The organism is Plantibacter sp. CFBP 8798 (assembly GCF_014841195.1).
Taxonomy (GTDB): Bacteria; Actinomycetota; Actinomycetes; order Actinomycetales; family Microbacteriaceae; genus Plantibacter; species Plantibacter auratus.
Window position 1 is genome coordinate 112,959 of sequence record NZ_JACYTS010000004.1, and the last position, 57,506, is coordinate 170,464.

General features: G+C 70.0%; 52 protein-coding genes (2 of these 52 cut by a window edge). 12 read left to right on the plus strand and 40 right to left on the minus strand.

Annotated features, from left to right (window positions below; genetic code table 11):
- A protein-coding gene (locus tag IFU30_RS18195; RefSeq protein WP_192006602.1) for a S9 family peptidase crosses the window boundary here: on the plus strand, positions 1-529 show its final stretch. 1,574 nt of this gene lie to the left of the window's left edge; 529 of the gene's 2,103 nt are visible here — the last part of the coding sequence; its start codon lies off the left edge, out of view; the stop codon is at positions 527-529.
- A gap of 60 nt (positions 530-589) precedes the next feature.
- Here the strand turns inward: IFU30_RS18195 and IFU30_RS18200 are convergent, their stop codons facing one another.
- Complete coding sequence (locus IFU30_RS18200; protein WP_064294489.1) at positions 590-1,618, minus strand: 6-phosphofructokinase; 1,029 nt, start codon at positions 1,616-1,618, stop codon at positions 590-592.
- A 146-nt stretch (positions 1,619-1,764) separates the two neighbouring features.
- Here IFU30_RS18200 and IFU30_RS18205 point away from each other — a divergent pair, with 146 nt between their 5' ends.
- On the plus strand, positions 1,765-2,031 hold the full coding sequence (locus IFU30_RS18205) for a mycoredoxin (RefSeq protein WP_064294490.1): 267 nt from the start codon (positions 1,765-1,767) through the stop codon (positions 2,029-2,031).
- Between the two features lie 57 nt (positions 2,032-2,088).
- Here IFU30_RS18205 and IFU30_RS18210 read toward each other — a convergent pair whose 3' ends face one another.
- Entirely contained in the window at positions 2,089-4,272 is a 2,184-nt protein-coding gene (locus tag IFU30_RS18210; protein ID WP_086473909.1) for a DEAD/DEAH box helicase, read from the minus strand.
- A 750-nt stretch (positions 4,273-5,022) separates the two neighbouring features.
- Between IFU30_RS18210 and IFU30_RS18215 the strand changes: the two genes are divergently transcribed.
- Positions 5,023-6,168 carry a toll/interleukin-1 receptor domain-containing protein gene (locus tag IFU30_RS18215; RefSeq protein WP_192006604.1) on the plus strand — a complete coding sequence of 382 codons (1,146 nt, stop codon included), beginning with the start codon at positions 5,023-5,025 and terminating at the stop codon, positions 6,166-6,168.
- A 53-nt stretch (positions 6,169-6,221) separates the two neighbouring features.
- Here IFU30_RS18215 and IFU30_RS18220 read toward each other — a convergent pair whose 3' ends face one another.
- The 18 genes from IFU30_RS18220 to IFU30_RS18305 form a co-directional block, all read right to left on the minus strand.
- On the minus strand, positions 6,222-6,599 hold the full coding sequence (locus IFU30_RS18220) for a DUF779 domain-containing protein (protein WP_192006606.1): 378 nt from the start codon (positions 6,597-6,599) through the stop codon (positions 6,222-6,224).
- A gap of 121 nt (positions 6,600-6,720) precedes the next feature.
- Complete coding sequence (gene exaC, locus IFU30_RS18225) at positions 6,721-8,244, minus strand: acetaldehyde dehydrogenase ExaC (RefSeq protein WP_192006608.1); 1,524 nt, start codon at positions 8,242-8,244, stop codon at positions 6,721-6,723.
- Between the two features lie 124 nt (positions 8,245-8,368).
- The gene (locus IFU30_RS18230; protein ID WP_192006609.1) at positions 8,369-9,649 is read right to left on the minus strand and encodes a GAF domain-containing protein; all 1,281 of its coding nucleotides are present in this window, start codon (positions 9,647-9,649) and stop codon (positions 8,369-8,371) included.
- A 75-nt stretch (positions 9,650-9,724) separates the two neighbouring features.
- Positions 9,725-12,019, minus strand: coding sequence for a heavy metal translocating P-type ATPase (locus IFU30_RS18235; RefSeq protein WP_192006611.1), 2,295 nt, complete (start codon positions 12,017-12,019; stop codon positions 9,725-9,727).
- On the minus strand, positions 12,019-12,243 hold the full coding sequence (locus IFU30_RS18240) for a heavy-metal-associated domain-containing protein (RefSeq protein ID WP_192006613.1): 225 nt from the start codon (positions 12,241-12,243) through the stop codon (positions 12,019-12,021). The genes IFU30_RS18235 and IFU30_RS18240 overlap by 1 nt, the downstream gene beginning before the upstream one ends.
- An 82-nt stretch (positions 12,244-12,325) precedes the next feature.
- Positions 12,326-13,324, minus strand: coding sequence for a malate dehydrogenase (locus IFU30_RS18245; RefSeq protein ID WP_192006615.1), 999 nt, complete (start codon positions 13,322-13,324; stop codon positions 12,326-12,328).
- A 9-nt stretch (positions 13,325-13,333) separates the two neighbouring features.
- Positions 13,334-14,932 (minus strand): SDR family oxidoreductase, encoded by a 1,599-nt coding sequence (locus tag IFU30_RS18250; RefSeq protein WP_192006617.1) that lies wholly within the window; start codon positions 14,930-14,932, stop codon positions 13,334-13,336.
- 90 nt (positions 14,933-15,022) lie between these two features.
- On the minus strand, positions 15,023-15,883 hold the full coding sequence (locus IFU30_RS18255) for an aldehyde dehydrogenase family protein (RefSeq protein ID WP_192006619.1): 861 nt from the start codon (positions 15,881-15,883) through the stop codon (positions 15,023-15,025).
- A complete protein-coding gene (locus IFU30_RS18260; protein ID WP_124769557.1) occupies positions 15,880-17,376 on the minus strand; it encodes an aldehyde dehydrogenase family protein in 1,497 nt (498 codons plus the stop codon). The genes IFU30_RS18255 and IFU30_RS18260 overlap by 4 nt, the downstream gene beginning before the upstream one ends.
- Positions 17,377-17,382: 6 nt before the next feature.
- Positions 17,383-18,405, minus strand: coding sequence for a deoxyribose-phosphate aldolase (deoC, locus tag IFU30_RS18265; RefSeq protein WP_071262338.1), 1,023 nt, complete (start codon positions 18,403-18,405; stop codon positions 17,383-17,385).
- Positions 18,402-19,403: a sugar-binding transcriptional regulator gene (locus IFU30_RS18270; RefSeq protein WP_124769558.1), complete on the minus strand. Its 1,002-nt coding sequence runs from the start codon at positions 19,401-19,403 to the stop codon at positions 18,402-18,404. Before IFU30_RS18270 ends, deoC begins: the two co-directional genes overlap by 4 nt.
- Before the next feature lie 145 nt (positions 19,404-19,548).
- Positions 19,549-20,784, minus strand: a complete 1,236-nt coding sequence (locus IFU30_RS18275) for an MFS transporter (protein ID WP_192006621.1) — start codon at positions 20,782-20,784, stop codon at positions 19,549-19,551.
- Entirely contained in the window at positions 20,781-21,488 is a 708-nt protein-coding gene (locus IFU30_RS18280; RefSeq protein ID WP_192006623.1) for a hypothetical protein, read from the minus strand. The genes IFU30_RS18275 and IFU30_RS18280 overlap by 4 nt, the downstream gene beginning before the upstream one ends.
- Positions 21,489-21,589: 101 nt before the next feature.
- Entirely contained in the window at positions 21,590-22,522 is a 933-nt protein-coding gene (locus tag IFU30_RS18285) for a bifunctional riboflavin kinase/FAD synthetase (protein WP_192006625.1), read from the minus strand.
- Positions 22,519-22,938: a hypothetical protein gene (locus tag IFU30_RS18290; protein ID WP_064294503.1), complete on the minus strand. Its 420-nt coding sequence runs from the start codon at positions 22,936-22,938 to the stop codon at positions 22,519-22,521. Before IFU30_RS18290 ends, IFU30_RS18285 begins: the two co-directional genes overlap by 4 nt.
- Positions 22,939-23,040: 102 nt before the next feature.
- Positions 23,041-23,409, minus strand: coding sequence for a hypothetical protein (locus tag IFU30_RS18295; RefSeq protein WP_064294504.1), 369 nt, complete (start codon positions 23,407-23,409; stop codon positions 23,041-23,043).
- Complete coding sequence (gene truB / locus IFU30_RS18300) at positions 23,406-24,341, minus strand: tRNA pseudouridine(55) synthase TruB (RefSeq protein WP_192006627.1); 936 nt, start codon at positions 24,339-24,341, stop codon at positions 23,406-23,408. The genes IFU30_RS18295 and truB overlap by 4 nt, the downstream gene beginning before the upstream one ends.
- 64 nt (positions 24,342-24,405) lie before the next feature.
- Positions 24,406-25,080: a uridine kinase gene (locus IFU30_RS18305; RefSeq protein ID WP_071262341.1), complete on the minus strand. Its 675-nt coding sequence runs from the start codon at positions 25,078-25,080 to the stop codon at positions 24,406-24,408.
- A 38-nt stretch (positions 25,081-25,118) separates the two neighbouring features.
- Between IFU30_RS18305 and IFU30_RS18310 the strand changes: the two genes are divergently transcribed.
- On the plus strand, positions 25,119-26,003 hold the full coding sequence (locus IFU30_RS18310; RefSeq protein ID WP_342450895.1) for an A/G-specific adenine glycosylase: 885 nt from the start codon (positions 25,119-25,121) through the stop codon (positions 26,001-26,003).
- A gap of 135 nt (positions 26,004-26,138) precedes the next feature.
- Here the strand turns inward: IFU30_RS18310 and rbfA are convergent, their stop codons facing one another.
- The 4 genes from rbfA to nusA all read right to left on the minus strand — a co-directional run bounded on the left by rbfA (position 26,139) and on the right by nusA (position 31,027).
- Positions 26,139-26,576: a 30S ribosome-binding factor RbfA gene (gene rbfA / locus IFU30_RS18315; RefSeq protein WP_079707157.1), complete on the minus strand. Its 438-nt coding sequence runs from the start codon at positions 26,574-26,576 to the stop codon at positions 26,139-26,141.
- Positions 26,577-26,694: 118 nt separating this feature from the next.
- Complete coding sequence (gene infB / locus IFU30_RS18320; RefSeq protein ID WP_138944642.1) at positions 26,695-29,463, minus strand: translation initiation factor IF-2; 2,769 nt, start codon at positions 29,461-29,463, stop codon at positions 26,695-26,697.
- Positions 29,464-29,750: 287 nt separating this feature from the next.
- A complete protein-coding gene (locus IFU30_RS18325; protein ID WP_124769566.1) occupies positions 29,751-30,020 on the minus strand; it encodes a YlxR family protein in 270 nt (89 codons plus the stop codon).
- A 5-nt stretch (positions 30,021-30,025) separates the two neighbouring features.
- Positions 30,026-31,027 carry a transcription termination factor NusA gene (gene nusA / locus IFU30_RS18330; RefSeq protein WP_192006629.1) on the minus strand — a complete coding sequence of 334 codons (1,002 nt, stop codon included), beginning with the start codon at positions 31,025-31,027 and terminating at the stop codon, positions 30,026-30,028.
- Between the two features lie 207 nt (positions 31,028-31,234).
- Between nusA and IFU30_RS18335 the strand changes: the two genes are divergently transcribed.
- Both IFU30_RS18335 and IFU30_RS18340 read left to right on the plus strand, forming a co-directional pair.
- The gene (locus IFU30_RS18335; protein WP_192006631.1) at positions 31,235-32,944 is read left to right on the plus strand and encodes a sensor histidine kinase; all 1,710 of its coding nucleotides are present in this window, start codon (positions 31,235-31,237) and stop codon (positions 32,942-32,944) included.
- Positions 32,941-33,621, plus strand: a complete 681-nt coding sequence (locus IFU30_RS18340; protein ID WP_064295346.1) for a response regulator transcription factor — start codon at positions 32,941-32,943, stop codon at positions 33,619-33,621. Before IFU30_RS18335 ends, IFU30_RS18340 begins: the two co-directional genes overlap by 4 nt.
- Positions 33,622-33,669: 48 nt before the next feature.
- Here the strand turns inward: IFU30_RS18340 and IFU30_RS18345 are convergent, their stop codons facing one another.
- From IFU30_RS18345 to IFU30_RS18375, 7 genes are read right to left on the minus strand one after another with little or no spacing between them, the layout of a single operon-like run.
- Positions 33,670-35,427: a proline--tRNA ligase gene (locus tag IFU30_RS18345; RefSeq protein WP_079707162.1), complete on the minus strand. Its 1,758-nt coding sequence runs from the start codon at positions 35,425-35,427 to the stop codon at positions 33,670-33,672.
- A gap of 41 nt (positions 35,428-35,468) precedes the next feature.
- Entirely contained in the window at positions 35,469-36,572 is a 1,104-nt protein-coding gene (locus IFU30_RS18350; RefSeq protein WP_192006633.1) for a hypothetical protein, read from the minus strand.
- A complete protein-coding gene (locus IFU30_RS18355) occupies positions 36,569-37,609 on the minus strand; it encodes a VWA domain-containing protein (protein ID WP_159879161.1) in 1,041 nt (346 codons plus the stop codon). The genes IFU30_RS18350 and IFU30_RS18355 overlap by 4 nt, the downstream gene beginning before the upstream one ends.
- Positions 37,606-38,604, minus strand: a complete 999-nt coding sequence (locus tag IFU30_RS18360; protein ID WP_137243278.1) for a vWA domain-containing protein — start codon at positions 38,602-38,604, stop codon at positions 37,606-37,608. The genes IFU30_RS18355 and IFU30_RS18360 overlap by 4 nt, the downstream gene beginning before the upstream one ends.
- The gene (locus tag IFU30_RS18365) at positions 38,595-39,062 is read right to left on the minus strand and encodes a hypothetical protein (protein ID WP_079002737.1); all 468 of its coding nucleotides are present in this window, start codon (positions 39,060-39,062) and stop codon (positions 38,595-38,597) included. Before IFU30_RS18365 ends, IFU30_RS18360 begins: the two co-directional genes overlap by 10 nt.
- On the minus strand, positions 39,049-39,939 hold the full coding sequence (locus IFU30_RS18370) for a DUF58 domain-containing protein (protein WP_236555491.1): 891 nt from the start codon (positions 39,937-39,939) through the stop codon (positions 39,049-39,051). Before IFU30_RS18370 ends, IFU30_RS18365 begins: the two co-directional genes overlap by 14 nt.
- Before the next feature lie 4 nt (positions 39,940-39,943).
- Positions 39,944-40,945 (minus strand): AAA family ATPase, encoded by a 1,002-nt coding sequence (locus tag IFU30_RS18375; RefSeq protein WP_064295340.1) that lies wholly within the window; start codon positions 40,943-40,945, stop codon positions 39,944-39,946.
- A gap of 198 nt (positions 40,946-41,143) precedes the next feature.
- Here IFU30_RS18375 and IFU30_RS18380 point away from each other — a divergent pair, with 198 nt between their 5' ends.
- The 3 genes from IFU30_RS18380 to IFU30_RS18390 are packed head-to-tail and all read left to right on the plus strand — an operon-like array spanning position 41,144 to position 44,677.
- Complete coding sequence (locus IFU30_RS18380; protein WP_137243279.1) at positions 41,144-42,412, plus strand: acylneuraminate cytidylyltransferase; 1,269 nt, start codon at positions 41,144-41,146, stop codon at positions 42,410-42,412.
- Positions 42,409-43,338: an N-acetylneuraminate synthase family protein gene (locus IFU30_RS18385; RefSeq protein WP_124769572.1), complete on the plus strand. Its 930-nt coding sequence runs from the start codon at positions 42,409-42,411 to the stop codon at positions 43,336-43,338. Before IFU30_RS18380 ends, IFU30_RS18385 begins: the two co-directional genes overlap by 4 nt.
- Positions 43,339-43,366: 28 nt before the next feature.
- Positions 43,367-44,677: a DUF6716 putative glycosyltransferase gene (locus IFU30_RS18390; protein ID WP_192006635.1), complete on the plus strand. Its 1,311-nt coding sequence runs from the start codon at positions 43,367-43,369 to the stop codon at positions 44,675-44,677.
- 45 nt (positions 44,678-44,722) lie between these two features.
- On the opposite strand, the gene ispG is transcribed toward IFU30_RS18390, so the two are convergent.
- From ispG to IFU30_RS20985, 7 genes are all read right to left on the minus strand, one after another.
- Positions 44,723-45,883 (minus strand): flavodoxin-dependent (E)-4-hydroxy-3-methylbut-2-enyl-diphosphate synthase, encoded by a 1,161-nt coding sequence (ispG, locus tag IFU30_RS18395; RefSeq protein ID WP_064295337.1) that lies wholly within the window; start codon positions 45,881-45,883, stop codon positions 44,723-44,725.
- A gap of 76 nt (positions 45,884-45,959) precedes the next feature.
- Positions 45,960-46,298, minus strand: a complete 339-nt coding sequence (locus IFU30_RS18400; RefSeq protein WP_138944658.1) for an SHOCT domain-containing protein — start codon at positions 46,296-46,298, stop codon at positions 45,960-45,962.
- A 134-nt stretch (positions 46,299-46,432) separates the two neighbouring features.
- Complete coding sequence (locus IFU30_RS18405; RefSeq protein ID WP_192006637.1) at positions 46,433-47,092, minus strand: response regulator transcription factor; 660 nt, start codon at positions 47,090-47,092, stop codon at positions 46,433-46,435.
- Positions 47,089-48,297: a sensor histidine kinase gene (locus tag IFU30_RS18410; protein ID WP_192006639.1), complete on the minus strand. Its 1,209-nt coding sequence runs from the start codon at positions 48,295-48,297 to the stop codon at positions 47,089-47,091. The genes IFU30_RS18405 and IFU30_RS18410 overlap by 4 nt, the downstream gene beginning before the upstream one ends.
- A 120-nt stretch (positions 48,298-48,417) precedes the next feature.
- A complete protein-coding gene (locus IFU30_RS18415) occupies positions 48,418-49,752 on the minus strand; it encodes a M50 family metallopeptidase (RefSeq protein ID WP_079707172.1) in 1,335 nt (444 codons plus the stop codon).
- 85 nt (positions 49,753-49,837) lie between these two features.
- Complete coding sequence (locus tag IFU30_RS18420; protein ID WP_192006641.1) at positions 49,838-50,917, minus strand: 1-deoxy-D-xylulose-5-phosphate reductoisomerase; 1,080 nt, start codon at positions 50,915-50,917, stop codon at positions 49,838-49,840.
- A gap of 35 nt (positions 50,918-50,952) precedes the next feature.
- Positions 50,953-51,951 carry an FKBP-type peptidyl-prolyl cis-trans isomerase gene (locus IFU30_RS20985; RefSeq protein WP_192006643.1) on the minus strand — a complete coding sequence of 333 codons (999 nt, stop codon included), beginning with the start codon at positions 51,949-51,951 and terminating at the stop codon, positions 50,953-50,955.
- A gap of 200 nt (positions 51,952-52,151) precedes the next feature.
- Here IFU30_RS20985 and IFU30_RS18430 point away from each other — a divergent pair, with 200 nt between their 5' ends.
- Positions 52,152-52,910 (plus strand): lysophospholipid acyltransferase family protein, encoded by a 759-nt coding sequence (locus IFU30_RS18430; RefSeq protein WP_192006863.1) that lies wholly within the window; start codon positions 52,152-52,154, stop codon positions 52,908-52,910.
- 21 nt (positions 52,911-52,931) lie between these two features.
- On the opposite strand, the gene IFU30_RS18435 is transcribed toward IFU30_RS18430, so the two are convergent.
- A complete protein-coding gene (locus tag IFU30_RS18435) occupies positions 52,932-53,414 on the minus strand; it encodes an OsmC family protein (protein WP_192006645.1) in 483 nt (160 codons plus the stop codon).
- Positions 53,415-53,496: 82 nt separating this feature from the next.
- Here IFU30_RS18435 and gabT point away from each other — a divergent pair, with 82 nt between their 5' ends.
- Both gabT and IFU30_RS18445 read left to right on the plus strand, forming a co-directional pair.
- The gene (gene gabT / locus IFU30_RS18440) at positions 53,497-54,870 is read left to right on the plus strand and encodes a 4-aminobutyrate--2-oxoglutarate transaminase (RefSeq protein WP_121291798.1); all 1,374 of its coding nucleotides are present in this window, start codon (positions 53,497-53,499) and stop codon (positions 54,868-54,870) included.
- The gene (locus tag IFU30_RS18445) at positions 54,867-55,871 is read left to right on the plus strand and encodes an asparaginase (RefSeq protein ID WP_192006646.1); all 1,005 of its coding nucleotides are present in this window, start codon (positions 54,867-54,869) and stop codon (positions 55,869-55,871) included. Before gabT ends, IFU30_RS18445 begins: the two co-directional genes overlap by 4 nt.
- Before the next feature lie 31 nt (positions 55,872-55,902).
- On the opposite strand, the gene IFU30_RS18450 is transcribed toward IFU30_RS18445, so the two are convergent.
- On the minus strand, positions 55,903-57,506 hold the 3' portion of the coding sequence (locus IFU30_RS18450) for an FtsK/SpoIIIE domain-containing protein (protein ID WP_192006647.1). Its footprint extends 1,447 nt past the window's final position; the window shows 1,604 of its 3,051 coding nt (coding positions 1,448-3,051); the start codon falls outside the window, past its right edge; the stop codon is at positions 55,903-55,905.

Here is a 57,506-nt window from a genome sequence, read left to right on the forward strand (position 1 = left end):
CGTCGACGTGGCCGACCACCTCATCCGCGAGGGCTGGACGACGCCTGCCCGGCTCGTCGCCGAGGGCGGCAGCGCCGGTGGCCTCCTCATGGGCGCCGTGGCGAACCGTGCTCCCGACCGCTTCGCCGGCATCCTCGCCGGCGTCCCGTTCGTCGACGCACTGACGAGCATCCTCGACCCGTCGCTCCCCCTGACGGTCATCGAATGGGACGAGTGGGGCGATCCGCTCCACGACCCCGAGGTCTACGCGTACATGAAGGCGTACAGCCCCTACGAGAACGTCGACCCGGCGAAGCGCTACCCGCGCATCCTCGCGACGACGAGCCTCAACGACACCCGCGTCCTGTACGTGGAACCCGCGAAGTGGGTGGCCCGCCTGCGGGACGCCGGTGCACCGGCGCTGATGAAGATCGAGATGAGCGCCGGGCACGGCGGGGTGAGCGGCCGCTACAACGCGTGGCGTGAGCGCGCCGAGGAACTCGCCTGGCTGCTCGATGTGCTCGAACTCACGGACACCGATCCGGCCTGATCCGAAGCGACGACGCCCCTGCTCCGTCCGGAGCAGGGGCGTCGTCGGTGCGGCGGGTGTCTAGCCGAAGAGGATCGCCGCTTCGTCGTAGCGCTCCTGCGGCACGGTCTTCAGCTTGCCGAGCGCCTCTTCGAAGCGGCAGTTGACGAGTTCGGTGCCGCGGAGTGCGATCATCGTGCCCCAGTCGCCGGCCATGACGGAGTCGATGGCGGCCATACCGAGGCGGGTGGCGAGCACGCGGTCGTAGGCGCTCGGGACGCCACCGCGCTGCAGGTGGCCGAGCACGGTCGCGCGGGACTCGATGCCCGTGCGGCGCTCGATCTCGGGTGCGAGCACGTCGGCGATGCCGCCGAGACGGGGACGGTTGAACGCGTCGAGTCCCTTCTCGGAGTGCGCGGTCTCCATGGTGTCGAGCGTGAAGCCCTCGGACACGACGATGATCGGGGCGCGACCGCGCTGGTAGACGCTGTCCGCCCACTCGCAGATCTGCTCGATCGACTGCGGCTGTTCCGGGATGAGGATGGCGTGGGCACCCGCCGCCATACCGGCGTGCAGGGCGATCCAGCCGACGTGCCGGCCCATGACCTCGATGACCATGCACCGCTTGTGGGACTCGCCCGTCGTCCGGAGACGGTCGATGGCCTCGGTCGCGATCTCGACGGCGGTGTCGAAGCCGAAGGAGTAGTCGGTGGCGTCGAGATCGTTGTCGATCGTCTTCGGGACGCCGACGATCTTGAGGCCGGCGTCGGTCAGCCGCTTCGCCGCGGCGAGCGTGCCCTCTCCGCCGATGGCGATGAGCGCGTCGATGCCGAGCCGGTCCATGGTGTGCTGGACGTTCTCCGGGCCGCCGTGCGGTCCTTCGAACGGGTTGGTGCGGCTCGTGCCGAGGATGGTGCCACCCTGCTTGGCGAGACCACGCACGCTGTGGCGGTCGAGCGGCATCGTCAGGCCCTCGACGACTCCTCGCCAGCCGTCGCGGATGCCGATGAACTCCTGGTTGTGGATCTTCGTCCCTTTGAGGACCGCTCCTCGGATGACCGCGTTCAGGCCGGGGCAGTCGCCGCCGCTCGTGAGCACACCAATTCTCATATCAACAGTCCTCATGGGGATCGGGGCACCTCAGGTGCCGGGAGTCATCCCCGACAATACCGTCTCGCCGACGGTGCTTCATCCGGCGCGGACGGTCCTCCGGCCCAGAGGGTCGGTGCCTCGTCCACCGGGGTTAGGCTGCTGGGATGAGTGCCGACGACTACCTGCCCGCCGATGGCGGCATCACGATGTTCTCCACGACCTGGTGCGGGTACTGCGCCCGACTGAAGCATCAGCTGTCCGCAGCCGGCATCCCGTTCACCGAGGTCGACATCGAGCAGGTCCCGGGGACCGCCGACCTCGTCGCCTCGCTGAACGGCGGCAACCAGACGGTCCCGACGGTGATCTTCCCCGACCGCTCGACCGCGACGAACCCGTCGCTCGCTCAGGTGAAGGCGGCACTCGGCGTCTGACCAGCCGACGACGTCCGGCCGGGCGACCCGTGGTCACCCGGTCGGACGAACCGGACGTCAGGCGCCCAGCGCCTCGCGGAGCAGGTGGACGAGGGCGTTCAGCTGCACCGAGTCGACCGACGCGACGTCCTGGTCGCTGCCGTCGAGCGCGCGAGCGGCCAGGCCCTGCTTGCTGTCGATGAGTTCCGCGACCTTCGCGTCGATCGTGTGCGCGGCGATGATGCGCCAGGCGGTGACCGGCTCCTCCTGACCGATGCGGTGCACGCGGTCGATCGCCTGGGTCTGCTCGGCGGCCGTCCAGGACAACTCGGCGAGCACGACGTTGGAGGCGGCCTGCAGGTTGACGCCGACGCCGGCGGCGGTGAGCGAACAGACGGCGACCGCGACCTCCGGATCGGTGTTGAACGCGTCGATCGCGGCCTGACGCGCCTGCGCGGTCTGGTCGCCGCGGAGCGACACCGTCTTCAAGCCGCGACCCGCGAACAACTGCTCGGCCGCGTTCATGACGTCGATGTGCTTCGCGAAGAACACGACCTTGCCCACGGACCTCGCGAGCTGCGCCGTGTAGTCGGCGGCGAGGACGGCCTTCGCTTGACCGATCTTGCGGATCATGGTGAACACGTTCTCCGTGCCACCGGCGGCCTTGGACTCGTCGAGCTCGGCCTGGGCGACCATGCGCATGAGGTCGGTGTTCGGATCGTGCAGCGCGTCGACGCGCTCACCACGCGACTCCAGGACCCGCACGTAGCGGGACTTGAGCCGTTGCCCGAGCTCGGCCTCCGCGTCGCGGATGGACCGGATCGCCTCGTCGTCGAGCTCGACCGGGAGGTCGGCGACGCGCTTGGCGGGCAGGTCCTTGGCGACGTCGAGCTTCTTGCGGCGCACGATGCCCATGTCGATGACGGCGGACCGCGCGGCGGCGTAGAAGGCGTGCTCGGCCGGGGTCAGGCCGGTGTCCTCGAGCCGCTCCATGAGTTCGGCGGTCGGCTTGCCGTCCTTGATCCAGCCGAGGAACTGCCAGATGGCGTTGAAGTCCTCGACGTCGTTGATCAGCGGCGTACCCGTCAGCGCGAGCAGCAGCGGGTCCTGACCGGGCGTCGCCTTCCGGATCCGGTTCGCGAGCGACAGCACGTGCTGCGAGCGCTGGGAGTGGAGGTTCTTGATGAAGTGCGCCTCGTCGACCACCATGCCGCGGAAGCCGAGCGTCCCGAGCCAGGCCAGGTGGCGGTCGAGGACCTCGTAGTTCACGATGATGACGTCGGCGAAGGCGTCGAGCGCCTGGCCGTCGCCGTGGATGACCGTGGCGCGTCGGTGCGGCGTCCAGCGCTCGACCTCGCGCGCCCAGTTCATCTTGACGACGTTCGGCACGATGACGAGGAGCGGGTACGCCTCGGCGACCGAGGCGGCGAGGACCGACTGCGCGGTCTTGCCGAGGCCCGGCTCGTCGGCGAGCAGGAAGGAACGGTGTCCTTCACGGACGCTCTCGACGAAGCGCGCCTGGTGCTTCATGACCTCGAGGCCGCGCGGCGAGAGCCGGTCGAGCTTCGGGGCCTCGGGCAGGTCCATCGAGGCCGCTCCCCCGCCGGAACCGAGCTCGAACGCCTTGTACAGGGGGCCCATGAGCTCCCAGCTGTCGAGTCGTCGACGCACGGTCGGCTGCGGTGCCGCCTGGCTGAAGTCCGGGGCGAGGAACGGATTGGCCAACTGACGTGCCTTGACCGACTGCGGGATGACCTGCTTCTCGGCGAGCTCGGCCGGGACGACTGATTCCACGACGGGCTTCTCGACGGTGATGATGAGTTCGTCGGCGCTGAGTTCGGCGCCCGACTCGAGGAGCCAGTCGCGCCGGAGCCGCTGCGCGACGGGGCTCGTCGCGGCGTCGGCCTCGAGGAGCTGGATGAGCGAGGTGTCGCGCGCCGCCGTCTTGGCGAGGATGGTCGCCACACCGTCGAGGCGCTTCAGGAGCTCGGCCCGCGTGGCGTCGCTGTAGCTCGTGTCGGCCTTGACCCTGGCGCGTTCCTCGCGGACGAGGAAGGCGATGACCTGGTACTTGGTCCGGTTGGTTGGCCCGACCTTGCCCTTCTGCGCCTTCGCCTCGACCTCGCGCACCTTGCGAGCGAGGATGGGGATGATCGGCGCGTCGTCGTCGTGACGCGACGAGGACCCTCTGGGGTTCGAGCGGCCAGATGAACGGGTGCTGGAACGCCCCTGGGAACGGCGTTGCTGGCCGGTGTGCGGCATGCTCCTCCTGAGCAGTCGAAGAGCCTCATCGGCCGAGGGGCCGGAAGAGACGGGCGTCGGGCCCGACTGGTCGTCGTGGAGCAACAGAGCGTTGCACGAGACCGACACGGGCGCCCGACGGGCGTGTGCCCAGTCTACGCCATCGGCCGCATCGGTCGCGAGCGAGGCACGTGTGGCACGGCGCTAGACCCACGAGACGCCGGCCCCCGAAGGCCCGCCATCGTCGTCCGGACGTGTAGAGAATACAGCCCATACGTAATATACGTCGCTTGCGAACCAAGCGGGCAGTGAAATCCCTTCACGTGTGCGAAATCTGCGCTGACATCGAGGCAATGCCCGCTCACTGCACTCAGCTTGTCTCTCTATTCTGCCACAATCCGCCATTCAATTGGAGGCCAGCCGATGCTCACAATGTGGGAACTCGCCCCCTTTGAGACACCAATGCAGGTCAGTTTCGGGCCACGCAAGCGGTGCACGAGTGTTGCACGATGAACCGACTGCGTTCGTAGCGAATCCTCGACTTGCGGGTAGATCAGACCACTGCTGACAAACGATTCCCGGTAGAAATTCACCTCTACCCACCGAAGATCGCTTCACTTACCTCGCGGGCCGATCACAGATATTTTAATCCCTTTCCCGACCCATGCCCGGGATCCTGCCTCGATCAGTGGCTGCAGCGCGCAGGATCTGTAACACGACTTCGTTCGAGGTTTGTCAGCGCAACAATCCCCCTACAGATACGATGCCAGCATGACTGACGCCACCACGGTATTCTGGAGCTACGCGCACGACGACGACAAGTTCGACCGGGGACGACTCTTGTTGCTCGCTACGCACCTTCAAGAGGAATACGCGCTGCTGACCGGTGAACCACTCCGAATGTTCGTGGATCGCGATGACCTTGCCTGGGGGAACCAGTGGCGTGAGACCATCGATGGCGCACTCTCGATGAGCAGCTTCTTCATCCCAGTGCTCAGCCCACGCTACTTCAAACGACCCGAGTGTCGACGCGAACTGCTCGACTTTTATGCGCAAGCCGAAAGTCGCGGCGTATCCAAGCTCCTCTTACCGCTCAATTACGTCTCAGTGCCGGCATTCGGCCCAGAGCATTCTGATGAGCTCGTTGCTCTGACTGCTCGCACTCAGTACGTTGACTGGACCTCATTGCGGTTACAGGACCCCTCGACCACGGACTACCGACTCTCGATTAACCGACTGGCCCAACGGCTCGTGGAGCTGCAAGAAGAAGTTAGGCAGATTGAGCTAGAGGCGGAAGCTGCTGGATCGCCAGAGGAGGCGACTCCCACTGGGCTCCTCGACGCACTAGCGAAGGTCGATTCGCTCTTGCCGTCGTGGCTCGCCGCGGTGGAGAAAGATCCTATCAAAATCGCTCAGCATGAGGCCATAAACTTGGCATACCAACGGAAACGGGTCAGGGCTCGAAATCAACAGCAGCAACTCGCGTTACTCCATCGAGAAGCCACGGACTTACTTCCTATCGCTCGGGATGCGCTCGATCTGGCAACTATCTATTCAGCATCAACGATCGACTTGCACCCACATGTGACGAGCCTTTTGCGTGCCGTGCGAGTCGCCCCAGATTTTTCCGACGTGCTGGGGCCCCTTATGGAGGCAGTCTCAGAAGCGAAGCTGGCCATCGATGGGTCTGAACTTCAACCTGGCCAGATGAAGTCAGCCGACGCGTGGCGCGAGCGAGCACATCTTGGGCGAACGTTTCGAGACTTAGCAGAAACACATGAAAAATCCGAGAAACTTAGGTCGGAGGCAAATGAGATCGTACTCAGCTGGCACGACCAGCTGGTACCCCTGGCCGGCCGTTCCGCCGGGGCGCGCGAATCTGCATCCGAACAGTCAGCAACTCTCGACAGCAATTGAGGCGCCAATCCGCGAGAAAGGGCGTTTCAGGTGGAGCCTGGGCCGCGATCGTTCTAGGTGAGTCCGAACCGCTCGAGTTCGGCGTCGTCGAGCATGCGCGAGCGGATGAGGAAGCGCTGCCCCGTCGGGGCCTCGACGCTGAACCCGCTGCCGCGCCCCTGCACCACGTCGATCGTCAGGTGCGTGTACTTCCAGTACTCGAACTGGGAACGCGACATGTAGACCTCGACGGGCGCGTCGAGCCCGGGCACGTCAAGCGAGTCGAGCAGGACGTCGACCGCGCCCGTGCGGAACATCCCGACGGGGTAGCACATGGGCGAACTCCCGTCGCAGCATCCGCCGGACTGATGGAACATGAGCGGTCCGTGCAGCGCGGTCATCTCCCGCACCAGCGCGGCCGCAGCGTCGGTGACGTCGACCCGTCCGGTCATGCTGTCCTCCTTCGTCATGTCGTGTATCCGGCCCTTCCCCTCCGCCGGCCCCTGAGCCTGTCGAAGGGCGCCCTTCGACAAGCTCAGGGACCGGGTGGGGGCTCAGGGACCGGGATGTGGATCAGAAGAAGCCCATCGGCCCCTCCGCGTAGCTCACGAGCAGGTTCTTCGTCTGCTGGTAGTGGTCGAGCATCATCTTGTGGTTCTCCCGGCCGATCCCCGACTGCTTGTACCCGCCGAACGCCGCGTGCGCCGGGTACTGGTGGTAGGTGTTCGACCAGACGCGTCCCGCCTCGATCGCCCGCCCGGCCCGGTACAGCGTCGTCGCCTCACGGCTCCACACACCGGCACCGAGGCCGTAGAGGGTGTCGTTCGCGATGGAGATCGCCTCGTCGTAGTCCGCGAAGCTCGTGAGTGCGAGCACGGGCCCGAAGATCTCCTCCTGGAAGATTCGCATGTCGTTCGTCCCCTCGAAGACGGTCGGCTGGACGTAGAACCCGCCGCTCAACTCACCGCCGAGGTCGGCTCGCTCGCCGCCGATGAGCAGCTTCGCGCCGCCTTGCTTGCCGATGTCCATGTAGGAGAGGATCTTCTCGAGCTGGTCGTTCGACGCCTGGGCACCGATCATCGTGTCGGTGTCGAGCGGGTTGCCCTGCTTGATCTTGCCGATGCGGGTCAGCGCGTCGCCCACGAAGCCGTCGTAGATGGAGCGCTGGACGAGCGCCCGACTTGGGCAGGTGCAGACCTCGCCCTGGTTCAGGGCGAACATACTGAAGCCCTCCTGCGCCTTCTCGTAGTACTGGTCGTGCTCGCGCGCCACGTCTTCGAAGAACACGTTCGGGCTCTTGCCGCCGAGCTCCAGCGTCACGGGGATGAGGTTCTCGCTCGCGTACTGCATGATCAGGCGACCGGTCGTGGTCTCACCGGTGAACGCGATCTTCCGGATCCGCGGGTGGGAGGCCAGCGGGGCGCCGGCCTCGATGCCGAAGCCGTTGACGACGTTGAGCACGCCGGCCGGCAGCAGGTCCTTCACGAGGTCGACGATGAGATGGATCGACGCCGGGGTCTGCTCGGCCGGCTTCAGCACGACGCAGTTGCCTGCGGCGAGCGCCGGTGCGAGCTTCCACACCGCCATGAGGATCGGGAAGTTCCAGGGGATGATCTGCCCGACCACGCCGAGCGGTTCGTGGAAGTGGTAGGCGACCGTGTCGTGGTCGAGTTCCGAGATGCCGCCCTCCTGAGCGCGGATCGCCCCCGCGAAATAGCGGAAGTGGTCGATCGCCAAGGGGATGTCGGCGGCCAGGGTCTCGCGGACCGGCTTGCCGTTCTCCCAGCTCTCGGCGACGGCGATCTCCTCGAGGTGCTCCTCCATGCGGTCGGCGATGCGGTTGAGGATCACCGCGCGCTCGGCGACGCTCGTCTTCGACCAGGCGGGGAACGCCCTCCATCCCGCCTCGACCGCTCGGTCCACGTCGGCCGCGGTGCCTCGGGCGATCTCGGTGAACACGGCTCCGGTGACCGGGGTCTGGTTCTCGAAGTACTGCCCGTTCGCGGGCGGGACGTACTCGCCCCCGATGAAGTGGTCGTAGCGGGGGGCGTAGCTGAACACGGCACCTTCGGTACCCGGGTTGGCGTAGACGGTCATGTCACTCCTTCTCGACGACATTGTCGGTGGCGCACCGCTCAGGTGCGTGCCGTCGACGCTAGTCGGCAGGAGGTTGCAGGAGGTTGCAGGAGGTTGCGACGAGGACCGCGGACCGGATCGGCCGTCAGGACACCGAGAGCTCGGCGTCGATCGCCTCGATGCGGGCGACGAGGCCAGCACGCTTCGGTGACCGCGGCGGCAGCAGTCGGAGGCAGGCGTGCAGGACCTCGACGTCGTCGGGCGCGGCCGCCGTCCGGATGTAGTCATGCAGCAGGTCCGCCGAGGCGTCGGTCAGCATCGCCTCGCGGAGGCGCGTCGCGACCCGGTCGCGGAGGTCGACGACACCGGGGGCGGTGGAGTCCGGCAGGAGCGGGCCCGGGTACGCGGCGAGCGCGGCGCGGTGGGCGCCGCGGTCGAGGAGGGACAGCACCTGGTGGGCGTCGAGCTGGAGCGGGGTGGTGAGCCGGTACGGCCGCGAGGCCGGCACGAGTGTCGGCGCGGTCCCGCCGAGCACCTTCCGCAGCCGGACGAGCTCCGCCCGGAGGGTGACCGACGCCTCGTCCGCGTCGTAGAGCAGCCCGGCGAGCGCGTCGGCGCTGAGGCCCTGGTGGTGCCAGGCCAGCAGGGTCAGGATCTCGGCATGCCGTCGGCTGAGCTCGGTCGGGCGGCTCGCCCCGTGTCCGACCAGCAGGCCGGTGTCACGGCCGAGCGCCTGCAGGCCGGGCCGCACCGTGGTCGTCCGGCGGGGTGTGTCCGTGCGTGGGCGACCGGTGAACCGGCGGTCGGCGACCGCGCGCAGCCGCTGCACCATGATCTCGGACTCGACGGCGGCCGCGGTCGCCTCCATGAGCGGCAGCGCATGTGAGGCGACCGCCTGCGGGCCACCGGTGATGTCGATCACGCCGATGATCTGCCGGGTCTCGGGATCGTGCACCGGGACCGCCGTGCAGCTCCACGGGTGCACGAGGCGGTTGAAGTGCTCGGCCGCGTGGATCTGGATGCCGTGGTCGAGTTCGAGCGCGGTGCCCGGGGCGCTCGTCCCCACCTCCCGCTCCGACCACCCGGCACCCTCGACGAAGAGCATGCCCTCCGCCCGTCGCCGCAGATGACGGTCGCCGTCCACCCAGAGCAGTCTGCCCATGGCGTCGCCCACCGCGACGAGCATGCCGGAGTCGTCGTCCGCGTCGTTGACCAGCAGCTTGGTGATCACCGGGAGGACGCCGGCGAGCGGGTGCCCGAGCCGGTGGTCGCGCAACTCGTCCTCGTCGAAGGCGAGCTCCGGCATGAGGTTGTCCGGGTCGAGGTGACGGCCCATCGACCGTTCCCACGACTCGCGGACGAGCCGTCGGACGAGTCCGCGCTGCGCTTCGGCACGCGCCGGGGCCGCCAGCCACGGACTGGACACCTCACCACCACCCATCCACGTCGACCGGTTCTGCGGACAGTGTATCCGCCGCAGCCCACCGGTCGACGGGTAACCTCAGGCGGCGGGACGGAACCGGCGGAGGCGCAGGCTGTTGAGCACGACGAACACGCTAGAGAACGCCATCGCCGCACCCGCGATCATCGGGTTGAGGAGGCCGAGCGCGGCGAGCGGGATCGCCGCCACGTTGTAGGCGAACGCCCAGAACAGGTTGCCGCGGATGATCCCGAGCGTCCGCCGGGAGAGCCGGACGGCGTCGATCGCCGTGGCGAGGGAACCGGAGACGATGCTGAGGTCGGCTGCGCCCTTGGCCGCATCCGTACCCGTCCCCATGGCGATCCCGAGATCGGCCGTGGCGATCGCCGCTGCGTCGTTCACCCCGTCGCCGATCATGGCGACGCGGTGACCGGCCGCCTGGAGCCGTTCGACGGCGGCGACCTTGTCGGAGGGGCTCGCGTCGGCGATCACCTCGGTGATCCCGACCTCGCCCGCGACCCGCGCTGCGACGGCCGCGTTGTCGCCGGTGAGGAGTACCGGTGTCATCCCCAGGGACACGGCACGTCCGATGGCGGCGCGGGCCTCCGGCTTCACGGTGTCGGCGACCTCGACGACGCCGCGGACCTCGCCGTCCCAGGCGACGACCACCACGGTGCTCGCACGTTCCGCGGCTGCAGCCAGGGCGCTCGCCGCGTCCGGCCCGATGCGGAAGCCCTGGTCCTCCGCGAAGGCGGGACGTCCGGCCAACACGGTTCCTCCGTTGATCGTGCCGGTGACGCCGAGCCCCTCGAGGCTCGCGAAGTCCGAGACCACCGGACGAGCTGCATCGCGGCGGGTCGCTTCGGCGACGATCGCCTCGGCGATGGGGTGCTCGGAGGCCGCTTCGAGCGCCGCGCCGAGGGCGAGCACCTCATCCGTCGCACCGGACGCCCAGACCTCCGTGACGCTCATCCGCCCGGACGTGACCGTCCCTGTCTTGTCGAGCAGGATGCGGTCGATGCCGCTCGCCCGCTCGAGCGCCTCCGGTCCGGCGATGAGGATACCGAGCTGCGCGCCACGCCCCGTCCCGACGAGGAGGGCCACCGGGGTCGCGAGCCCCAGCGCACACGGGCAGGCGATGATGAGGACGGCGACCGCGGCGGTGAACGCCGCCTCCAAGGTCGAGCCGGTGAGCGCCCACACGATGGCGGTGCCGAGGGCGATCACCAGGACGACCGGGACGAACACGCTCGAGACGCGGTCGGCGAGCCGTTGGACCCGGCTCTTCCCGAGCTGCGCCGCCTCGACCGCTTGCGCCATGCGCGCCAGCTGCGTCTCGGCGCCGACGGCCGTCGCCCGCACGACGAGACTGCCGCCGCGCGCGATCGTGCCACCGATGACCCTCGAGCCGGCTACGAGCTCGACCGGGACGGACTCCCCCGTGACGAGACTCTCGTCGACACTCGCCGCCCCCTCGACGACGATTCCATCGGTGGCGACGGACTCACCGGGACGCACGAGGAAGTGGTCTCCGACGAGCAGCTGCTCGATCGGGATCCGTTCCTCGGTCCGGGTGGGCGCCATGAGGTCAGCGGGGTCCGCCGCACGGTGCCGGAGCACGGAGACCTCGGAGGCGCCCAGCGTCATGAGGTCCCGGAGCGCCTCGCCTGCCGCACGCTTCGACCGCTGCTCGATGAGACGGCCGGCGAGCAGGAAGACGGTCACGCCGGCGGCCATCTCGAGGTACAGCGCGCTCGACGGGTCGGCGTCGGGTGCGAAGAAGGTGAACTCGTGCCGCATGCCCGTCATCCCGGCCATGCCGAAGAAGAGCGCCCAGACGGACCACAGGTACGCGGCCCCCGTCCCGAGCGTGATGAGGGTGTCCATCGTCACCGAGCCGTGCCGCAGCGTCGCGAACGTCGCCCGGTGGAACGGGTACCCACCCCAGAAGACGACCGGCGTCGCGAGCGTGAGGGAGAGCCACTGCCAGTGGTCGAACTGCCAAGCGGGGATCATCGCGAGCAGCACGACGGGCAGCGCCAGCACCGCGCTGACGAGGAGGCGGGTGCGCAGCGTCGTCACGGTCGCCGAGGGGTCGGACGTCGTTCCCGAGGTCGGAGTCTGCTCCCGGTCCGCCGCGGCGCGTTCGTCAGCGGGCGGACGCACCGTCGCCGTGTAGCCGGCCTTCGCGACGGCCGCGACCAGCTCGTCCGCGGTGACGGAGGAGGGCGCGGTCACCGTCGCCCGTTCGGTCGCGAGGTTGACCTGCGCCTCGACACCGTCGAGCGCGGTCAGCCGCTTCTCGACGCGTGCCACGCAGCTCGCGCAGGTCATGCCCTCGATGTCGAGGTCGAGCTGGATGAGTGGCGCGCTCATCAGCGACGACCCACGAGGGTGTAGCCGGCCTCCTGGACGCCGGCACCGATGGCCACCTCGTCGGCCGACGAGGCGCCCGAGACCGTGACCGTCCCCGCGTCGAGATCCACGGCGACCCCGTCGACGCCGGAGAGCGCGAAGAGCTCGGTCGTGACGGCGGACACGCAGTGCGCGCAGGTCATGCCGTCGACCCGGTAGGTGGTGGTTGCGGTGGTTTCGGACATGCGTCCTCCTCAGTGGATCGGAGCCCTAACTATACCCCCAGGGGGTACCCCTTGCAACCGTCCGCGGGACGCGATCGCCGGGTCAGCCGAGCAGGTCGAGCGCCCGCACCGCCGCCCGCTCCTCCTCGAGTTCCGCCACGGAGGCGTCGATGCGCCGCTGCCAGACGGGCGCGATGTCGAGCCCCTCGACGACCTCCCAGCGTCCGTCGACCGAGCGGGCCGGGAACGAACTCACGAGCCCCTCCGGCACGCCGTACCAGCCCTCCGAGGGGAGCGCCACGGACGTCCAGCGCTCCGGCCGACCCGGGGTCGCCGTGCCGTTCACCCAGTCATGCACGTGATCGATGGCGGCGGCAGCGGCCGAGGCGGCGGACGACGAGCCCCGGACCGCGATGATCTCCGCACCGCGCTTCGCCACCCGTGGGATGAACTCGTCGGCGATCCACTCCTCGTCGACGAGTTCGAGGGCCGGACGACCACCGACCGTCGCGTGGGAGAGGTCCGGCACCTGGGTCGCCGAGTGATTGCCCCAGATCACGACGCCGTCGATCTCGGACACGGCTGCGCCGGTCTTGGCGGCCAACTGCGCGACGGCGCGGTTGTGGTCGAGTCGGGTCAGGGCGGTGAACCGTTCGGCCGGCACCCCGGCGGCGGCCGACTGCGCGATGAGTGCGTTCGTGTTGGCCGGGTTGCCGACCACCAGGACGCGCACGTCGTCGGCCGCACCGGCTCCGATCGCCGCGCCCTGCGGTGCGAAGATCCCGCCGTTGGCCGCGAGGAGGTCGGCTCGTTCCATGCCCGGACCACGTGGACGGGCACCGACGAGCAGGGCGACGTCCACCCCGTCGAAGGCGCGCGACATCTCGGTCGTCGCCTCCACCCCGGCCAGGAGCGGGAACGCGCAGTCCTGCAGTTCCAAGGCCGTCCCCTCGGCCGCTCCGAGACCCTGCGGGATCTCGAGCAGGCGCAGGACGACGGGCCGGTCCGGCCCCAGCAGCTGACCTGACGCGATGCGCAAGAGCAGGGAGTAGCCGATCTGGCCTCCGGCTCCGGTGACGGTGACGACGGTGGGTTCGCTCATACGCCCACGCTACTCCGCGGCCTCCGGGGTGGGTCGTGAGGCCTGCAGGTCCGCCTCGGCGGAGTCGACCGCCTCGTGCTCCTCCGGGGACACCGGCCCCACCCGGCTCTTCCGTTGGGCCGAGGACTCGGACGGCAGCGCGACGGCCGCCTCCGTGATGCGGTTCGCCATCCCGTTGAAGATGATCCCGTGGAACGGCAGGATCGCGAACCAGTAGAGGCGTCCGCCGAGCCCCTTCGGGAAGAAGACGGCGCGCTGCCGGTAGACCGAGCCGTCCCCGACCGGGGTCGCGCTCATCTCCAGCCACGCGAGACCGGGCACGCGCATCTCGGCGCGCAGGCGAAGCATCCGACCCCGTTCGAGGTACTCCACGCGCCAGAAGTCGAGGGCGTCCCCGACGCTCAGGTGCTGCGGATCGTCGCGACCACGTCGCAACCCGACACCACCGACGAGCTTGTCCATCCAGCCACGGATCGCCCACGCCAACGGGAAGGAGTACCACCCGTTCTCGCCGCCGATGGACTCGATCACCGAGAAGAGCCGGTCGGCGCCCGCGGAGGTCTTCCGTTCCTTGAGATCGATGTAGACGGTGTGCCCGGCCCAGTCGGGGTCGCTCGGCAGCGGGTCGCTCGGCGCGCCGTCCACGGTCGCGTTCCGCCAGGAGGTCTCGACCTCACCGTCGCGCATGCGCTGCAGCGCGAGGCGCACCGCGCGTCGGTACCCCGTCAGACCGCCCTCCGGCGGCGGGATGACCGCGTCGATGTCGTGGTCGCCCATGACGCAGTCGACGAGCAGCGACTCGATGATCGGCGACGCGAGCCGGCGCGGGATCGGGGTCACGAGGTTCACCCACTGCGAGGCCAACCACGGGGTGAGGACCGGGAGCGGCGCGATCGGGCGCTGCGGGAGGCCGGCCTCGACCGCATAGCCGTTCATCATCTGTCCGTACCGGAGGACGTCGGGGCCGCCGATGTCGAAGGCCCGGTTCACGTCGCGGTCGACCTCGGCGCTCGCCAGCAGGTAGTGCAGGACGTCACGGACCGCGATCGGCTGGATGAAGTTCCGGACCCAGCGCGGCGCCGGCATGTACGGCAGGATGTCCGTCAGATGGCGGATCATCTCGAAGGAGGTCGATCCCGAACCGATGACCACGCCGGCCTGCAGGACGATCGTCGGAACGCCCGAGGCGAGCAGGATCCGCCCGACCTCGGTGCGAGACCGCAGGTGCTTCGACAGCTCGACGCCCTCGGGGTGCAGGCCACCGAGGTAGACGATGCGCGACACCCCTGCCGCGGCAGCGCCGGCGGCCACGTGCTCCGCGGCGTCGAGCTCCGTCTGCTCGAAGTCGCCCTTGCCACCCATGGAGTGCACGAGGTAGTAGACGACGTCGACGTCCACGCAGGCCGATGCGACCTGAGCCGCGTCACCGAGATCACCCTCGACGACCTCCACCTGATCGTGCCAGGGCACGTCGGTGAGCTTCTGCGGCGAGCGCACGAGCACCCGGACCGTGTATCCGGCCTCCAGCAGCCGCGGCACGAGCCGCCCGCCGATGTAGCCGGTGGCACCCGTGACGAGCACGCGCTTCGGAGTCGATGATTCGGTCATGGGTGCAACGTTACGACCCGTCGACGACAGCGGCGCCCGGCTGTACAGCCGGGCGCCGCTGTGCAAGCACCACGCGGGTGCCACGAGTCGCTACAAGAGCGCCTTCGTGTGCCAGACGGTCTTCACCTCGGTGAACGCGGTGATCCGGTCGAGACTCGCGAGGACCGAGCCCCGGGAACCGTTCGGGCGGACCACCCGTTTGAGCGTCTCGGCCGCGAGGACCTCGAGCTCGATCCAGTCGAGCTCGCCGGCGCCGGCGAGGTCGATCGCGTTGACGTCGGCGTGCGATGCGAGCCACGGAGCCATCTCAGCCGGCGATCCGGTCAGCACGTTCACGACGCCGCCGGGGACGTCACTCGTGGCGAGCACCTCGGCGAGGCTGATCGACGAGAGCGGCAGGCGCTCGCTCGCGATCACGACGACCGTGTTCCCCGCGACCAGCGCTGGAGCGACGACGCTCACGAATCCGAGGAGCGACGAGTCCTGCGGCGCGATGAGCGCGACGACGCCCGTCGGCTCCGGAACCGAGAGGTTGAAGTACGGACCGGAGACGGGGTTCGCTCCCCCGACCACCTGGACGTACTTGTCCGCCCAGCCCGCGTACCAGACCCAGAGGTCGATGGCCTCGTCGACCTGTGCTGCGGCCTTCGCCTGCGGGACGCCTTCAGCCTGGACGATCTCCTCGATGAACTGCGCCCGCCGACCCTCGAGCAGCTCGGCGATGCGGTACAGCACCTGCCCGCGGTTGTAGGCGGTGGCACCCGACCACCCGGCCAGCGCCGATCGTGCGGCGACCACCGCGTCGCGGGCATCCTTCCGCGAGGCGAGCGATGCGTTCGCGAGGAACTCCCCCTTGGCGTTCGTCACCTCGTACGTCCTTCCGGATTCGCTGCGTGGGAACTTGCCGCCGATGGCGAGCTTGTAGGTCTTCGGGATGGTGAGCCGGCTCATCGCTGGGCTCCCTTCTTGGCAGCCTTGGGAGCTGCGGTGGGGGCGGACACTGCGGAACCGGCCGGCGCGAGGTAGGCGCCGAGCCCGTGGCGACCACCCTCGCGGCCGTACCCCGACTCCTGGTACCCGCCGAACGGGCTGGCTGGATCGAACCGGTTGAAGGTGTTCGCCCAGATGACGCCGGCGCGGAGCTTGTCCGCGACCGCGAGGATCCGGCTGCCCTTGTCGCTCCAGATCCCGGCCGACAGTCCGTACGGGGTGTTGTTCGCCTTCGCGATGGCCTCCGCGGGCGTCCGGAAGGACATGACCGAGAGGACCGGCCCGAAGATCTCCTCGCGGGCGATCCGGTGGCTGGTGGACACGTTCGTGAAGATCGTCGGCGCGAACCAGAACCCGTTCTCGGGCAACTCGCAGTCCGGGCTCCACCGTTCGGCGCCTTCGAGCTCGCCGATGTCCGAGAGCTCGCGGATACGGGCGAGCTGCTCGGCCGAGTTGATCGCGCCGACGTCCGTGTTCTTGTCGAGCGGGTCGCCGACGCGCAGCGTCTGCAGACGGCTCTTCAAGCGGTCGACGACCTCGTCGTGGATGCTCTCCTGGACGAGGAGCCGGGATCCGGCGCAGCAGACGTGACCCTGGTTGAAGAAGATGCCGTTGACGATGCCTTCGATGGCCTGGTCGATCGGTGCGTCGTCGAACACGATGTTCGCGGCCTTGCCACCGAGCTCGAGCGTCAGGCGCTTGTCGCTGCCGGCGATGGTCTTCGCGATCTCGCGCCCGACGGCGGTCGACCCGGTGAAGGCGACCTTGTTGACGTCGGGGTGGCGCACGATCGCCGCCCCCGTCGCTCCGGCACCCGTGACGATGTTCACGACACCGGCCGGCAGCTCGGCCTGCTGGAGGATCTCAGCGAAGATGAGTGCCGTGAGCGGCGTGGTCTCGGCCGGCTTGATGACGACCGTGTTGCCTGCGGCGAGCGCCGGTGCGACCTTCCACGCGAGCATGAGGAGCGGGAAGTTCCACGGGATGACCTGCCCGGCCACGCCGAGGGCACGGGGGTTCGCGCCGAGGCCCGCGTAGTCGAGCTTGTCGGCCCAACCGGCGTAGTAGAAGAACCAGGCGGCGACGAGCGGGACGTCGACGTCGCGGGACTCCTTGATCGGCTTGCCGTTGTCGAGGCTCTCCGCCACGGCGAGCTCGCGGGCGCGCTCCTGGACGAGGCGCGCGATCCGGAACAGGTACTTGCCGCGGTCGGCGCCCGACAGCTTCGACCAGACGCGGTCGTAGGCACGCCGCGCGGCGGTGACGGCGCGATCGACGTCGGCGTCACTCGCCGCGGAGATCGTCGCGATCGACTGCTCGGTGCTCGGCGAGATCGTCTGGAAGGTCCCACCCGTGCCCTCGGTGAACTCCCCGTCGATGAAGAGGCCGTACTCGGAACGGAGGTGGAGGACGGAGGTGGACTCCGGGGCTGGTGCGTATTCGAGGAAGCTCATGATGTCCTAGTCGATGGTGACGTAGTCGGGGCCGGAGTAGTGGCCGGTGGTGAGTTTCTGACGCTGCAGGAGCACGTCGTTGAGGAGGCTCGAGGCACCGAAGCGGAACAGGTGCGGCTGGAGCCACTCCTCGCCGACCGTCTCCGCGACGGTCACGAGGTACTTGATCGCGTCCTTCGAGGAACGGATGCCGCCGGCGGGCTTCACACCGATCTGCTCACCGGTGAGGCGGTGCCAGTCGCGGACGACCTCGAGCATGAGGAGGGTCACCGGGAGGGTCGCGGCGGGCGCGACCTTGCCGGTGGACGTCTTGATGAAGTCGCCGCCCGCGAGGATGGCGAGCCAGGAGGCGCGCTTCACGTTGTCGTAGGTGTTCAGCTCGCCGGTCTCGAGGATGACCTTGAGGTGCGCCGAGGTGCCGTCGCTCCGACGGCAGGCCTCCTTGACCGCGACGATCTCGTCGAAGACCTGGCCGTACCGGCCGGAGAGGAACGCACCCCGATCGATGACCATGTCGATCTCGTCCGCTCCGGCGTCGACGGCGTCGGCCGTGTCCGCCAGCTTGACCGCGAGGGAGGCGCGTCCGCTCGGGAAGGCCGTCGCGACCGCCGCGACGTTGATCCCGCCGGCGTCGTGTGCCGCACCAGGCTGCGTGTGCGCCGCGCCGAGCGCCTCGACGGCGTACGGCACCATGTCGCCGTAGACGCAGACCGCGGCGACGCGCGGTGTGGACGGATCGCCGGCGTCCGGGGTGATGGCCTTGGCCACGAGGGAGCGCACCTTCCCGGGGGTGTCGGCACCCTCGAGGGTGGTGAGGTCGATGAGTTCGATGATGCGGTCGAGGGCCCAGGCCTTCGACGTCGTCTTGATCGAGCGAGTGCCGAGGTCCGCTGCGCGCTGTTCGAGCCCGACGGCGTCGACGCCCGCGAGGCCGTCGAGGTAGCGTCTGAGGCTGGCGTCGGTGACGGGGCCGTCGACGAGTTCGAGCGCCGTCGGCTTGGCCACGAGGTCGCCTGGTGGAGTGGTCATGGTGCGTTCCTTCCGAGCAGATCCTGCTCCGGGGTGTGCTGCTTGGCGGATGATGGTTCGTGGTCGGCGAGCAGTGCGGTCGCGGTCGCCTCGTCGGTGACGAGCACGGTGCAGAGGCCGCTGCTGACGACGGCTCTCGCGACGGCGTGCTTCTGCGCTCCGGCGATGACCGCGATGCTGCGACCGGCGCGTCGGAGCGCTTCGAGTCCGAGCCCGACCGTGCGCTCATCGAGTGTGGGGTCGACGATCATGCCCTCGGCGTCGATGTAGCGCCCCACGACGTCCCCGACGGCACCGCGTGCGACCAGGACGTCGACGTCCGCGGCCGTGAGGTACCCGCTGTGGACGAGGGCGGAGTCGGGCCCGGCCACGCCGGCACCGTAGAGGTAGGTGTCGGCCGCTGCGGCCGTGCGGAGCACCTCCGCGACGGTGCGGTCAGACTCGATGCTCAGCTTCGTCTCCAGGCGCTCGAAGATCGCCGGGCTCGGGAGCAGGGTGACGTCGCCACGGCCCTTCTCGGCGATCCGTGCAGCCGTGGCGGCCGCGGTGCCGACGCGCTGGTTGAGGCTCACGCCGCCGTTGATCTGCACGACGGAGAGTCCCGTCGCCCAGCCGTCGGACAGGTGGTCGGCGATGTCACGCAGCGTCCTCCCCCAGCTCACGCCGAGCGTCCGCGGCACCGGTCGCATGGCACCGAGGTAGTCGGCCGCCGCGCGAGCGACGCGTTCGTGGAGGTCGGCACTGTCGCTCGGGCTCGGCACGACGACCGCGTCCACGAGTCCGAAGCGCTCGCGGAGCGCCCGTTCGAGTGGGAGGCGACGTGCGCGCGGGTGCACGATCTCGATGCGGATGTAGCCGAGTTCGCGGGCTTGGGCGAGAAGCCGACCGACCTTCCACCGCGTGATGCCGAGCAGCGCGCCGATCTCGTCCTGGGTCTTCGTCTCGTCGTAGTACAGCTCCGCGGCGCGCACCGCGAGCAGCTCGTCGCTTTCGATCACCTCGGGCCTCCTCCGGATCGTCTCCAGCCTAGGACGCCGTCACTACCCGGACAACGCCTGTTGGTACCCACGCTCAGATGAGCAGAGGCCGGTGCGCGGATGCGCATCGTCGCCGGGGATCCGTCCGGAGGTCGAAACAGACCGGTCAGCGATCGCGCGCCACCAGATCGGCTTCGATCGTCGTCGGCCGGCCGGTGATTCGGCCGGCGATGGCGCACAGCGCGCCCGTGGCCAGCAGGAGCAGCAGCGGGACGGTCCACGATCCGGTCACGGCGTGCAGCAGGCTCACGACCAGGGGGCCGAGTGCGCCGAGGGTGTAGCCGACGCTCTGCACGAAGCCGCTCAGGGCGACCGCGCCCTCGTGGGTCGCCGTCCGCAGGTTGATGAGCACGAGGGCGAGCGGGAACAGCAGCGGGCCGAGCCCGGCCAGCAGCACCCACAGCCACGTGAGCGTCGCCGGCCACAGGAGCAGCCCGAGATAGCCGAGCACGAAGCACGCGCTCGCGACGTAGACGAGGACGGCGACGTTCCGCAGCCTCGCGACGAGCATCGGGACGATCAGGCTCGCCGGGACACCCATCGCGGAGAAGAGCGAGAGCAGCAGGCCACCCTGGGCCGGGGTGACGCCGGCGACGTCACCGACGATGGTCGGGAGCCAGGTGAACATCGCGTAGGCGTTCAGCGACGAGGTGGCGAACACCGCCGCGATGGCCCACGCGATCGGCGAGCGGTGGACGAGGACGCGACCGGCGCGGGGCACCTCCTCGATCTCGGGGTCCGTCGCGGCGGCGGCCCGGGCGTCTCGACGCTCCCGGACGATGAGCGTGATCCAGGGCAGCACGGCGAGCATGGCGACGATGGACCACACCCCGAGCGACACCTGCCACCCCGCCGCATCGGCGACCGGTACGGCGATCAGCGGCGGGATGAACGTGCTGACCGACAGGACCGTCGCATAGAGGGAGGTGACGAGGCCGACGCGGTCGGGGAAGTACTTCTTGACCAGCGGTGGGAGCACGACGTTGCCGATGCCGATCCCGGCGAAGCAGAGCGCACTCCCGATCGCGAGGACGGCGAAGTCGGGGGCGAGCGAGCGCATGAGGTGCCCGGCCACGATCGACCCGAGTGCGATGAGCAGCACCGGCTCGAGGTGCAGCCGACGCACGAGTCGCGGGGTGAAGACGCCGAAGAGGGCGAAGCACAGTGGCGGCAGCATCCCGAGGAGCCCCAGCCCGACCGACCCCACGCCGATGTCGCCGTCGATCTCGGCGAAGATCGGCGACAGCGAGGTGACGGCCGTGCGGAGGTTCGCCGCGACCAGCACGATACCGACGAGCGCGAGGGCCCTCCCCCGCCACAGGGGCGGGGTTTCGGGAGTCACGCGCCCCAGTTCGGGGACGGCGCCACCACACGCTCGATCGGTGCGGCGTCCGAACCGATGACGCCGACCGCCCAGGACCGGGATTCGACTCCCGGCTCGTCGACCACCGGCGGGATGGGTGTGACGTCGGCTCGGATGAACACCTCTGGCGTACCGTCAGGCAGGGTGTAGCGCTGGACATCCTCCGGTGCGGCTCCCTCGGCACCCGAGACCTCCGCAGCCACGGCTTCGGTGTCGTCGCCCACAGCGTAGCCACCGACCACCTCGATCCGGACACCCGACTCCTCGGCGGACTCGACGAACACGACCGTCGCAGGGGTGTACGGCTCGCTCTGCTCGACCTCGCGATCGACGACGGCCAGGCCACCCCAGGTGTAGCGGGTGCCGGGTGCCGTCTCGTTCCCAGCGGGATCGGCCGAGACGACGGGGTCTGCGCCGAACGCGGCCGTGAGGGCTGCAACGAGCGATGCGGCGGGGTCGAAGTAGCGCGCAGAGGCGATCAGCGTGTCGTCCTCCGCGACGACCTCCACGGTCTCCGCGCCGATGACGACGCGCGAGGCCACCGGCGCGGGTGCCGCCGTGGGTGTGGACGATGTTGCGGTCGTCGTCGGGCTGGCACTCGGCGCAGCCGCTTGCGGCGCACAGCCGACCAGGAGCAGGAGACCCGCGATGAGCGCAGGCAGGACACGAAGACGTGAGTGCATGGTTGGATTCCCCCGGGTGATGTGGCCCGAACGGGCGTTCACCAGCCTATCGATCGGCACGTCCATGCGAGTCGGAGACACCCCGAGACGCGGCGCGTCGGCTAGGACAGCATCCGGCGCGCGCGCTCGACGTCGTCGGTCATCTGCACGATGAGCGGCTCGATCCCGGTGAACGCGACCATGCCGCGGATGCGCTCGACGAACTGCACCTCGACCTCGTCGTCGTAGAGGTCGAGATCGGTCTCGTCGAGGACGTAGGCCTCGACCTGTTTCTGCGGGACGCCGTCGAAGGTCGGGTTGTTCCCGACCGAGATCGCCGCCGGATACCGGCGTCCTCGCCAGAACAGCCAACCCGCGTACACGCCGTCCGCGGGGATGAGGCCCTGCGAATCGGGAGACAGGTTGGCGGTCGGGAAGCCGAGTTCCCGGCCACGCTTGGCACCGTGGACGACGACGCCCCGCACGCCGGGCGGACGACCGAGGAGTCGCGACGCCTCGCGGACGTCACCCTCCTCGAGGAGTTCGCGGATCCAGGTGGACGACACCCGACGCCCGCCGCCGGGACGGACGTCGTCGACGACGCGCACGGAGAAGCCGTAGACCTCACCGAACGACTTGAGCGTGGCGACCGTTCCGAGGCCGCGATGGCCGAAACGGAAGTCCTCGCCGACGAGCACCGTCCTGGCGTGCAATGCTCCGACGAGGATCGAGGTGACGAACTCCTCCGGCGTGAGCTGGGCCAGTGTCTGGTCGAAGCGCAGCAGCAGGGCCGCGTCGACCCCGGCGTCCGCCAGGAGACCGAGCTTCTGCTCGTTGCTCACGAGCGACGCCGGGCAGCGGTCGGGGTTGATGAGACTCAGCGGGTTGCGGTCGAAGGTGACGGCGACGGAGCTGAGACCGGCTGCCGCGGCTTCCTCGAGGAGCGCGGCGACGACCGCGCGGTGACCCGTGTGGACGCCGTCGAACTTGCCGATGGTGACGGCCGACGGTCCGAACGCGTCGGGGACCTGGTCGAGCTCGGTGAACGTGATCATTTGCCGGTACGCCGATGTCCGGCCAACCACCACAGTCCGAGGACCGGGAGGACGAGCGGGATGTAGACATAACCGCGGCCGAAGCCGGACCAGACCGTGTCGTGGGGGAACAGCTCGGGATCGAGCAGGCTCAGCAAGCCGACGATCAGGACCCCGGCGAGCTCGAAGGAGATCGTGGCCCAGGCGATCCGCCGCCAGACGGCGCCTGGAGCGACGAGCGAGACGGTCGCCAGGATGTACACCACCGCGGCGACGGCCGAGAGCAGATAGGCCAGTGGCGCCTCGTCGAACTTGGTCGTGATCTGCACCACGGACCGGCCGGTGGCGGCGAGCGCCAGGATGCCGTAGACGGCGACGAGCACGACCCCGACACCACGGACGCGTGGGCGGGCTGGAGCGGTGGTGGGGAGAGGCATGACCCGACGATTCTATGCGACGCAGGCCCTCGCCCAGACACTTCGCGACGGTCACACGAGCTGCGGTGCCGTCGTCCTCAACCGCCGTCGGTGCGCCGACGGTCAGCCGAGCTGGACGGTCCAGATCTGCTCCATGCGGTAGAGCATCACCGCGATCGCGAGACAGACGACGCCGAGGACGACCGTCGACCATCGGGTGCGCTCGACGAGCGCCCAGAACCCGCCGGCGATCGGCAGGATCATCGCGGAGACGAGGTAGGTGTAGAACTCGGGCACACTCCCCGTGGCGGTGTTCCCGAACGCGGGCGCGGCGATCGCCACCACCAGTTGCGCGATGAGGAGGACCTCGACGAGTGCCGTCGCCCCCATCGTCAGGTCGTTCGGCGCGCGCCCGGCGAACCCGAGCACGATGCAGAGGAGCCCGGCCACGACCGCGACCGCGATCTGGGCGAGGGTGAACCACTCGATCATGCCGATTCCTCCGCCGGGAAGTTCACGACCGACTTGAGCGAACCGCCACGGCGCTCGACGAGCCCCACCAGTCGGCCCTCCGGTGCGACGGCGGCGATCGGACCGGTGTGGCCGGCCGGCAGCTCGCGTTCGAGCCGCTTCCCGTGGCCGAGGTCGACCGCCTCCTGCTCCGTGAGCTCGAGGGCACCGAACAGGCGCTTCGCGACGTCGGCCGGGTGCAACAGCGCCGTCTCAACGTCGAGGTCGTCGATCGTCGACGCGTCTGTGACGTCGAAGGGTCCGATCCGGGTCCGGCGAAGCGCGGTGAGATGGCCGCCGACGCCGAGGGAAGCCCCCAGGTCGCGGGCGAGGGCACGGATGTAGGTGCCGGAGGAGCAGACGACCCGGACGTCGACGTCGACGGCCGCACCATCCCGACGGATGGCCAGCACGTCGAACGCACTGACGGTGACCGCACGGGACTTCAGCTCCACCTCGATCCCCTCGCGGGCCAGGGCGTAGGCGCGCTTCCCGCCCACCTTGATGGCGCTCACCGTGCTCGGCACCTGCTCGATGTCGCCCGTCAGCGGACGGATCGCGGCGATGATCGCGTCGTCGTCCACGGCAGCCACCGCGGCCTGGTCGGCGCGCTCGGTGACCTCACCTTCGGCGTCGTCGGTGGAGGTCGCCGCGCCGAGGCGGATGGTCGCCGTGTATTCCTTGTCGAGACCGACGATGAACGTCAGTAGTCGGGTCGACGAGCGCGTGCCCAACACGAGCAGCCCGGTGGCCATGGGATCGAGCGTTCCCGCATGCCCCACCTTGCGCGTGCCGGCGAGCCGTCGCACCCGGGCGACCGCGTCGTGGGAGGTGTGACCCTGCGGTTTGTCGATGAGGAGGATACCGGGACGGGCGGACGCCGACCCGGGTGCTGCTGTGCTGTTCTCGACCACCTTGCAACGGTACCAGCGGCGGTCGGCACCGCCGGGCGGCCGGAGCACACCTGGGCGGCGGCGCTCAGCAGAAGTCGGCGAAGATCCGCCGTGGGTGCCGCTCGTCCGTGTTGTCCACGAGGGCGGTCGCCCGCGCGGTCGGGTCGTCGTCCTTCCGGTAGAGCGCCTGCCCGCCCACGTAGCGCGCGTTGGACGGCGCCGTCGGGTCGGCGTCGACGCCGAGGCGCTCGTGCAGCCGCTCGTAGGCCGTCGCCATCGGGACGTCGAGCCAGACCGACGCATGCCAGAGGCCGCGGAGCTCGGGACGGTTCAGGAAGACGCCGTCGACGATGAGGACGGCGTCCTGCGGGCCGGTCGTCCAACGCAAGGGAGCGCCGACGTCGCGCTGCTCGTCGAACCCGACGAGTTGGAAGCCGGCGCTACCCGCCAGGCGGAAGGGCTCGACGAGCACCCGGCGGAACAGCGAATAGTCGAACGAGTCGAGCCAGTAGCCCTCGGCCGAGTCCCGCCCCCGCGCGTACCGTTCCTCGCGAGGACGGTGGAAGTCGTCGATCGAGGCGCGGAACACCGCGCGTCCGGCCTCGTCGAACACCTCGGCCAGTCCGTCGGCGAACGCCGCCGTGCCAGAGCCGCTGACGCCGTCCACCGCGATGAGGGTGCGGCCTCGTGGGTAGTCCCGCTGGAACTGGTCTCGCAGCTGCCGGAGCAACTCGATCCGTGGTGTCGTGACGAGCTTCATGGCGCCGAGCCTACCCGCGCGGATCGTAGGCTGGTGCGGTGCCGCCCGAACCCTCCGACCTCGCCCCGCTCGTGACGCGATGGTTCCGCACCAACGCGCGCGACCTCCCGTGGCGACGCCCGGGGTTCCCCGCCTGGGGCACGCTCGTGTCGGAGTTCATGCTCCAGCAGACGCAGGTCAGCCGGGTGATCCCGCGGCTCGAGGAGTGGCTCGGGCGCTGGCCGACGCCCGCCGACCTGGCGGCCGAACCACCGGCCGAAGCCGTCCGCGCCTGGGGCCGACTCGGCTATCCGCGCCGAGCGCTCTGGCTCCATGCGGCGGCCACCCAGATCGCCGAACGGCACGACGGCATCGTCCCGTCGGACGTGGACCAGCTCCTGGCGCTCACCGGCATCGGCGACTACACCGCCCGCGCCGTCGCCGTCTTCGCCTACGGGGACCGGCACCCGGTGGTGGACACGAACACCCGACGGGTCATCGCCCGAGCCGTCCGCGGCCAAGGCGAGCCCGGCCCACCGAACGCCAAGGCGGACCTCCCCGCCATGGAGGCGCTCCTGCCGGAGTCCCGCTCGGAGGCAGCCGTCTTCAACGCCGGGCTGATGGAGATCGGCGCGGTGGTCTGCACGGCTCGAGCACCGCGGTGCGAGGAGTGTCCGCTCCGCGAGGTGTGCGCGTGGCGCGCGGCGGGATACCCGGCCTACGACGGGCCGGTCAAGACGAAGCAGAAGCAGTTCGCGGGCAGCGACCGACAGGTCCGGGGCATCATCATGGCCGAGCTCCGCTCGACCCACCGCTCACTGACGGACGAGGAGCTCCGGGCGCTCTGGCCCGACCGCGAGCAGTTCGACCGCGCACTCGCCGGACTGGTCGCCGACCGCCTCGCGGTGCGCGTCGACGGCGGGTACGCCCTCCCCCACGACTGACCGGTCCCTCAGCCCCACCCGGTCCCTGAGCCCGAATCGGTCCCTGAGCTTGTCGAAGGGCGCACGCCGACAGGCTCAGTGACCGGATGACGGAATCCCGGTCCCTGAGCCTGCCGAAGGGCTGATGCGAGGTGTCTAGTCCTCGGCGTCCACGTCGCGCGGCTTGACGTAGGGGTCCTCGTCGCCGGCGTAGGCGGCACCGGCGGCAAGCCCGGCCACCTCGGTGTCGCGGTTCTTCGCCTCACGCAGCAGGTCTTCGATGTGCTGCGCGTTCTCCGGGATCGCGTCGAGGAAGAAATCGAGGCTCGGGGTCAGCCGGGTGTTGATGTTGCGGCCGATCTCGGCACGCAGCAGGCCCTTGGCGGACTCGAGCGCGGCCGAGGTGTCGGCGCGTTCCTCGTCGGAGCCGTACACCGTGTAGAACACGTTCGCGTGCTGGAGGTCGCCGGTCACCTGTACGTCGGTGATCGTCACGAAGCCGAGCCGCGGGTCGCGGATGCCCTTGTCGAGCCGTTTGGCGATGACTTCCTTGATGCGGTCCGCCAACTTGCGGGCCCTGGGGTTCTCTGCCATCTCGTCCTCCTCTGATGACCGTCGGGCGGAGGGCCGCCCGACGGATGCTGCACACACAATACAAGCAGGAATCCCCGCCGCCCTCCCGGAGGAGGACGACGGGGACCGGCCGAGCGGACTAGCCGCGCGGCTTCTCCTTCATTTCGATCGTCTCGATCTCGTCACCGATCTGGATGTCGTTGAACTTGCCGAGACCGATACCGGCCTCGAAGTCCGTACGCACCTCGGTGACGTCGTCCTTGAACCGACGCAGCGATTCGATCGCCAGGCTGTCGCCGACCACGACGCCGTCGCGGATGACCCGCGCCTTGGCGTTCCTCGTGATCGTGCCCGAGCGGACGATGACACCCGCGATGTTGCCGAACTTGGAGGAACGGAACACCTCGCGGATCTCTGCGACACCGGACTGCACCTCTTCGTACTCGGGCTTGAGCATGCCGGTGAGGCTCTGCTCGACGTCCTCGAGTGCGTTGTAGATGACCGAGTAGAACCGGACGTCCACACCCTCACGGGCCGCACGCTCGCGGGCCTTCGGGTCGGGGCGCACGTTGAACCCGATGATGATCGCGTTGTCGATCGTGGCGAGGTTGACGTCGGACTCGGTGACCGCACCGACACCGCGGTGGATGATCCGCAGCTGGACGCTGTCGTCGACGTCGATCTTGAGCAGCGACTCCTCGAGTGCCTCGACGGCACCGGAGACGTCACCCTTGATGATGAGGTTGAGCGACTCGACCTTGCCCTCTTCGAGTGCACGGGTGAAGTCCTCGAGCGAGATGCGCTTGCGAGCCTTGGCCAGAGCGGCGTTGCGCTCCGCGGCTTCACGCTTCTCGGCGATCTGACGCGCGGTGCGGTCCTCCTCGGTGACGAGGAAGGTGTCGCCGGCCCGAGGAACACTCGAGAGGCCCTGCACCTGGACGGGACGCGAGGGACCCGCCTCGGCGACGGTGTCGCCGTTCTCGTCGACCATCGCACGGACGCGGCCGTAGGCCGTACCGGCGACGATCGCGTCACCGACGCGGAGCGTACCCGACTGGATGAGGACGGTCGCGACGGAACCGCGGCCCTTGTCGAGCTTGGCCTCGATGGCCACACCGCGTGCATCCTTGTTCGGGTTGGCGCGCAGGTCGAGACCGGCGTCCGCGGTGAGCAGCACGGCGTCGAGGAGGTCCTTGATGCCGGTGCCGGCACGAGCCGAGACGTCGACGAACATGACGTCTCCGCCGTACTCCTCGGCGACGAGGCCGTATTCGGTCAGCTGCTGGCGCACCTTGGCCGGGTTGGCGTCGGGCTTGTCCACCTTGTTGACCGCGACGACGATCGGCACGTTGGCCGCCTGCGCGTGGTTCAAGGCCTCCACCGTCTGCGGCATGATGCCGTCGTCGGCCGCGACCACGAGGATCGCGATGTCGGTGACCTGCGCACCACGAGCACGCATGGCGGTGAACGCCTCGTGACCCGGGGTGTCGATGAAAGTGATCGGACGCTCGATGCCCTCGTGCTCCGCGACGACCTGGTACGCACCGATGTGCTGCGTGATGCCACCGGCCTCGCCGGCGACGACGTTCGCGTTGCGGATGGCGTCGAGGAGGCGCGTCTTACCGTGGTCGACGTGACCCATGACGGTGACCACGGGAGGACGGATGGCGAGGTCCTCGTCGGACTCGTCCTCCAGCTCCTGGTCGAGGTCGATGTCGAAGCCCTCGAGGAGCTCCCGGTCCTCGTCCTCGGGCGAGACCATCTGGATCTTGTAGCCGAGCTCGGAACCGAGCACGTCGAAGGTCGCCTCGTCGAGGGATTCCGTCGCCGTCGCCATCTCACCGAGGTGGAACAGCACGGTGACGAGGTTGCCGGGGCTGGCGTCGATCTTGTCGGCGAAGTCCGAGATGGACGCGCCACGACGCAGACGGATGATGGTGTTGCCGTCGCCGCGGGGGACGCTCACGCCGCCGAGCGACGGGGCTTCCCGCAGCTCGAATTCGGCCCTCTTCGTCCGCTTCGACTTCCGTGCCTTGCTCTTGCCGCCACCGCGACCGAAGGCACCTGCGGTACCACCGCCGGGTCCGCGACCACGACCGCCGCCGCCACCGGGGCGACCCGCGAATCCACCGGCGGGTGCACCACCGGGGGCACCACCGGGACGGAAACCGCCACCGGCGCCACCGGGACGGAAGCCGCCGCCACCGGCGGGACGACCTGCGCCACCCGGACGACCGGGACCACCGGGACGCTGACCCTGGCCGACGCCCGGACGGGGCGAGCCGGGGCGCGGAGCCTGCGGACGCGGGATGTTGCTGGGGTTCGGACGCTGACCCATGCCCTGAGCCGCTGCGAACGGGTTGTTCCCCGGACGCGGCGTGCCAGTCGGGCGCTGGCCCATGCCCTGCGAGGACGCGAACGGGTTGTTCCCCGGACGCGGAGCACCGGGACGGGGGCCGCCCGGCTTCGCGGCGTCGCCGGAGGGCGAGTCGCCGGCGGCCGGAGCCGCGGGTGCGGACGGTGCCGCCGGAGCAGCAGCTGCGGGTGCCTCCGCCGCAGGGGCGGGGGCGGCCGGAGCCTTCGGGCCTGGGGCGGCCTGCTTCGGCGCAGGCGCAGCAGGCGCCTCGGCCTTGGGGGCGGGTGCCGCGGGGGCCGGAGCCTTGGGTGCGGCGGGACCCGGGGTCGGAGCGCCGGGCGTGGCCGGACGCTTCGCCGGGGCGGCGGGGGCGGCTGACGCCTTCGCGCCCTCGGCCTCGAGGGCGGCGCGCAGCTTGCGGGCCACCGGCGGTTCGATACTGGAAGACGGTCCCTTGACGAACTCGCCCAATTCCTTGAGCTTCGCCATGGCGATCTTGCTGTCTACTCCGAGTTCGGATGCGATCTCGTGTACACGTGGTTTTGCAGCCACAATTCTCCTGTCTGAGCTTGCACCCAGGCAGGGGCAAGCGTTAGTGGTGGACGGTGCTCATTTCGAGCCGCTCATGAGTTGTCCATTAGCCGTTCAGCCTGTTCTCTCGGAATGCCGCACCCGGGTGGGGCGGCAGCAGGATGGAGGCCCGGGATCCGGGCCTGATACCTGCGGTGGGAAGCACGGTGTGCGCCGGAGCGCTCTCGCGTGCACTCACTATCGTACACCCCGACCCTGGGTGCGGGCTCACCACCGGATCGTGAGCGGGTCGTTCGAGCCCGACGACGTCATTCAGCCGTCGGCACGGCCGGTTCCGTCGACACGAAGGCCCGGACCGCCGACGCGTCGGGTCCCGCGGTCAGTCTGAGCGCCCTCGTGAACGCCCGACGCTGCACCGCCTGGTCGACGCACGCCGACGTCGGGTGCACCCAGGATCCGCGGCCCGGCAGGCGCGCCGCAGCGTCGGGGACGAGCGCCCCCTCGACCGCGACGACGCGCAGCAGTGCCGACCGCGGCTCGCGACGGCGACAGCCGACGCAGGTCCGCACCGGTTCCATCCGGCTCAGTCCGATTCGAGGATCGAGTCCGGCTGGATGTCGATCTTGGCGCCGGTGAGCTTGGCGGCGAGACGGGCGTTCTGCCCCTCCTTGCCGATCGCGAGCGACAGCTGGTAGTCCGGCACGAGCGCCCGGACGGCCTTGAGCGACTGGTCGATGACGTACGAGCTCGTCACCTTGGCCGGCGAGAGCGCGTTCGCGACGAACGTCGGCAGGTCGGGCGAGTAGTCGACGATGTCGATCTTCTCGGCACCCAGCTCGTCGGTGACCGCGCGGACACGACGCCCGAGCTCACCGATGCAGGCGCCCTTGGCGTTGATGCTCGGGTCGTTCGCCTTCACCGCGATCTTGGTCCGGTGTCCGGCCTCGCGAGCGAGTGAGACGATCTCGACGATGCCGGATGCGATCTCCGGGACCTCCAAGGCGAACAGCTTCCGTACGAGTCCGGGGTGGGTGCGCGAGACGGTGATCTGCGGACCCTTGAGGCCCTTCGTCACGCTCGTCACGTACACGCGGATGCGTGCACCGTGCGGGTACTCCTCACCGGCCACCTGCTCCTCGGGCGGAAGGATCGCCTCGATGGTGCCGAGGTCGACGTGGATCATGCGCGGGTTCGGGCCCTGCTGGATGACGCCCGCGATGATGTCGCCCTCGCGGCCCTTGAACTCGCCGAGGACGGCGTCGTCCTGGATGTCGCGGAGCCGCTGGAAGATGACCTGCTTCGCGGCGAAGGCGGCGATGCGGCCGAAGTCGTCCGGCGTGCTCTCGGCCTCTCCGATCAGGACACCCTCGTCGTCGAACTCGGGCACGAACACCCCGACGTGGCCGGTCTTGCGGTCGAGCTGGACCCGGGCCGCCGGGACGTCGCCGCGCGAGGTGGTGTCGGTACCCTCGGTGCTCTTCAGGTACGCACTCAGGATGGCCTGCTCGATGATCACGACGAGCTCCTCGAACGGGATCTCCTTCTCGCGTTCGATCGACTTCAACAAACCGAGATCGATGTCCATCGATGGCCTCCTCTATTCAACTGGTGGTGCCGCGGCAAGACGTGCAGCGGCACGACGGGCATGCTGCTGCCGTGCTGCCGAACCCGTCTGTCTACGGTACCGGATGCCGAGGGGTACGTCATCCACCCAGCTGGGAAGCCGCCGCGCGTCCTCGAGGGTCCCGCTCCCGGCTCGACCGCGTCTCGGGGCGGGTGACATGATTGGCCAATGGTCTTGGGCGAGCTGCGGAACGTCATGCGGAGCACGAGGGTGCGGATCCTCGTCGCGATCCTGCTCGCGACGACGCTCGCGATGACGCTCGTGGGCGTCTCCACCTACACGCTCGGCCGACAGCAGACCCTCGCGACCATCGACGCCCGCCTGGAGCACAGCGCCGAGCTCATCGCCTTCATGGTGGTCGGTTCAGGCGACTCCGCCGATGCCCCGGCGACGAGCGACGCGGCAGTCGACGCGGTGATGCGACGCTGGATCTTCGCCGAGGACGAGACCGCCATCGGTGTGCGCGCCGACGGCTCGACGGTCGCGCCCAGCGCCCCGTCCGCCTTCCGCCTGGACGACGACCCGCAGCTCCTCGACACCATCACGGCCCGATCGTCCCGCGGCGTCGTGACCGGTGAGGCCACCGGTGACCGCACCGTGCGGTACGCGATCATCCCGGTGCAGGTCGTCGGCGACCCGAGTGTGGCCCACGTCGTCATCGCCACCGACGTGCACGCGGCACTCGCGGAGTCCCGAGGCATCCTCGCCGTCGAGATCGTCGTCGCCGTGGTGTGCCTGCTCCTGCTCGGCCTCGTCGGCTGGCAGCTCGCGGGTGGACTGCTCCACCCGATCCGACTGCTGCGGGACGCCGCCGCCCGCATCACCGAGTCGGACCTCGACGAGCGGATCCCGGTCGTCGGTCGCGACGACGTCTCGGAGCTCACCACGACCGTGAACGGCATGCTGGACCGGCTCGACGAGGCCTTCACCAGTCAACGCCAGCTGCTCGACGACGTCGGCCACGAGCTGAAGACGCCGCTGACCATCGTGCGCGGACACCTCGAGCTCCTTGATCCGTCCGACCCCGCGGAGGTGGCCGCCACCCGCGACCTCGCCCTCGACGAACTCGACCGGATGAGCTCCCTCGTCGCCGACATCACGGAACTCTCGACGGCCGGACTCGCGTCGACCCTCGACCGGGAACCGGTCGACATCGAGGCGTTCACCGCCTCGGTCCACGAGAAGGCCACGGCGATCTCGACCGAACACGAGTGGACCCTGGGCGAGCAGGCCGCACTCACCGCGGACGTCGACGCCGGGCGCTTGGCCCAGGCCTGGCTGCAGCTCGCGGACAACGCCGCGAAGTACTCCCCGGCCGGGTCGACGATCGTGATCTCGAGCCGGTTCGACGAGTCGGACGACCCGGCGCTCGTGCTCTCCGTCGCCGACGACGGGCCCGGGGTGCCGGAGGCGCTCCGCGAACGCATCTTCGACCGGTTCACCCGGGTGAGCGGTGGACGGGGTGTCGCAGGCTCCGGCCTCGGCCTGTCGATCGTGCAGGCGATCGCCGCGGCACACGGCGGGTGGGCCGAGGTCGAGGACACGCAGCAGGCCGGCTCCCTCTTCAGCATCCGACTGCCGCTCGCGGTGGCGGACGACGACGAGGGGTCCGACGCGGACCTCGACCTCGACCCGGACGAGACCGCGGCGATCCCCCGCAGCGCGATGGCCCAGGCGATCGCGCTGCGAGAGGCGCAAGCTGCTCAGGACGCCGCTGAGGCTCAGACGACCGCGGCGATGCAGGCCGGGCCGACACCCGGCGATGCACGCTCCGCGAACGACGCACCACCACGCTCGCGAGCACCGTCCCCTGAGGACGACTTCCCGGACCTCGTCGACACCTCGGCTCGGCGGAGTGCGCCGGAGGACCACGCATGAGCCGGATCCTGGTCGCCGAGGACGAGACGCGGATCTCCGCGTTCGTGAGCAAGGGCCTGCGTGCCGCCGGCCACACGGCGGACGTGACGGTCGACGGATCGCAGGTCGTCGAGCTGGCGGAGAGCGGCGACTTCGACCTGCTCGTCCTCGACATCGGACTCCCCGGCGTCGACGGCTTCGAGGTGCTCAGACGGCTCCGCGACGACGGCAGCGAGCTCCCCGTCATCATCCTGACCGCCCGCGATTCCGCGCGAGACCTCGTGGCGGGCCTCGACGGCGGGGCGAACGACTACATGTCGAAGCCCTTCCGGTTCGAGGAGCTCCTGGCCAGGATCCGCCGACGCCTGGCGGAGCGGGCACCGGCGTCCACCACCGCCGTCCAGGAACGGCTGTCGGTCGGGCATCTGGAGCTCGAGCTGCGCGAACGGCGCGTCCTCGTCGATGGTGTGCCGGTCGAGCTGTCCACCCGCGAGTTCGCCCTCGCCGAGGAGTTCTTCCGCCACCCGGACCAGATCCTCAGCCGGGAGGAGCTCCTCAGCCGGGTCTGGGGCTACGACTTCGATCCCGGTTCGAACGTCGTCGACGTCTACGTGCGGTATCTCCGGAACAAGATCGGCAAGGACGCCATCGCGACCGTCCGCGGAGCCGGCTACCGCCTCAGCACGAGAGCGCAGTAGCGGCCGTCATCAAGACGGGGATGACGACCGCTCCTGCGCTCTCGCGGCTCAGAGGGCGAGGTCGGCGATCGCGACCCGGTCCTTCGTGCCGGCGGCCCGGTCCCAGAGCTCGACGAAGCCCTCGGTGGCCTCGCGACCGACGACCACCACGACGGGCACGCCGATCAGCTCGGCGTCGCCGAACTTGACACCCGGGGACACCTTGCCGGTGCGGTCGTCGTAGAGGACGTCCTTCCCGCTCGCCTCGAGCGAGGCCACGAGTTCCTCGGCCACCTCGAAGATCGCCGCGTCGCGTCCTGCTGCGACGACGTGCACGTCGAACGGGGCGACGGCCTTCGGCCAGATGAGACCGCGCTCGTCGTTGTTGCCCTCGGCGATGATCGCGAGGATGCGCGTGATCCCGATGCCGTAGGAGCCCATGGTCACCGTGACGAGCTTGCCGTTCTCGTCGAGCACCTTCAGTCCGAGCGCCTCGGCGTACTTGCGCCCGAGCTGGAAGACGTGTCCGATCTCCATGCCTCGAGCGAGCTCGACCGGTCCGGAGCCGTCGGGCGCGGGGTCGCCGGCGCGGACTTCCGCCGCCTCGACGAAGCCGTCGGCGGTGAAGTCGCGCCCGGCGACGAGGCCGAAGACGTGCTGCTGATCGACGTTCGCGCCGGTGATCCACTCGGTGCCGTCGACGACCCGAGGGTCGAGGAAGTACCGGATCTCCGTTGCCGACTCCTCACCGAGGACGGGCCCCTGCGGGGACCACGGTCCGATGTAGCCCTTGACGAGCCCGGCGTTCGCGGCGAAGTCCGCTTCGGTCGCGGCCTCCACCTCCGCGGGGCTGAAGGCCACCTCGACGCGCTTGAGGTCGACGTCGCGGTCGCCCGGCAGGCCGATGACGACCAGCTCGCGCGTGCCGTCGAGGTGCCGCAGTGCCAGCACGACGTTCTTGAGCGTGTCGGCGGCCGTCCAGGCCCGTCCGTCGTCGCGCGGGTGTCGCTCGTTGGCGAGGTCGACGAGCGTCGAGATCGTCGGGGTGTTCGGCGAATCGAAGACCGTCGCGGGTGCCAGACCCTCGATGGGGCGGGCCTCCGGGACCTCGGTGGTGTAAGCCTCGACGTTGGCGGCGTACCCGCCGGCCGAACGCACGAAGGTGTCCTCACCGACCGCGGTGGGGTGCAGGAACTCCTCGCTCCGCGAACCGCCCATCGCGCCGGCGTCGGCCTGCACGATTTCGTACTCCAGGCCGAGCCGCGTGAAGATGCGCTCGTAGGCGTCGCGCTGCGCCTGGTAGCTCGCGTCGAGCCCGGCGTCGGACACGTCGAACGAGTAGGCGTCCTTCATGGTGAACTCACGACCGCGCAGGAGGCCTGCCCGGGGACGGGCCTCGTCGCGGTACTTGTCCTGGATCTGATAGATCGACAGGGGCAGGTCCTTGTAGGAGGAGTACAGGTCTTTCACGAGCAGGGTGAAGACCTCCTCATGCGTCGGCGCCAGCAGGTAGTCGGCACCCTTGCGGTCGTGCAGGCGGAAGAGGGCGTCGCCGTACTCCTCCCATCGGCCGGTGACCTCGTAGGGCTCGCGCGGCAGGAGCGCGGGGAAGTGCACCTCGAACGCGCCGGCGTTCGCCATCTCCTCGCGGACGATGGCCTCGATCTTGTTCTTCACCCGCAACCCGAGCGGCAACCAGGCGAAGACACCCGGCGCCTGGCGTCGGATGTACCCCGCCCGCACCAGCAGGCGGTGACTCGTCACCTCCGCGTCGGAAGGGTCTTCACGGAGCGTACGGAGGAAGTAATTCGAAAGGCGCGTAACCACCTGTCCATGCTAGTCCGTCACGCGCAGGCCGCCCGGAACCGCTACCAGGGGCGATCGGCGAAGTTCCCGTTGTCGTTGTTCCGACCGCGGTTCTTGGCGTCCTCGGTCGACTTGTCCTGCTGGGCGTCCTGGCCGGCGTCCTTCAACTTGTCGACCTTCCCGTCGACCTCGCTGTCACCGGTACCGCTCGAGCCGCTCGAGTCGCCGTCGCCCTGTCCCCCGTTCGAAGGATCCTGCTGGCCCTGCCCGCCGGACCGGTCGCGCTGGTCGGTCGCATCCTGACGTTTGCGGTCGATGCGATCGCCGGTGTCCTGCAGGTTCTCACCGGGCGTGCCCTTCGGATCGATCACGTCGGGCTGCTGCCCGGTTCCGCCCTGATCGCCCTGGTCACCCTGGTCCCCCTGGTCACCCTGATCGCCCTGGTTCCCCTGGTCGCCCTGGTCCCCCTGGTCGCCCTGGTCACCCTGACCGCCCTGGTCGTCCTGACCTCCTTGACCACCTTGATCACCCTGGTCCTGCGGGTCCTGCGGGTCCTGGGGGTCCTGCGGGTCCTGCGGGTCCTGCTGGTCCTCGTTCTGATCCTGGGACTCCCCCTCGAAGCAGCCCTCGCCCTCGTCGACGATGCGCTTCGCGGTGTCGTAGAGGTTGATGGCGCCCTGGAAGAACTGGCCCTTCACGTACTCGTCTGCCTGGGTCTCGTACGCGCGCGCCAGGTTGACCCGGACGATGCAGGCGGTCTCCTCCGTCGGCGCGAGCTCGAGCGCCTTGCCGAGGTCGTCGGTCCCCTGCACCCAGTCCTGTCCGGCCGCGGCTGCGGTGCCCCGGTCGAACCAGGCGATCCACGGCTCGACGACGTTCGCCGTGAAGAGGTGGCCCGCGCTCAACTGCGCCCCGGAGTAGTCCTCGGCGCGGTACTCGGCGATCGCCGACTGCGCGACGACCGGCAGACTCACGAACTTGACCCCGACGACGAGAGCGACGAGGACCAGCGGAAGGGACCACCAGAACAGCCGACGGCGCAACCGGGCGACCTCGGCCGGGGCCAGCGGCGGACGCCGCGGTTCCTCGAGTCGTGGCCGTGGCTCAGGGCTGCGCGGCGCATCGTCGGGCCGGTCGGTGCGGGTCCGATCGTCGAAGAGGGTCATGCCTGCCCACCCTTCGTCCGTCGGAGCTCGCCCAGCGCGCCGACCAGGCCGGGGAGCTCGGTGAGGAGCAGCACACCGAACCCGAGCGCGAACACCCAGTACAGCTCATCGGTGCGCCGGATGTCCACCTCGTCCTCGACGGTGACGCCGCCGACGGCGAGGCCGTCGAGTGCGTCGTCGAGCGACGCACCCGGTGTCCTGATCTCCGACTCGACGCCGAGCTGCGACGCGATCGTCTCGAGTGCGCCCGGATCCAGCCGGGACACGGCGGGCTCACCGGTCGAGTAGTCCTGGATGTAGCGGACGCTGCCGTCCTGGTACCCGGAGAACTCGCGCATGGTCCCACCGGCCTCGGTCCCATAGCCGAGCACGCCACCGCCGCCGATGAGCGGTGCGATGCTCTCGAACGACCCGGGGGCCGCGCCACTCGTCTGCTCGCCGTCACCGAGGTAGAACATGATCCGGTTCCGACCCGGCTCCTGCTCCTCGGCCTGGGTCAGCAGCGTGGTCATGAACTCCACCGGTGCGTCGATGCTGCTGCCGCGGGAGTAGGTGGTGATCTCCTGCGTCATCGCCTCCGCAGCCGACCGGAGCGCCGTCGCGTCCGTCGTGAGGGGCATGCGCTGGACGGCCACGGCGTCGAACGTCACGAGGGCGTATCGGGCACCGGCCAGCCGGTCGGCGATACCGGTGATGTCGGCCTTCGCACCGTCGAGTCGGGTCGGCGGCTTCGGGGCGCCGTTCTCGTCCGTCCCCGACGCGGTCTCGTCCGGCCAGTCCTCGGCGGCCATCGAGCTCGTCGTGTCCACGACGAAGTAGACGTCGAGGTCGCCCATCGCGGACGGTGGGCGATGGTTGCCGGGGATGGTCGGTCGGAGGGCGATGATCACGAGCACGACGACCATGGCCAGTCGGGCGATCCAGTGCCAGGCTCCTGGCCGCCGCACCCCGGCGAGGAACTGCCAGACGGCGAAGGCCGCGAGGACGGTGCCGAGCACGGCGACGGCCCAGATCGGCAGAACGGGGTTGATGGTCATCGGCGCAACCTCCAGGCGAGCAGCATGAGCGCCGCGAGGCCGCCGAACGCCGCCAGCACGAACACGAACGGCTCGTCGACCTGCACGAGCTGTTTGGCGCCCTTCAGCGTCTTCGTCTGCTCCGCCGTGATCTGCTGGACGATGCCGCCGACCGCGCCGGGGTCGGCGAGCGCGTAGTAGTCCCCGCCGGTGGACGTCACGACCTCGTCCATCTCTGCGGCGAGGTCGTCGAGGTAGTCCTTGCTGGAGACGTCGCCGGGGTTGATCCCGTACACCGTCACGTCCTGCGCCTTCGCGTAGGCGCCGGCCTCCTTGAGCGTGAGGATCGGCTCGCCCGCGACGTAGTTGTCGGTCGCGAGCACGATCGAGCGCGACCGTTCCTCGCCGACCTGGTCGAACCGCATGACGCAGGACCCGAGACCGTCGCCGATGAGGGACGAGCCGTTCCCGAGATCGGTGCCGTTCCAGTACTCGTAGTCGCTCTCCGGCGAGGTGAGGTCCTCGACGAGGTGGTCGAGCTGCGCTGCCACGTAGTCGTAGTCGCTCGTCAGCGGGAAGTACGTGGTCGCGGACGCGTTGAACAGGACGAGCGCGATCCGCTCACCGTCGAACCGCTGCACGAGCTTCTCGAACACCCCGACCAGCGCGGCGTCGTACTCCGTCATCGACCCGGACACGTCGAGGCAGAGCACGATGTCGCGGTTGCGCAGTTCGGGCTGGAACACCGTCGTGCTCACCACGCGTGACCCGAGGGCCGTGCCGGCGAGCAGCAGCACCCCGAGCGCGGCGATCGTCGCGATGATGAGGCGCCGGTACCGCGACAGCGCGCGACGGTAACCGGGGAGCGCGGTGAGCCGTTCGGAGTGCGCGACCCACAGGGGCTCGGCGTTCGCCTTCCGGCGCCGCCCGGTGCGGGCCACGAGGACGACGACGGCGACCACCGCGGCCACGGCGAGGAGCCAGACGAGCGGCATCCACCAGTAGATCAGCTCCACGTCGTCACCACCTGGCGGGCGAGCGTGGCGGCCTCGGCGACGCTGCCCGTCTCGGCCTCGCGGAACTCGACCGGGTAGTAGGCCGACACGGCACGACTGAGTGGCGCGAGTCCGGCGCGATCGAGGTCTGCGAGGGTCATGACCTGGGCGCGGACGCCGCTGGACTCGTGCGCGTACATCCGGAGGATCGCTCCGAGCCGTTGGTGGGCGCGCCGCGTACTCAGGGCGCCGTCCCCGTGCTCGCGCTCGATCTCGCCGATGAGTGCGAGGTAGCGGTCGCGCAGGACGGTCGGCGACGGCTGCGGCGCCGGGCGCGGCGCGCTCCCGCGCGCGCGACGGCGCACGTGGGCGAGCATCCAGACGTACCACCCGATCACGAGCGCGATGAGCACGAGTCCGAGCACCGGCCAGAGCAGCGTGTACTGGACCGGTGCGTAGTAGCCGTTATCGCCGGGCATGTCGGTGGGCCTCGAGGAGGTGGAAGAGGACGGGGACGACGTCGTCGGCTCCGGTCACGCGCTGACCGCTGATGCCGAGTTCCTCGAGCTGGTCGAGGTGTCGGGCGGTGGCGCTGGTGACGGCCTCGGTGAACTCACGACGGAGCGCGTCGTCCGACCGGATGAAGGCCGGCAGGGACCGCTCGTCGGCGACGTCGACCATCGCCCGACCGGTGTACTCCGCCCGCATGAGGTCGGCGTCGCCGACCGAGATCCAGAGCACCTCGTGCTGGACGTGCAGGCGGCGGAGGATCTCCGACCGCTTCGGCGTGATCTCCTCGTCATCCGAGACGATCACGAGCAGACAGCGCTGCTTGACCGACCGTGCCGCGTAGCCGAGCAACTCGTCGAGATCGCTCTGGGGTGCCGCGAGCGACGCACGCCGGTCGATGTGCTGCAGCAGGCGCTCGAGTGCCGATTCGGTGCCGGCGGGTCGGACGAGTTCCGGCGCGGCGGCGTCGCCGGCGACGAGACCGACGAGGTCGCCGTGCCGGATCGCGAGGTATCCCAGGATGCCGACCGCAAGGATGGCGACCTCGCGTTTGGTGCTCCCACCCTCGGCGAGCGCCGCGAGATCACGACCCGTGTCGACGACGAACAGCACCTGGTGTTTCCGCGTGGCGATGTAGCGCTTCACGAGTGGAGCGCCGTGTCTGGCCGTCGCCTTCCAGTCGATGTCCTTGATCTCGTCGCCCGGGGTGTACTCGCGGAGGTCGTCGAAGTCGAGGCTCCTGCCCTGGAACACCGAACGGTACTCGCCGTCGAGCATCCCCCGCACGCGGCGGTGGGCGTGGATGAAGAGTTTGGACTTCACCCGGTGGAGCAGCGGGGCTGACACGGGCCTACGGCGCCTGGACCGCTCCGAAGACGGCGTCGATGATCGTCTCGGGCGAGACGTCGTCGGCCGCGGCTTCGAAGTTCAGGATGATGCGGTGCCGCAGCACCTGGTGGCGGTAGCCCTTGACGTCCTCCGGGATGACGTGGTCACGCCCGGCGAGGATCGCGAGCGCCCGCGCGACGGTGCTGAACGCGATGCTGGCACGCGGGCTCGCCCCGTACTCGATGTAGCTCGCGAGCTTCGGCGGCAGGTAGTCGCTCGCATGGCGGGTCACGTAGACCGTCTGGACGATGTAGTTGAGGATCGATGCGTCGAGGTAGACCCGCTTGGCGAGGGACTGCAGGAACAGGACGTCCTCGAGGCTCACCCCCGGGCGGTCCTGGTCGGTCTCGTAGAGCCCGGAGTTCACCCGACGGACGATCTCGGCCTCCTCGCCGATCGTCGGGTAGTCGAGGACCTCCTTGAGGAGGAAGCGGTCGAGCTGCGCCTCGGGCAGGTGGTATGTGCCCTCCTGCTCGATGGGGTTCTGCGTGGCGAGGACGAAGAACGGCTTCGGCAGCGGATAGTGCGTGCCGCCGATGGAGGTCTGGCGTTCCTGCATCGCCTCGAGCATCGCGCTCTGGGTCTTCGCGCTCGACCGGTTGACCTCGTCGAGGAGCACGAAGTTCGCGTGTACGGGCCCGAGCTGGGTCTGGAACGCGCCCGTGCGGGCGTCGTAGATCTGGGTGCCGATGATGTCGCTCGGCAACAGGTCGGGGGTGCACTGGATGCGTTTGAACGAGGCGTTCACCGCTTGGGCGATCGATTCCGCCGCGGTCGTCTTCGCGAGTCCTGGGACGCTCTCGAGCAGGACGTGTCCGCCCGAGACGAGCGCCGCGAGCAGGGTGGTGCGCAGGCCCTGCTGGCCGACCACCTTCGCATCGTAGGCACCGACGATCTCGGAGAGGATGCTGCGGGCCCGCTGCAGCTCGGCTGGCGCGATGGGGGTGCTCGGCGTCACGGTCACTGGTCTCCCTGGCGAGGCTGGCGGTCCGGACGGATGACCGTCGAACGCGGATCCGCCTGGTGGAACCCGGCGGTCCGAACAGTCTACGTGTGAAGATCCGGAGCTCGGGCGCCTCGGCCACCGGATGGCCACCAGGGCGTCGGCCGCCGTTCGCCCGCCGTCCCCCTCGCGTCCACCGCCGCTTCCTACCGTGGATCGATGACATCTGCAGCGCACGGGAGGCACCCGGAGACCGACGGCGCGACGGCGATCGTCCCGGTCAGGGGCGGTTCGAAGGGGATCCACCGCAAGAACCTCAGGACGGTCCGCGGGAGCACCCTCATCGCGCGATCGGTCGAAGGGCTGCTGCGGTCGGGTGGCGTCTCGCGCGTGGTCGTCACGACCGATCACCCGGACCTCGCCGCCGCCGCCGTCGCCGCCGGTGCCGAGGTCATCGACCGGCCGGCCGAACTCGCCGAGGACAGCACCTCCTCCGAGGCCGCGCTCCTCCACGCGCTCGGCGTCCTCGCGGAGCGCGGAGAGCTGACCCCCGTGACGGTGTTCGCGCAGGCGACGTCGCCCTTCCTCGACGTTGAAGCACTCGACGACGCCGTCGCCCTGGTCTCCTCCGGGCGGGCGGACTCCGTCTTCGCCGCGGTGCTCGACCACGGATTCCTCTGGACGGAGAAGACGAAGGGTGCCCGAGGGATCGGTCACGACCACCGCGAGCGGCCCCGGCGACAGGACCGCGCCCCGCAGTACCGCGAGACCGGCTCGTTCTACGTCTTCGACACGGACGGCTTCCTCGAGGCCCGGCACCGCTTCTTCGGCCGGATCGCGCCGGCTGTCACCAGGTCCTTCGCCGCGCTCGACATCGACGAACCGGAGGATCTGCTCGTCGCCGAGGCGATCGCCGGACTCGCCGAACGTCAGCTGGGCATCCCGTCGGGCTCCGAGCGTTCGGAGCACCACCTCGACGTCGACGCCGTCGTCACCGACTTCGACGGGGTCCACACCGACGACCGCGCCAGCATCGACGCCGACGGGGTCGAACGGGTGAGCGTCCATCGCGGTGACGGCCTCGGCGTCCGTCTGCTGCGCGAGGCCGGGCTGCCGTTCCTGATCCTGTCGACCGAGCGGGTCCCGATCGTCGCCGCACGCGCGGCCAAGCTCGGCGTCGACGTCGTGTACGGCTCGGCCGACAAGGCGACCGCGCTCCGCGACTGGGCGACGGCGAAGGGCGTCCCACTCGACCGCATCGCGTACCTCGGCAACGACGTCAACGACATCCCGGCCCTCGAGATCGTCGGCTGGCCGGTCGTCGTCGCCGATGCGCACCCGGAGGCCCGTGCCGTCTCCCGGCTCGTCCTGGAACGCCGAGGCGGCGACGGGGCCGTCCGCGAACTCGCCGACCTCGTCCTCGCCGCACGCGCGACCCTCGACCCCCTGAAGCTGTCCACGCTGCAATCGAACGGAGCACGACCATGAGCATCCACCAGGACGCGAACGACACCACCGACCTCGACGGCCGGACGCAGCCGTCTCCCGTGCGCATCGACGGCATCCCCGTCGGCGGCGGCGCCCCCGCGTACGTCATCGGGGAGATCGGTCTCAACCACAACGGCGACGTGGAGCTCGCGAAGCGACTCATCGACGTGGCCGCCGACGCCGGCGCACAGGCCGTCAAGTTCCAGAAGCGCACGCCGGAGATCTCGACGCCGGCGCACATGCGCGACGTCCCGCGGCAGACGCCGTGGGGTGAGATGAGCTACCTCGACTACCGCTACCGGGTCGAGTTCGACCGTGAGCAGTACATCGAGATCGGCGACCACGCCACCCTGCGAGGCCTCAGCTGGTTCGCCTCCCCGTGGGACGAACCGTCGGTCGACTTCCTCGAGGACCTGGGCGTCAGCGCGCACAAGGTCGCGTCCGCCTCCGTGACCGACTCGGGCCTCCTGACCCGTCTCGCCGCGACCGGGAAGCCGATCATCCTCTCGACCGGCATGTCGACGCTCGAGCAGATCGACCGCGCAGTCGAGATCCTCCGGGGCTCGCCGCTGGTCATCCTGCACGCGACCTCCACGTACCCCTTGCCCGCCGAAGAGGCGAACCTCCGGATGATCGACAGCCTCGCCGCCCGGTACCCCGGTGTGCCCATCGGGTACTCCGGCCACGAGACCGGTCTGCAGATCTCCCTCGCCGCGGTCGCTCTCGGAGCCACGATGGTGGAACGCCACATCACGCTCGACCGTGCCATGTGGGGCTCGGACCACGCCGCGTCGCTCGAACCGCACGGCTTCTCGAACCTCGTCCGCGACATCCGGGTCATCGAGACCGCCATGGGTGACGGCGTCAAGCGCATCTTCCCCGGCGAACTCGCCCCGCTCGCGAAGCTGCGCAGGGTCGATGCCTGATCATCGGCCCCGCCGTCGGGTGATCGGGGTGGTGGACTCCGACTCCTTCGTGAAGTGGGGCGCCGCCACCCTCTCCCGCGCGACCGGCTGGGACGTCGACCTCGTCCTCATCGAGAGCGACGTGTCCGCCACCGACCGGCAGGTGGACATCGCCCTGCTCCACACGGCGTTCGAGGGGCGGACCGTTCGTCGCCTGTCGCTCCGACGACTCGTCGACCTCATCCGGACCGAGCAGCCGGACGGCGTGTTCGTCTCCACACGTGGCCCGGTCGCCGAGGTCGTCATCTCGGAACTCCTCGCGCTCGGGCGCGCCACCCGCCCGGTACTGCTCACCGGTCTGCCCGGCATCTCGATCCCGGCGAAGTGGAAGGGGATCTTCCTCCGCGCGCAGGCGGACGTCTTCGTCCTGCACAGCCATCGCGAGGTCGCCGCCTACCGTGAACTCGCGCTGACGCACGGGGTCGAACCGGCGTTCGCGCTCGCGACCCTGCCGTTCCTGACGGACCCGGCGACCGAGTCACCGGCCGAGCCCGCCCCGCGTACCCGGGTCGTCTTCGCCGCCCAGGCCACCGTCCCGGCCGATCGCGGCGACCGGCTCCGGATCCTGTCCTGGCTGCGGACCCTTGCGATCCGGCACCGCGACCTCGACGTCGTGATCAAGGTGCGCGGCCTCGCCGGCGACCCGCAGACCCATCACGAGCACTACCCCTTCGACACCCTCCTGACCGGTCCGACACCCGACAACCTGCGGGTCGCCACCGGGTCGATGGCGGTCCACCTCGGCCACGCGGCCGGGCTCGTCACCGTGAGTTCCACCGCCGCGATCGAGGCCATCGCGGCCGGGGTCCCGGTCATCCTGCTCGACGACTTCGGTGTGGACCCGGCACTCATCAACACCGTCTTCGAGGGCAGCGGGCTGTTGGCTTCCAAGGACGACCTCATGGCCGCCCGGTTCCGGCACCCGAACCCGGACTGGCTGCAGCAGAACTACTTCCACCCCGCCCCGGAGGACGACTGGATCCAGCGGTCGGAGGAGGCGTTCGCCGCGCGCGACCTCGGGACCCTGCCGATCCGCCCTCGGGCACGACAGAGTCGCGGCGGCATGCTCCGCACCGGTTGGGAGCGGCGTCGGGCGTTCGGGCGGGCCGACACGAGCGCGCTGGGCACGGTCGCCTTCGTCATCGGGCGGCCACTGCAGATCGCTCGCCGTCTGGTCCGTCGCGCTCGTGGCGTCCAGCCGGCCGAGCGCCAACCGATCCCCTCCCGTCGGCTCGCGCCGATCGAGACGGAGACACCGGTGCGCGCTCCGCACGGGGCTCGTCACCGCACGGCCCGCTGACGGGAGCGCCCCTCGACCGGAGACCGGTCGGGCGGCGCTCCAGGCTCAGTTGGAGCCGACCGTCACCACCGGAGCGCCCGTGGAAGTGTCGTCGGCGGGCATCTCGGCGGCCAGACGGTTGGCCTCCTGGATGAGCGTCGCGACGATCTCCGATTCCGGCACCGTCTTGATGACCTCGCCCTTGACGAAGATCTGGCCCTTGCCGTTGCCGCTCGCGACGCCGAGGTCGGCCTCGCGAGCCTCTCCGGGGCCGTTCACGACGCAACCCATGACAGCGACGCGCAGGGGGACGCTCATCCCCTCGAGGCCGTCGGTCACGTCGTTCGCGAGCTTGTAGACGTCGACCTGGGCGCGCCCGCAGCTCGGGCAGGAGACGATCTCGAGCTTGCGCTCGCGGAGGTTCAGCGACTGCAGGATCTGCAGCCCGACCTTGATCTCCTCCGCCGGCGGCGCGGAGAGCGAGACACGGATGGTGTCGCCGATGCCCTCGGAGAGCAGGATGCCGAACGCGGTCGCGCTCTTGATGGTGCCCTGGAAGGAGGGACCGGCCTCCGTCACGCCGAGGTGCAGCGGCCAGTCACCGCGCTCGGCGAGCAGCCGGTAGGCCTTCACCATGACGACCGGGTCGTTGTGCTTGACGGAGATCTTGAAGTCGTGGAAGTCGTGCTCCTCGAAGAGGCTCGCCTCCCAGACGGCACTCTCGACGAGCGCTTCTGGGGTCGCCTTGCCGTACTTCTGCAGCAGCCGCGGGTCGAGGGAACCGGCGTTGACACCGATGCGGAGGGAGACGCCGGCGGCCTTCGCGCGCCGGGCGATCTCGCCGACCTGGTCGTCGAACTTCCGGATGTTGCCGGGATTGACCCGGACGGCCGCGCACCCCGCGTCGATCGCGGCGTAGACGTAGGCGGGCTGGAAGTGGATGTCGGCGATCACCGGGATCTGACTCTTCTTCGCGATGATCGGCAGCACCTCGGCGTCGTCGCGGGTCGGGACGGCCACGCGGACGATGTCGCAGCCCGAGGCCGTGAGCTCGGCGATCTGCTGGAGGGTCGCGTTGATGTTGGTCGTCTGGGTCGTCGTCATCGACTGGACGCTCACCGGGGCGTCGCCGCCGACGAGCACCTTGCCGACCTTGATCTGTCGCGACTTGCGCCGCGGGCTGAGCGTCTCGGGAACCGACGGAAGACCCAGATTGATAGCTACCACGAGCCTCAGCTTACGCGCGCGACGCCCCGCAGGCTCCCCGTGAGCTGAATGCCTGCTGGGACGTCGCGATCCACGGTCAACGGGCGGGCGGTGCCTCGCGATTCGCTCGCAGGACGCCGAGCCGTTCCCGGTACTCGACCTCGTCGATGTCGCCCTGGGCGAAGCGCTCGGCGAGCGTCTGCTCGGCGCTCCGCGACCCGTCCTGGCGCCAGGCCCACGGCGGGCCCTGGTGGCCGTCCGGGGACGCCCCGGACCAGGCTCGGCGACGCCACCGCCGACCGACGAGCGCGACGATGAGGACGATCACGGCGATCCAGAACGCGGGGATGAGCAGCAGCCAGAGGAGGTGGAAGCCTGGTCCGGGACCGCCGGGATGCATGGCGGTCGCGGCGAGCACGATCAGGGAGGTGGACATGGAGGACTCCGTTCGTCGGGCGGACGACGACCGTCGTCCGCATCACGACCCCGAGCCTCCTCCGGATGGTGGCCGAGGGCATCCGACGACGGGACGGATCACTTGACTCCCCTGGGAGTACGACCACCGGTCGCTCAGACGCCGGGACTGACGAGCCCGGTCTCGTAGGCGATGACGACGAGCCGGACCCGGTCGCGCGCGGCGAGCTTCGCCATGATGCGCGACACGTGGGTCTTCGCCGTGAGCGGGCTGAGGAACAGCGCCCCTCCGATCTCCTCGTTGGTGAGTCCGCGTCCGACGAGCCCCAGCACCTCGCGTTCGCGCTCGGTGAGCTCGGCGATCACGGCGTCGTCGAGCGGCGCGGCGATCGCTCCGGCGACCTGGGTGAGCAGCCGCCTCGTGACCCCGGGCGACAGCAGGGCGTCACCCGACGCGACCACACGGACGGCCCGGATGAGCTCGGCCGGCTCGGTGTCCTTCACGAGGAAGCCGCTCGCACCTGCCCGGATCGCCTGCGCGACGTACTCGTCGAGTTCGAAGGTGGTGACGACGATGATGCGGGTGGCCTCGAGCGCCGGATCCGCGACGATGGCCTCGGTTGCGGCCAGGCCGTCCCCTCCGGGCATCCTGATGTCCATGAGGACCACGTCCGGGCGTTCCCGACGGACGACGACGAGCGCCTCGTCCCCACCGGCCGCCTCACCGACGACCGCGATGTCGGGCTCCGCGTCGAGGAGGGCGCGGAACCCGCCGCGGATGAGTGCCTGGTCGTCGGCGACGACCACGCGGATCATGCGACGCCTCGGACCGGCACCCGGGCCGTGACACGGAAGCCGCCGAGCGGACTCCGCCCGGTCTCGAGGGTGCCGCCGAGGAGCTCGGCGCGCTCGGTCATGCCGAGGAGGCCGTTGCCGTGCTCCGCGGGTCCGGGCGGGCCACCGACCCCGTCGTCCTCCACGAGCAGGCGATAGGTGCCGTCGACCTCGACGAGCTCGACGGAGACCCGTCCGGCCTGCGCGTGCCGGAGGACGTTCGTGACGCTCTCCTGCGCGATCCGGTACAGCGCCTGCTGCACGGCCGCGCCGGGCGTGGAGACGAGGCGCAGCTCGAGTACCGCGTCGACGCCCTGGTCTCGGAGGGACTGGACGAGGACTGGTAGTGCCTCGAGATCCGGCCCCGGTCGCCTCGGCGCGCCGGTCGTGGGATCCTGGGCCGCATCGGCACCACGGAGGACGTCGAGGAGGCCACGGACCTCGTCGAGCGACGCCTTACTCGACCCCTTGATGTTCGTCAGAGCCTCCCTGGCACGTTCGGGCTGGGTGTCCATGAGATGCAGGCCCATGCCGGCCTGGACGGTGATCTGCGCGAGCGAGTGGGCGACCACGTCGTGCAGCTCACGGGCGATGCGCACGCGCTCCTCCTGCGCGGCGGACGCCCGGCGTTCACCTTGACGCCGGCGATCCGCGTCGAGCTGTTCGCGCCGGGTGCGGAGTCCCTCGGCGAGGAGGACGGCGACGATGACGAGGGCGGTCGTGGCCCCGACACGGAAGCCCGACACCTTCCAACCGACGGCGAGCGCGACGGTCAGGGCGAGCGCCCACCCGAGTCCCAGCGACGGATAGGCCCAGCCGCGCGCCCCACGGACGATGCCGGAACCCGCGGCGAACGCCAGCGCCACGGCGGGAGGGCCCCAGGTGGGACCCGTCAGCATCGAGGCGCTCGACAGCACGGCGACCGCCGCGACCGTCGGCCCGGGCGACCGCCTGGCAGCGAGCAGGCAGAGCACGCCGGCGAGTGCCAGGACGACTGCCGAGGAACGGGACCACCCCGAGGCACCGGCACCCGGGCCGAAGGAACCGTGGAGGGCGAGCACCGCTGTCGCGGGCACCTGGACGAGGAAGGACACCACCACCGGCGCCCAGAGGCGCCAGACGGGGCGTCCGGGTCGGCGATCGCTCGGCGTCGTCCAGGGTGCCGAACCCGTCTCGACCGATGCCATCCCTGCATGCTACTCGCGGGTCGGAGCCGCCGCGTCGCCCGCACGGAGCCTGCACCGTACTCCCCGGGGAGTACGGCCGTACCGGGATGGGACGGTCCCGCGGGCTCCGGTCGGGTCGGCCTAGCCGAAGAGGTTGACCGGCTTGACGATGTCGGCGTACACGAGGAGCGCGCTCATGCCGCCGAGGACGATCACCACGCCGAAAGTGAGCGGGATGAGCTTCGCCGCGTCCACCGGTCCCGGGTCGCGACGTCGGAAGACCTTCGCGAAGCGGCGACGGATCGCCTCCCAGAGCGCTGCTGCGACGTGCCCGCCGTCGAGGGGCAGCAAGGGGATGAGGTTGAAGACGAAGAGCGCGACGTTGAGCGACCCGAGGATGCCGAACACGGTCGCCGCCTTCGACGCGACAGGGATCTCGTCGAGGCTGACCACCTCGCCCACGACCCGTCCGACGCCCACGACGCTCATCGGCCCGTTGGGGTCGCGCTCACCGGATCCGAACGCTGCCTGCCCGACGTCGATGAGTCGCTGGGGCAGGTTCAGGATGATGTTGGCGGTCCGGGCGATCGTGTCGCCGACGGTCGGCAGGATCGTGGTGACGGGCTGCGCCACCATCTGCTGCTGCGGGGTGATGCCGACGAAGCCGACCTCATGGGTCTTCGCCGAGCCGTCGGCGTTCGTGACGATCTTGCCGGTCTCGGCGTCGACGACGTCCCGCTCGAGCAGCAGCGGCGTCAGGGTGAGGTCGAGTCGCTGCTCTCCGCGGGCGACCTCGAGGGCCAACGGCTTGCCCGGCGAATCCTGCACGGCCGCGGAGATCTCGGCGAAGGTGGAGATCGGGGTGCCGTCGATCGAGAGGATCGTGTCGCCCGGCTTCAAACCCGCGGCGGCCGCCGGACCCTGCGGATCCCCCGCTGCACAGCTCTGGCGGTCGCTGGTGGACGGCAACACGCACTCGTACACCGAGGTCAGCGTGCTGCTCTGCTGCGGGACGCCGAACCCCGACACGGCGATACCGATGAACAGGACGGCGAGGACGAGGTTCATGAACGGCCCGCCGAGCATGACGACGATCCGCTTCCAGACGGGCAACCGGTAGAAGGTGCGCTCCTCGTCGCCGGCGCCGATCGTGTCGGCACTCGCCTCCCGCGCGTCCTGGACCAGCGTGTCGAAGAAGCCGGTGCTGGCGTTCCGGGCGGCACCGCCGGGCTGCTTGGGCGGGAACATGCCGATCATCGAGATGTAGCCGCCGAGCGGGATCATCTTGACGCCGTACTCGGTCTCGCCCTTGCGGCGCGACCAGATGGTGCGACCGAAGCCGATCATGTACTGGGTGACCCGCACGCCGAACAGCTTCGCGGGCACGAGGTGACCGACCTCGTGCAGCCCGATGGACACGATGAGGCCCACGAGCACGATCACGATGCCGAGGAGGTAGAGGAGGACGGATTCCACGGCGTAACCCTACTCGCGCGGTCGGGTCACCGGCTGCACGCCGGCTGTACGGCCGCTCGGAAGCTTCCGACGATGGACGGGCAGGTCAGCCGATGCGCTGCTGCGCGCGAGCCCTCGCCCAGCGCTCCGCCTCCGCGAGCGCCTCCCGGGTGAGCTCGCCCTCGGGCGCCTCGTGGTCGTCGACGACCGTGCGGACGGTATCGAGGATGCCGAGGTAGCCCAGCCGACCCGCGTGGAAGGCCGCAACGGCCTCCTCGTTCGCCGCGTTGAACACGGCCGGATAGGTGCGACCCTGCCCGCCCACGAGCTTGGCCAGCCGCACCGCCGGGAAGGCCTCGTGGTCGAGGGGCTCGAACGTCCACTGCTGGCGCGAGGTCCAATCGAGCGGGACGCCGACGCCTGGGACCCGGTTGGGCCAGTCGAGCCCGAGGGAGATGGGGAGCCGCATGTCGGGCGGGGAGGCCTGGGCGATGGTGGAACCGTCGATGAACTCGACCATCGAGTGGACGATCGACTGCGGGTGGACCGTCACCTCGATGCGGTCGTACGGGACGTCGAACAGCAGGTGCGCCTCGATCACCTCGAGACCCTTGTTGACGAGGGTCGCCGAGTTCGTCGTGACGACGAGACCCATGTCCCAGGTGGGGTGGGCGAGTGCCTCGGCCGGCGTGACGCCGGCGAGCGACGCGCGGTCCCGTCCGCGGAACGGTCCTCCCGAGGCGGTCAGGACGAGCCGTCGCACCTCGGTGGCGGTGCCGGATCGGAGGGCCTGGGCGATCGCGGAATGCTCGGAGTCCACGGGCACGATCTGGCCGGGTGTCGCGATCCGCCGGACGAGGTCGCCACCGACGATGAGCGACTCCTTGTTCGCGAGCGCGAGCGTCCTGCCCGTCTCGAGGGCCGCGAGGGTCGGGCCGAGCCCGATGGAGCCCGTGATGCCGTTCAGCACCACGTCGGCGTCGACGCTGCGGATGAGCCGCTCGGCGTCGGCCGCGCCCAGGGCCGTGTCGTCGACGTGGAAGGCGGCGGCCTGCTCGGCGAGGAGCTCGGCGTTCGAGCCGGCCGTCAGGCCGACGACCTCGAAGCGGTCGCGGTCACCCCGGATGACGTCGAGTGCCTGCGTGCCGATCGAGCCGGTTGATCCGAGGATGATGACGCGTCTCACGGCGGTCAGTCTACGTCGGCGGCGGTGCGGGCCGCTCAGCCCGCGGCGGGAGCCGTGGTGCTGCTCGCGTCGAGGATGTCGATGACGAACACGATGGTGTCGTCGGCCTCGATGCCCGCCTGGCTGTTGCCGCCGCTCGGTCCGTACCCGAGGTCGGGTGGGATGACGGCGATGACCTGCGATCCGATGTGCTGGCCGGCGATGGCGCTCGAGAAGCCCTTCACCACGGCGGACAGCTGGAAGTTGGTCGGTCCGTTGCCCCAGCTCTCGTCGAAGACCTCGCCGGTCCGCCAGTTCACACCCTGATAGTTGATGATGACCTCGGCGTCGGGCTGCACCACCGCTCCGTCGCCCTGCTTGAGGACCGCGACCTGGAGATCGGCCGGAGCGGGCTCCTCGGGGATGGTGACCGTGGGTCGTCCGGCGGTGTCGAGCTCGACCGCGGGCATCCCGGCGACGGGCTCCTGCGGGACGCCGTCCGCCTTGGCGTCGCTGTGCACCGTGCTGAGGACGTCGGCCACGACGACCAGCGGCTGGTCGGCCTGGACCGTGCCGTCGCTCGACCCTGCGGAACCGAACCCGTCGCCCGCCGTGACGAACGCCGCGACGCGGGATCCGACGTTCGTGCACTCGACGGCGCGGACGAGGCCCTTCAGGTACTTCTGGTCATTGACCACGATCGCCGTCGCCGGGCTCGCACCGTAGGCGGTCTGCGCGACGATCGACCCGGTCACGGCGTTGTAGATCGAGATCTCGACGAACGTCGTGTCGCCGGGATCGACCCGCTCTCCGTCGCCCTTGGCCACGATCGTGCGTTCGGTCGTGTCTGCGGCGAGGGTGCCCTTCGCGAAGGTGACCTCGGGGATCGAGCCGAAGTCGCCACTGACGCTGATCGCCTTGGACGCCTTGCCTGCGCTCGTGTCGGCGCACTCCCCCGGACTGGGAAGCGCTTGCGACTGCGACGTCGCCGAACTGCACGCGGTCAGCGACACGAGGGACGCGATGACGGCCAGAAGGCAGAGGCTCTTGCGCACAGGGGAACTTTCGGTCGTTGCTGAGGGGTCGGTCCAGTTTCACGCACCAGGCTCCATGCTGGCTGACAGCGCGCCGAACATCCGCGGAGCATCGCCACACGTGAGTATGCCGGGTCGCGCATGCGTCGGCGGGTACAGTCGTGCGCATGGCCGATGAGGAGCAGACGCAGCGACGCGCCCAGGAACCCTCCGACCAGACCATGGTCGAACCATCGACGGACGACACGGTGGCCACGCCCTCGAAACCCGGTGTCGTCTACTACTTCGGACGAGCCGTCCTGAACACGACGGCGAAGCTGCTCTACCGCCCCAAGATCATCGGCCGGAAGAACGTCCCGAAGCGTGGGCCGGTCATCCTGGCGAGCAACCACCTCTCGTTCATCGACAGCATCGCGATCCCGATCAGCGCGCCACGACGGGTGCAGTTCCTGGCGAAGTCCGATTACTTCACCGGACGCGGTCTGAAGGGCTGGGTCTCGCGCACCTTCTTCACCTCGATCGGCGCGGTCGGGGTCGAGCGTGGCGTCGGACAGGCGGCGCAGGAGGCGCTCGACCAGGGACGCCGGATCCTCGAGAGCGGCGAGGCCTTCGCCATCTACCCCGAGGGCACCCGGTCGCTCGACGGACGGCTGTACCGCGGCAGGACCGGTGTCGCCTGGCTGGCACTCACCACGGGCGCGACGGTCGTCCCCGTGGGCCTCATCGGCACCGACGACCTCATGCCGGTGGGCACCACGATCCCGAAGTTCAAACCGGTCACGGTGATCTTCGGTGAACCCATCGACGTGAGCCACCATGGCCCGGCGACCTCAGGACGCGCCAGACGCAAGGCGACGGACGAGATCATGGCGGCGATCCACGCCCTCACTGGCCAGGAGCTCGCGAACGCCTACAACGAGTCGCCGCCCGCCGACACCGTCGAGCGCATCAAGCGCGCCTTCCGCCCGGAACGGCTCTGAGCCGCGGCGTCGGTCCACTCCTCAGGCGGTCGTCGCGACGACGATCGTCGGCTCATGACGGACCGGGAAGTTCACCGAGTTGGCGATGAAGCACAGCTCGTTCGCGCGGGCGTGCCCTGCTCGCGCCGCCTCGACCATCGACGCATCGGCGACCGTGACCTGCGGACGCAGGACCACCTCCGTGAACGCACCGCTGCCCGCGCCGTCCTCGACCATGGTCCCGACGGCGTCGTCCGTGTAGGCCGTCACCACGACACCGAGGGTCACGGCGACGTGCAGGTAGGACAGGAGATGGCACTGGGCGAGGGCCGCGAGGAGCAGCTCCTCGGGGTTCCATCGGCCCGGGTCGCCGCGGAACGGTTTGTCGGCCGAGCCCTCGAGGTCGTGCTTCCCGGCGGCCGTCACCGTGAGCTCCCGGGAGTAGTCCCGGTACCCGCTCGTGCCCGTCCCGAGGTCTCCGTCCCAGCGGACGCCGATGGTGTAGTCGTGGTGGCCCGTGATCATGCCACCAGTATCCCACTGGCCTCCCCACCGCGGCCCGCGTTCGCGGCCCCGCTGTCGGGAGGTCGCGCTACGCTGGAGGACTATGACTGACACGCTCGACACCACGGACCAGACGACCGCCTCCGCCCCCAGCGTGACGCAGGAGCGTCGCATCGTGACGGCCGTCCCGGGCCCGCGCTCGCAGGCGCTGCACGCCCGCCGGACCGCGGTCGTGTCCGATGGCGTGTCGAGTGTCCTCCCGGTGTACATCGAGCGCGCGCACGGCGCCATCGTCGTCGACGTCGACGGCAACCAGTTCATCGACCTCGGTGCCGGTATCGGCGTCACCACCATCGGCCACACGGAGTCCTCCGTGGTCGGCGCCGTCCAGGACCAGGCGGCCGACGTCCTGCACACCCTGTTCACGATCACCCCCTACGAGGAGTACGTGCGCGTCGCGGAGCTGCTCGCCGAGCACACCCCGGGCGACTTCGCGAAGAAGTCGGTGCTCGTGAACTCGGGCGCCGAGGCGGTCGAGAACGGCGTGAAGATCGCTCGCAAGTACACCGGTCGGCGGGCTGTCGCGGTGCTCGACCACGGCTACCACGGTCGCACCAACCTGACCATGGCGATGAACTACAAGGCCGCCCCCTACGCGACCGGCTACGGTCCGTTCGCCGGCGACGTCTACCACGCCCCCAACTCCTACCCCTACCACGACGGCCTGTCCGGAGCTGCGGCTGCGGCCCGCACCATCGCCTACCTCGAGAAGCGCATCGGTGCCACCGACCTCGCATGCCTCGTCGTCGAGCCGATCCAGGGCGAGGGCGGCTTCGTCGTCCCCGCGGAGGGCTACCTCCCCGCGCTCCAGGAGTGGTGCACGGCCAACGGCGTCGTGTTCATCGCCGACGAGATCCAGAGCGGCATGGCGCGCACCGGCGAGTACTTCGCGAGCTCGCACTTCGGCCTCGTCCCCGATCTCGTGCTGAGCGCGAAGGGCATCGCCGGCGGTCTGCCGCTCGCGGCGGTCACGGGGCGCGCCGAGATCATGGACGCCAGCCAGCCCGGCGGGCTCGGCGGCACCTTCGGCGGTAACCCCGTCGCGTGTGCCGCGTCGGTCGCGGTCTTCGAGTCGATCGAGTCCCGTGGACTCCTGGCCGAAGCGGATCGCATCGGTGCCACCCTGACGGCGGCACTGCTCGAGCTCCAGGGCAAGTACGACATCATCGGCGACGTCCGCGGCATCGGCGCGATGATCGCGATGGAACTCGTCCAGCCGGGTACCGCCTCGACGACGAAGGAGCCCAACCCGGCCGCCGTCAGCGCCATCGCCGCAGCCGCCGCGCAGCAGGGCGTGCTCGTCCTCACCGCCGGCACCTACGGCAACGTCCTCCGCTTCCTCCCGAGCCTCGCCGTCTCCGACGAGCTCATTGCGGACGCGATGACGGTCATCGATCAGGCGCTCGCAGCACTGTGAGCACGACGGTCCCCCAGACCTTCCGCGTCGCGGACGCGGTGGAGTTGGCCGTCGTCGAGCGCAGCGGCTTCATCGAGTCACGACACGCGGGATCGGCGATCGTCCTCGGGCCCGAGGGCGAGGTCCTCGCGAGCCTCGGAGCACCGGACGCACCGGTCTTCCCCCGCTCGTGCCTCAAGCCCTTCCAGGCGATCACGATCATGAACGCCGGGGTGTCCCTCGAGGGCGCTCAGGCCGTGCTCGCGACCGCGAGCCATGCGGGCACCCGCAAGCATGTCCAGGTCGTGCGCAGTATGCTCGGCCGGGCTCGGATCGAAGACTCGGCGTTGCAGTGCCCAGCCGATTGGCCCGGTGATCGCGCGTCCCGCGACGAGCTGGTCCGGGACGGCCTCGGCACGAGCCCCCTGTACATGAACTGCTCCGGGAAGCACGCGGCCATGCTGCTCGCCTGCGCGCAGAACGGGTGGGACCAGGCGACGTACCTCGAGCCCGACCATCCGTTGCAGCTCGCCGTCCGCGACACCGTCGAGCGCTTCACCGGCGAGAAGCCCGCCGCGAGCGGGGTCGACGGCTGCGGGGCTCCGGTGTACGCGATCTCCCTGACCGGACTCGCACGTGGCATCGGACGTGTCGTCAACTCCTCCCCCACCTCGCCGTTCGCCCTGTACCGGAACGCCGGGCTGCTCACGGCGGCGGTGCTCGCCAACGGCTGGGCACTCGACGGACCCGGCCGGGCGAACACGCTCGTCATCGAACGCCTCGGCCTGTTCGCGAAGCTCGGTGCGGAAGGCGTGATGGTCATGTCGGCACCCGGCGGCGCGACCGTCGCGCTCAAGGTCCTCGACGGCTCGCTCCGGGCGTCGACGATCGTCGCCCTCCGACTGCTCGTCTCGGTCGGAGCGCTCGATGCGGCCGCCGTCGACGCCCTCGAACCGGAACTCGACCTGGCCATCCACGGCGGAGCCGCCGTCGTCGGCCGGATCGCCGTCACCGCGGTCTGACCGCCCGGCCGACAGCCTCGGCCGCTTCGGGTCAGGAGCCGAGCAGGTCCACACGCATCGCCTCCTGTCCGGCCCGCCACCACCAGGCACGGCCGCTCGCATAGCCGAGGAGCGGCGGGAGTTCACGGCTCCTGGTCACCTGCCGGAAGTCGGCGGCGGAGCAGCCGTGGACCACCAGGTCGGCACCGGCGGTGCTCGGCGGAAGGTCTCGCCCGACGACCAACCGGCCCGACAGCCACGTCTCGGGGTCGACGAGGACGACGATCGCGGCGTCGTCCTCCAGGACGTCGCTCTCGATGCCCGCGACGCCCGCGAGCGGTGCGGACGGGAACAGGTGCGCTGCCGGTTCGATGAGCCGCACGCGTAGCTCCGTCCCGGTCGAGCGCTGCAGCATCGCCCGGACCGCTCCGGTCGCGCGCGTGACGATGACGGTCGCGCGTGCCGGGCTCGGCCGCCAGCGGTGGACCCCGGGCGCAGAGGACGGTGACGTCGGCGACGGTGGAGCGAGCGCGATCTGCACCTCCGAGTCCTGCCAATGCGCGCGGCCGGCGGGTCGGCGTGGATCGAAGCAGGAGGCGGGTGCGCCGGCGACGAGATGATCCTGCCGATCGGCGAGGCGGAGGACCAGGGTGCTGCCCAGCTGAGCCGAGAACCGGTGGACCACACCGCCGAGCCGGGAGGCGACGAGGACGACGCTGATGCCGCGGCGTCCCCCGTCTCGAAGCAGGCCGAGCAGTGCATCGCGGAGTGCGGCGCCGTGCTCGTCCCCGGCGGTGGCGAGGAGCGACTCCACGTCGTCGACGAGCAGGAGGGTGCGCTCGGTCGGGCGGAGCGGATCCGACAGCGCCATGACGGTGTCCCAGGCCTGCTCGGCATCCTGGCCGACGCGCTCCACGCGGAAGCGATCGCGCGCGCCGACCTCGAGCGTGTCCAGCAGGGTCGTTCGACCGGAACGTCCGGTGCCGAGCACCAGCAGCGAGCCGTCGTGCTCCGGACACCACACCGCGGGGCGTTGTGCCTGCTCCTCGGGGAGGTCCGCGAGGCCGAACACGATGCCCTCCCCGGGAGGACAGTCGACACCGGTGCGCTCCGAGCCTCCGGCACGTCCCGCCTCGATCGCCGAGACCGCGCTCAAGGCCAGGAGTGCCGGCAGGGGGTCGAGCCATGGTCGCCGAGGTGCAGGCGCGTCGCGCCAGCGCTCACGGACCGCGAGGATGTCGTCGGACGTGGTGACCGCGGACTGGAACACGAGTCGTCGGTCGCCGTTCCAGACGATGCAGCGGCCCGGTGTTCCGGCCGGGATCGCGGCCGCATCAGGCACACCGAGGATCGCGGCACTGTCGGGGCGCGAGGTGACCCGGAGCGAGAGGCGGAGCGTGCAGTTCGCGAGGATGGCGTCGGCGGCGACCGCCGCAGGACGCTGACTGCAGAGGATCAGATGCAGGCCGAGTGATCGCCCACGGGCCGCGAGGTCGGCGAACACCTGATGGAGGTGCGGGCTCGCATCGAGCAGTGCCTGGAACTCGTCGACGACGACGACGAGCCGTGCCGGGCGATGCTCCGGCAGGAGCACGGGGTCGAGCAGGTGCCGCGCCCCGTGTCCGGCGAGCACACGCTCGCGGTGGCGCAGCTCGG

Excerpts from the sequence above, each read along its gene's own strand:
- IFU30_RS18200 (WP_064294489.1), bottom strand. The coding sequence starts at position 1,618 with ATGAGAATTGGTGTGCTCACGAGCGGCGGCGACTGCCCCGGCCTGAAC.
- IFU30_RS18205 (WP_064294490.1), top strand. The coding sequence starts at position 1,765 with ATGAGTGCCGACGACTACCTGCCCGCCGATGGCGGCATCACGATGTTC.
- IFU30_RS18210 (WP_086473909.1), bottom strand. The coding sequence starts at position 4,272 with ATGCCGCACACCGGCCAGCAACGCCGTTCCCAGGGGCGTTCCAGCACC.
- IFU30_RS18215 (WP_192006604.1), top strand. The coding sequence starts at position 5,023 with ATGACTGACGCCACCACGGTATTCTGGAGCTACGCGCACGACGACGAC.
- IFU30_RS18220 (WP_192006606.1), bottom strand. The coding sequence starts at position 6,599 with ATGACCGGACGGGTCGACGTCACCGACGCTGCGGCCGCGCTGGTGCGG.
- exaC (WP_192006608.1), bottom strand. The coding sequence starts at position 8,244 with ATGACCGTCTACGCCAACCCGGGTACCGAAGGTGCCGTGTTCAGCTAC.
- IFU30_RS18235 (WP_192006611.1), bottom strand. The coding sequence starts at position 12,019 with ATGAGCGCGCCACTCATCCAGCTCGACCTCGACATCGAGGGCATGACC.
- IFU30_RS18240 (WP_192006613.1), bottom strand. The coding sequence starts at position 12,243 with ATGTCCGAAACCACCGCAACCACCACCTACCGGGTCGACGGCATGACC.
- IFU30_RS18245 (WP_192006615.1), bottom strand. The coding sequence starts at position 13,324 with ATGAGCGAACCCACCGTCGTCACCGTCACCGGAGCCGGAGGCCAGATC.
- IFU30_RS18250 (WP_192006617.1), bottom strand. The coding sequence starts at position 14,932 with ATGACCGAATCATCGACTCCGAAGCGCGTGCTCGTCACGGGTGCCACC.
- IFU30_RS18255 (WP_192006619.1), bottom strand. The coding sequence starts at position 15,883 with ATGAGCCGGCTCACCATCCCGAAGACCTACAAGCTCGCCATCGGCGGC.
- IFU30_RS18260 (WP_124769557.1), bottom strand. The coding sequence starts at position 17,376 with ATGAGCTTCCTCGAATACGCACCAGCCCCGGAGTCCACCTCCGTCCTC.
- deoC (WP_071262338.1), bottom strand. The coding sequence starts at position 18,405 with ATGACCACTCCACCAGGCGACCTCGTGGCCAAGCCGACGGCGCTCGAA.
- IFU30_RS18280 (WP_192006623.1), bottom strand. The coding sequence starts at position 21,488 with ATGCACTCACGTCTTCGTGTCCTGCCTGCGCTCATCGCGGGTCTCCTG.
- IFU30_RS18285 (WP_192006625.1), bottom strand. The coding sequence starts at position 22,522 with ATGATCACGTTCACCGAGCTCGACCAGGTCCCCGACGCGTTCGGACCG.
- IFU30_RS18290 (WP_064294503.1), bottom strand. The coding sequence starts at position 22,938 with ATGCCTCTCCCCACCACCGCTCCAGCCCGCCCACGCGTCCGTGGTGTC.
- IFU30_RS18295 (WP_064294504.1), bottom strand. The coding sequence starts at position 23,409 with ATGATCGAGTGGTTCACCCTCGCCCAGATCGCGGTCGCGGTCGTGGCC.
- IFU30_RS18305 (WP_071262341.1), bottom strand. The coding sequence starts at position 25,080 with ATGAAGCTCGTCACGACACCACGGATCGAGTTGCTCCGGCAGCTGCGA.
- rbfA (WP_079707157.1), bottom strand. The coding sequence starts at position 26,576 with ATGGCAGAGAACCCCAGGGCCCGCAAGTTGGCGGACCGCATCAAGGAA.
- IFU30_RS18325 (WP_124769566.1), bottom strand. The coding sequence starts at position 30,020 with ATGGAACCGGTGCGGACCTGCGTCGGCTGTCGCCGTCGCGAGCCGCGG.
- nusA (WP_192006629.1), bottom strand. The coding sequence starts at position 31,027 with ATGGACATCGATCTCGGTTTGTTGAAGTCGATCGAACGCGAGAAGGAG.
- IFU30_RS18335 (WP_192006631.1), top strand. The coding sequence starts at position 31,235 with ATGGTCTTGGGCGAGCTGCGGAACGTCATGCGGAGCACGAGGGTGCGG.
- IFU30_RS18340 (WP_064295346.1), top strand. The coding sequence starts at position 32,941 with ATGAGCCGGATCCTGGTCGCCGAGGACGAGACGCGGATCTCCGCGTTC.
- IFU30_RS18350 (WP_192006633.1), bottom strand. The coding sequence starts at position 36,572 with ATGACCCTCTTCGACGATCGGACCCGCACCGACCGGCCCGACGATGCG.
- IFU30_RS18355 (WP_159879161.1), bottom strand. The coding sequence starts at position 37,609 with ATGACCATCAACCCCGTTCTGCCGATCTGGGCCGTCGCCGTGCTCGGC.
- IFU30_RS18365 (WP_079002737.1), bottom strand. The coding sequence starts at position 39,062 with ATGCCCGGCGATAACGGCTACTACGCACCGGTCCAGTACACGCTGCTC.
- IFU30_RS18380 (WP_137243279.1), top strand. The coding sequence starts at position 41,144 with ATGACATCTGCAGCGCACGGGAGGCACCCGGAGACCGACGGCGCGACG.
- IFU30_RS18385 (WP_124769572.1), top strand. The coding sequence starts at position 42,409 with ATGAGCATCCACCAGGACGCGAACGACACCACCGACCTCGACGGCCGG.
- IFU30_RS18400 (WP_138944658.1), bottom strand. The coding sequence starts at position 46,298 with ATGTCCACCTCCCTGATCGTGCTCGCCGCGACCGCCATGCATCCCGGC.
- IFU30_RS18405 (WP_192006637.1), bottom strand. The coding sequence starts at position 47,092 with ATGATCCGCGTGGTCGTCGCCGACGACCAGGCACTCATCCGCGGCGGG.
- IFU30_RS18410 (WP_192006639.1), bottom strand. The coding sequence starts at position 48,297 with ATGGCATCGGTCGAGACGGGTTCGGCACCCTGGACGACGCCGAGCGAT.
- IFU30_RS18430 (WP_192006863.1), top strand. The coding sequence starts at position 52,152 with ATGGTCGAACCATCGACGGACGACACGGTGGCCACGCCCTCGAAACCC.
- IFU30_RS18435 (WP_192006645.1), bottom strand. The coding sequence starts at position 53,414 with ATGATCACGGGCCACCACGACTACACCATCGGCGTCCGCTGGGACGGA.
- gabT (WP_121291798.1), top strand. The coding sequence starts at position 53,497 with ATGACTGACACGCTCGACACCACGGACCAGACGACCGCCTCCGCCCCC.